General features: G+C 72.5%; 51 protein-coding genes (1 of these 51 running past the window's edge). 22 read left to right on the forward strand and 29 right to left on the reverse strand.

All coding sequences use genetic code 11. The features are described 5' to 3' along the window. Positions 1-4: 4 nt before the first annotated feature. Positions 5-502: a DUF4188 domain-containing protein gene (locus ASG05_RS15085; protein WP_056262671.1), complete on the reverse strand. Its 498-nt coding sequence runs from the start codon at positions 500-502 to the stop codon at positions 5-7. Between the two features lie 73 nt (positions 503-575). Between ASG05_RS15085 and ASG05_RS15090 the strand changes: the two genes are divergently transcribed. Further along, positions 576-1,184, forward strand: coding sequence for a MerR family transcriptional regulator (locus ASG05_RS15090; RefSeq protein ID WP_056262674.1), 609 nt, complete (start codon positions 576-578; stop codon positions 1,182-1,184). A gap of 37 nt (positions 1,185-1,221) precedes the next feature. On the opposite strand, the gene ASG05_RS15095 is transcribed toward ASG05_RS15090, so the two are convergent. The 3 genes from ASG05_RS15095 to ASG05_RS15105 all read right to left on the reverse strand — a co-directional run bounded on the left by ASG05_RS15095 (position 1,222) and on the right by ASG05_RS15105 (position 6,491). Continuing rightward, a complete protein-coding gene (locus ASG05_RS15095) occupies positions 1,222-2,658 on the reverse strand; it encodes an MFS transporter (RefSeq protein WP_056262679.1) in 1,437 nt (478 codons plus the stop codon). 117 nt (positions 2,659-2,775) lie between these two features. Beyond that, entirely contained in the window at positions 2,776-5,439 is a 2,664-nt protein-coding gene (locus ASG05_RS15100) for an ATP-dependent DNA ligase (protein ID WP_056262682.1), read from the reverse strand. A gap of 164 nt (positions 5,440-5,603) precedes the next feature. Further along, positions 5,604-6,491, reverse strand: coding sequence for an SDR family oxidoreductase (locus ASG05_RS15105; protein WP_056262685.1), 888 nt, complete (start codon positions 6,489-6,491; stop codon positions 5,604-5,606). Between the two features lie 91 nt (positions 6,492-6,582). On the opposite strand from ASG05_RS15105, the gene ASG05_RS15110 reads away from it, so the two are divergent. Further along, positions 6,583-7,560: a Ku protein gene (locus tag ASG05_RS15110; protein WP_056263207.1), complete on the forward strand. Its 978-nt coding sequence runs from the start codon at positions 6,583-6,585 to the stop codon at positions 7,558-7,560. 109 nt (positions 7,561-7,669) lie between these two features. Here the strand turns inward: ASG05_RS15110 and ASG05_RS15115 are convergent, their stop codons facing one another. The 3 genes from ASG05_RS15115 to ASG05_RS15125 are packed head-to-tail and all read right to left on the reverse strand — an operon-like array spanning position 7,670 to position 12,208. Next, complete coding sequence (locus tag ASG05_RS15115) at positions 7,670-7,948, reverse strand: Rho termination factor N-terminal domain-containing protein (protein WP_056262689.1); 279 nt, start codon at positions 7,946-7,948, stop codon at positions 7,670-7,672. 40 nt (positions 7,949-7,988) lie between these two features. Further along, on the reverse strand, positions 7,989-10,391 hold the full coding sequence (locus ASG05_RS15120; RefSeq protein ID WP_056262693.1) for a phosphoketolase: 2,403 nt from the start codon (positions 10,389-10,391) through the stop codon (positions 7,989-7,991). Then, the gene (locus tag ASG05_RS15125) at positions 10,388-12,208 is read right to left on the reverse strand and encodes a glycoside hydrolase family 15 protein (RefSeq protein ID WP_056263211.1); all 1,821 of its coding nucleotides are present in this window, start codon (positions 12,206-12,208) and stop codon (positions 10,388-10,390) included. The genes ASG05_RS15120 and ASG05_RS15125 overlap by 4 nt, the downstream gene beginning before the upstream one ends. A gap of 240 nt (positions 12,209-12,448) precedes the next feature. Between ASG05_RS15125 and ASG05_RS15130 the strand changes: the two genes are divergently transcribed. After that, the gene (locus tag ASG05_RS15130) at positions 12,449-13,321 is read left to right on the forward strand and encodes an SMP-30/gluconolactonase/LRE family protein (protein WP_056262696.1); all 873 of its coding nucleotides are present in this window, start codon (positions 12,449-12,451) and stop codon (positions 13,319-13,321) included. A gap of 123 nt (positions 13,322-13,444) precedes the next feature. Here ASG05_RS15130 and ASG05_RS15135 read toward each other — a convergent pair whose 3' ends face one another. After that, positions 13,445-14,626 carry an NAD(P)/FAD-dependent oxidoreductase gene (locus tag ASG05_RS15135; RefSeq protein WP_056262700.1) on the reverse strand — a complete coding sequence of 394 codons (1,182 nt, stop codon included), beginning with the start codon at positions 14,624-14,626 and terminating at the stop codon, positions 13,445-13,447. An 85-nt stretch (positions 14,627-14,711) separates the two neighbouring features. After that, positions 14,712-15,251, reverse strand: a complete 540-nt coding sequence (locus ASG05_RS15140) for a Dps family protein (RefSeq protein ID WP_082486856.1) — start codon at positions 15,249-15,251, stop codon at positions 14,712-14,714. Positions 15,252-15,488: 237 nt separating this feature from the next. Between ASG05_RS15140 and ASG05_RS15145 the strand changes: the two genes are divergently transcribed. Both ASG05_RS15145 and ASG05_RS15150 read left to right on the forward strand, forming a co-directional pair. Next, complete coding sequence (locus tag ASG05_RS15145; RefSeq protein ID WP_056262703.1) at positions 15,489-15,863, forward strand: hypothetical protein; 375 nt, start codon at positions 15,489-15,491, stop codon at positions 15,861-15,863. A gap of 52 nt (positions 15,864-15,915) precedes the next feature. Next, positions 15,916-16,662 (forward strand): triacylglycerol lipase, encoded by a 747-nt coding sequence (locus ASG05_RS15150; RefSeq protein ID WP_056262705.1) that lies wholly within the window; start codon positions 15,916-15,918, stop codon positions 16,660-16,662. On the opposite strand, the gene ASG05_RS15155 is transcribed toward ASG05_RS15150, so the two are convergent. Together ASG05_RS15155 and ASG05_RS15160 are read right to left on the reverse strand one after the other, a co-directional pair. Continuing rightward, the gene (locus ASG05_RS15155) at positions 16,659-17,612 is read right to left on the reverse strand and encodes an alpha/beta fold hydrolase (RefSeq protein ID WP_082486857.1); all 954 of its coding nucleotides are present in this window, start codon (positions 17,610-17,612) and stop codon (positions 16,659-16,661) included. The two genes, ASG05_RS15150 and ASG05_RS15155, sit on opposite strands and share 4 nt — an antisense overlap. 9 nt (positions 17,613-17,621) lie before the next feature. Further along, a complete protein-coding gene (locus tag ASG05_RS15160) occupies positions 17,622-18,695 on the reverse strand; it encodes an aromatic acid exporter family protein (RefSeq protein ID WP_056262709.1) in 1,074 nt (357 codons plus the stop codon). Between the two features lie 119 nt (positions 18,696-18,814). Here ASG05_RS15160 and ASG05_RS15165 point away from each other — a divergent pair, with 119 nt between their 5' ends. The 3 genes from ASG05_RS15165 (at position 18,815) to ASG05_RS15175 (ending at position 24,082) form a co-directional block, all read left to right on the forward strand. Then, positions 18,815-20,011: a phosphotransferase family protein gene (locus ASG05_RS15165; RefSeq protein WP_056262712.1), complete on the forward strand. Its 1,197-nt coding sequence runs from the start codon at positions 18,815-18,817 to the stop codon at positions 20,009-20,011. Between the two features lie 84 nt (positions 20,012-20,095). Then, entirely contained in the window at positions 20,096-21,568 is a 1,473-nt protein-coding gene (locus ASG05_RS15170; protein ID WP_056262716.1) for an FAD-dependent oxidoreductase, read from the forward strand. 381 nt (positions 21,569-21,949) lie between these two features. After that, complete coding sequence (locus ASG05_RS15175; protein WP_056262719.1) at positions 21,950-24,082, forward strand: DEAD/DEAH box helicase; 2,133 nt, start codon at positions 21,950-21,952, stop codon at positions 24,080-24,082. 55 nt (positions 24,083-24,137) lie between these two features. On the opposite strand, the gene ASG05_RS16640 is transcribed toward ASG05_RS15175, so the two are convergent. Continuing rightward, positions 24,138-25,091 carry a hypothetical protein gene (locus tag ASG05_RS16640; RefSeq protein WP_056262722.1) on the reverse strand — a complete coding sequence of 318 codons (954 nt, stop codon included), beginning with the start codon at positions 25,089-25,091 and terminating at the stop codon, positions 24,138-24,140. A 153-nt stretch (positions 25,092-25,244) separates the two neighbouring features. Between ASG05_RS16640 and ASG05_RS16645 the strand changes: the two genes are divergently transcribed. Further along, positions 25,245-25,640, forward strand: a complete 396-nt coding sequence (locus ASG05_RS16645; protein WP_056262725.1) for a VOC family protein — start codon at positions 25,245-25,247, stop codon at positions 25,638-25,640. A gap of 122 nt (positions 25,641-25,762) precedes the next feature. On the opposite strand, the gene ASG05_RS16935 is transcribed toward ASG05_RS16645, so the two are convergent. The 3 genes from ASG05_RS16935 to ASG05_RS15195 are packed head-to-tail and all read right to left on the reverse strand — an operon-like array spanning position 25,763 to position 27,083. Beyond that, the gene (locus ASG05_RS16935) at positions 25,763-26,422 is read right to left on the reverse strand and encodes a hypothetical protein (RefSeq protein ID WP_235491540.1); all 660 of its coding nucleotides are present in this window, start codon (positions 26,420-26,422) and stop codon (positions 25,763-25,765) included. Further along, positions 26,329-26,802, reverse strand: coding sequence for an NAD-dependent epimerase/dehydratase family protein (locus tag ASG05_RS16940; RefSeq protein ID WP_235491541.1), 474 nt, complete (start codon positions 26,800-26,802; stop codon positions 26,329-26,331). The genes ASG05_RS16935 and ASG05_RS16940 overlap by 94 nt, the downstream gene beginning before the upstream one ends. An 8-nt stretch (positions 26,803-26,810) precedes the next feature. Continuing rightward, positions 26,811-27,083: a mycoredoxin gene (locus tag ASG05_RS15195; RefSeq protein ID WP_056262728.1), complete on the reverse strand. Its 273-nt coding sequence runs from the start codon at positions 27,081-27,083 to the stop codon at positions 26,811-26,813. Between the two features lie 83 nt (positions 27,084-27,166). Here ASG05_RS15195 and ASG05_RS15200 point away from each other — a divergent pair, with 83 nt between their 5' ends. Next, the gene (locus tag ASG05_RS15200; protein ID WP_056262731.1) at positions 27,167-28,924 is read left to right on the forward strand and encodes a pyruvate dehydrogenase; all 1,758 of its coding nucleotides are present in this window, start codon (positions 27,167-27,169) and stop codon (positions 28,922-28,924) included. Positions 28,925-29,062: 138 nt separating this feature from the next. Here the strand turns inward: ASG05_RS15200 and ASG05_RS15205 are convergent, their stop codons facing one another. Further along, positions 29,063-30,445 (reverse strand): hypothetical protein, encoded by a 1,383-nt coding sequence (locus ASG05_RS15205; protein WP_056262734.1) that lies wholly within the window; start codon positions 30,443-30,445, stop codon positions 29,063-29,065. A 75-nt stretch (positions 30,446-30,520) separates the two neighbouring features. Here ASG05_RS15205 and ASG05_RS15210 point away from each other — a divergent pair, with 75 nt between their 5' ends. Continuing rightward, positions 30,521-32,182, forward strand: a complete 1,662-nt coding sequence (locus ASG05_RS15210; protein WP_056262739.1) for a CYTH and CHAD domain-containing protein — start codon at positions 30,521-30,523, stop codon at positions 32,180-32,182. Positions 32,183-32,261: 79 nt separating this feature from the next. Here ASG05_RS15210 and ASG05_RS15215 read toward each other — a convergent pair whose 3' ends face one another. The 5 genes from ASG05_RS15215 to ASG05_RS15235 form a co-directional block, all read right to left on the reverse strand. Beyond that, entirely contained in the window at positions 32,262-32,801 is a 540-nt protein-coding gene (locus ASG05_RS15215) for a DUF1697 domain-containing protein (RefSeq protein WP_056262743.1), read from the reverse strand. Positions 32,802-32,806: 5 nt separating this feature from the next. Continuing rightward, the gene (locus ASG05_RS15220; protein WP_056262745.1) at positions 32,807-34,915 is read right to left on the reverse strand and encodes a S9 family peptidase; all 2,109 of its coding nucleotides are present in this window, start codon (positions 34,913-34,915) and stop codon (positions 32,807-32,809) included. A gap of 20 nt (positions 34,916-34,935) precedes the next feature. Then, positions 34,936-35,235, reverse strand: a complete 300-nt coding sequence (locus ASG05_RS15225; RefSeq protein ID WP_056262750.1) for a hypothetical protein — start codon at positions 35,233-35,235, stop codon at positions 34,936-34,938. 68 nt (positions 35,236-35,303) lie between these two features. Beyond that, a complete protein-coding gene (locus tag ASG05_RS15230) occupies positions 35,304-35,834 on the reverse strand; it encodes a hypothetical protein (RefSeq protein ID WP_056262753.1) in 531 nt (176 codons plus the stop codon). 66 nt (positions 35,835-35,900) lie between these two features. Continuing rightward, on the reverse strand, positions 35,901-36,254 hold the full coding sequence (locus ASG05_RS15235) for a hypothetical protein (RefSeq protein WP_056262757.1): 354 nt from the start codon (positions 36,252-36,254) through the stop codon (positions 35,901-35,903). 51 nt (positions 36,255-36,305) lie between these two features. Here ASG05_RS15235 and ASG05_RS15240 point away from each other — a divergent pair, with 51 nt between their 5' ends. Continuing rightward, entirely contained in the window at positions 36,306-36,803 is a 498-nt protein-coding gene (locus ASG05_RS15240; RefSeq protein WP_056262761.1) for an 8-oxo-dGTP diphosphatase, read from the forward strand. Positions 36,804-36,933: 130 nt separating this feature from the next. After that, positions 36,934-37,233 (forward strand): hypothetical protein, encoded by a 300-nt coding sequence (locus ASG05_RS15245; RefSeq protein WP_056262765.1) that lies wholly within the window; start codon positions 36,934-36,936, stop codon positions 37,231-37,233. Between the two features lie 37 nt (positions 37,234-37,270). Here ASG05_RS15245 and ASG05_RS15250 read toward each other — a convergent pair whose 3' ends face one another. Then, positions 37,271-38,620, reverse strand: a complete 1,350-nt coding sequence (locus ASG05_RS15250) for an ABC transporter permease (RefSeq protein ID WP_157490265.1) — start codon at positions 38,618-38,620, stop codon at positions 37,271-37,273. Positions 38,621-38,712: 92 nt separating this feature from the next. After that, a complete protein-coding gene (locus ASG05_RS15255; RefSeq protein WP_056262772.1) occupies positions 38,713-40,461 on the reverse strand; it encodes a sodium:proton antiporter in 1,749 nt (582 codons plus the stop codon). Positions 40,462-40,605: 144 nt separating this feature from the next. On the opposite strand from ASG05_RS15255, the gene ASG05_RS15260 reads away from it, so the two are divergent. The 4 genes from ASG05_RS15260 (at position 40,606) to ASG05_RS15275 (ending at position 45,444) form a co-directional block, all read left to right on the forward strand. Next, positions 40,606-42,165, forward strand: coding sequence for a carboxylesterase/lipase family protein (locus ASG05_RS15260; protein WP_056262776.1), 1,560 nt, complete (start codon positions 40,606-40,608; stop codon positions 42,163-42,165). 111 nt (positions 42,166-42,276) lie between these two features. Continuing rightward, positions 42,277-43,557 (forward strand): inorganic phosphate transporter, encoded by a 1,281-nt coding sequence (locus ASG05_RS15265; RefSeq protein ID WP_082486862.1) that lies wholly within the window; start codon positions 42,277-42,279, stop codon positions 43,555-43,557. Beyond that, entirely contained in the window at positions 43,557-43,766 is a 210-nt protein-coding gene (locus ASG05_RS15270) for a hypothetical protein (protein WP_056262781.1), read from the forward strand. Before ASG05_RS15265 ends, ASG05_RS15270 begins: the two co-directional genes overlap by 1 nt. Before the next feature lie 160 nt (positions 43,767-43,926). Next, entirely contained in the window at positions 43,927-45,444 is a 1,518-nt protein-coding gene (locus tag ASG05_RS15275) for an aspartate ammonia-lyase (protein WP_056262784.1), read from the forward strand. Between the two features lie 100 nt (positions 45,445-45,544). On the opposite strand, the gene ASG05_RS15280 is transcribed toward ASG05_RS15275, so the two are convergent. Then, entirely contained in the window at positions 45,545-46,678 is a 1,134-nt protein-coding gene (locus tag ASG05_RS15280; RefSeq protein WP_082486863.1) for a YihY/virulence factor BrkB family protein, read from the reverse strand. 133 nt (positions 46,679-46,811) lie between these two features. On the opposite strand from ASG05_RS15280, the gene ASG05_RS15285 reads away from it, so the two are divergent. After that, positions 46,812-48,206 carry a PrsW family intramembrane metalloprotease gene (locus tag ASG05_RS15285; RefSeq protein ID WP_056262787.1) on the forward strand — a complete coding sequence of 465 codons (1,395 nt, stop codon included), beginning with the start codon at positions 46,812-46,814 and terminating at the stop codon, positions 48,204-48,206. Between the two features lie 13 nt (positions 48,207-48,219). Here ASG05_RS15285 and ASG05_RS15290 read toward each other — a convergent pair whose 3' ends face one another. Continuing rightward, positions 48,220-49,563, reverse strand: a complete 1,344-nt coding sequence (locus ASG05_RS15290; RefSeq protein WP_235491542.1) for an MFS transporter — start codon at positions 49,561-49,563, stop codon at positions 48,220-48,222. A 240-nt stretch (positions 49,564-49,803) separates the two neighbouring features. Between ASG05_RS15290 and ASG05_RS15295 the strand changes: the two genes are divergently transcribed. From ASG05_RS15295 to ASG05_RS15305, 3 genes are all read left to right on the forward strand, one after another. Further along, positions 49,804-50,178, forward strand: a complete 375-nt coding sequence (locus ASG05_RS15295; protein WP_056263224.1) for an FKBP-type peptidyl-prolyl cis-trans isomerase — start codon at positions 49,804-49,806, stop codon at positions 50,176-50,178. Next, positions 50,178-51,011 carry an aldo/keto reductase gene (locus ASG05_RS15300; RefSeq protein ID WP_056262790.1) on the forward strand — a complete coding sequence of 278 codons (834 nt, stop codon included), beginning with the start codon at positions 50,178-50,180 and terminating at the stop codon, positions 51,009-51,011. Before ASG05_RS15295 ends, ASG05_RS15300 begins: the two co-directional genes overlap by 1 nt. A 157-nt stretch (positions 51,012-51,168) precedes the next feature. Then, positions 51,169-53,460, forward strand: coding sequence for a UvrD-helicase domain-containing protein (locus tag ASG05_RS15305; RefSeq protein ID WP_082486880.1), 2,292 nt, complete (start codon positions 51,169-51,171; stop codon positions 53,458-53,460). Between the two features lie 93 nt (positions 53,461-53,553). Here ASG05_RS15305 and ASG05_RS15310 read toward each other — a convergent pair whose 3' ends face one another. From ASG05_RS15310 to ASG05_RS15320, 3 genes are read right to left on the reverse strand one after another with little or no spacing between them, the layout of a single operon-like run. Further along, positions 53,554-54,183 (reverse strand): hypothetical protein, encoded by a 630-nt coding sequence (locus ASG05_RS15310; protein ID WP_056262796.1) that lies wholly within the window; start codon positions 54,181-54,183, stop codon positions 53,554-53,556. After that, complete coding sequence (locus ASG05_RS15315; RefSeq protein ID WP_056262799.1) at positions 54,180-54,479, reverse strand: protealysin inhibitor emfourin; 300 nt, start codon at positions 54,477-54,479, stop codon at positions 54,180-54,182. The genes ASG05_RS15310 and ASG05_RS15315 overlap by 4 nt, the downstream gene beginning before the upstream one ends. 56 nt (positions 54,480-54,535) lie before the next feature. Then, positions 54,536-55,573, reverse strand: coding sequence for a M4 family metallopeptidase (locus ASG05_RS15320; RefSeq protein WP_056262802.1), 1,038 nt, complete (start codon positions 55,571-55,573; stop codon positions 54,536-54,538). A gap of 140 nt (positions 55,574-55,713) precedes the next feature. On the opposite strand from ASG05_RS15320, the gene ASG05_RS15325 reads away from it, so the two are divergent. After that, positions 55,714-56,253, forward strand: coding sequence for an adenine phosphoribosyltransferase (locus ASG05_RS15325; protein ID WP_056262805.1), 540 nt, complete (start codon positions 55,714-55,716; stop codon positions 56,251-56,253). A gap of 18 nt (positions 56,254-56,271) precedes the next feature. Here the strand turns inward: ASG05_RS15325 and ASG05_RS15330 are convergent, their stop codons facing one another. Beyond that, positions 56,272-56,511 carry the final stretch of a M50 family metallopeptidase gene (locus tag ASG05_RS15330; protein ID WP_056262808.1) on the reverse strand. The gene runs 495 nt beyond the window's last position, so only the last 240 of its 735 coding nucleotides appear in the window; the start codon falls outside the window, past its right edge; its stop codon occupies positions 56,272-56,274.

Consider the following 56,511-nt stretch of genomic DNA (forward strand, 5'->3'; position numbering starts at 1 on the left):
GGCGTCAGGCCGACGCGGCGCCGGGCGTCCGGCCGCTCGCGGCCCGGGCCCTGGCGGTGTCGCTGCGCGGCCCGACCGGCACCGACCGGGTCGCCCTGGCCAGCCCCGACGGCGCCATGCCGACGTACATGCTCTCGGCGCGCTCGACGACGAAGGTCTCGTGCCAGATGCCGACGGCGCCCGGCGCCCGGCGCGCTCGGCCGTTGAAGGCCGTCCAGGCCGGTCGGTGCGCCTGCTGCGGCGAGCTCGCGTACGCGTAGAGCTTGTCGAGCGAGGTCCAGTACTGCACGAGGACCGGCCCGCCACGACCGAGCGTCAGCCGCATGCCCGCGAGGCCGCTCTCGGGGTCGCGGAACAACTCGGTGAGCATCGGCCCCATCGCCGCGAAGACGGGCAGCCACTGGTCGGGACGCCACCAGTGGTTGACGGTCATGCCGATGAGAAAGACCACGAGCTCGCCGTCGTGCTCGTGGGTGGTCCGGCCCGGGTTGACTCGCGACATGATGTCTCCTTAGATGGATAGTGGCGCTCTCCAATATTGGAGAGTAGCGCTATCCAATGTCAAGGGGCAATCCGTGCGCATCTCCCAACTCGCCGAGACGACCGGGGTGCCGGTCGCCACGATCAAGTACTACCTGCGCGAGGGCCTGCTGCCCGAGGGCGAGCGCACCAGCGCCACCCAGGCCCGCTACGGCGACGAGCACGTGCGTCGGCTGCGGCTGGTGCGCGCGCTGCTCGGCGCGGGCGGGCTCAGCGTGGCGCGGGCCCGCGACGTCCTGGCGCAGCTCGACGGCGACCACGAGACGGTCGCCGAGGTGCTCGGCGTCGCCCAGACCGCCGTCACCGCGACGGCTGACGAGGGCGTCGACCTCGCTCGAGCCGAGGCCCTCGTGGCCGGCTGGGGGTGGTCGATCGACCCGGGGTCGGTCGACGTGCTCGCCGCGCTCGAGGCCGCGGTCGACGGGCTCGACGCCGCCGGGTTCGAGCTTCCCGACGGGGCGCTCGACGGCTACGCCCGCTCGATGGCCGACATCGCCGAGGCCGAGATCGCCGGCATCCCGGTCGACTCCGTCGACGCTGCGGTGCAGTACGTCGTGCTCGGCACCGTGCTCATCGAGCCCTTGCTGCTCGCGCTGCGCCGCCTGGCCCAGCAGGACGCCTCCTGGCGGCGCTTCGGAGCCTGACGCCGCGCCTCCTGCCGGTCGCCCCGCGACGGCGACCTCAGGAGGCGCGGGTGCGGTCGCGCAGGCCGACGAACGACACCAGCGCGCTCACCCCGAGCAGCACGGCGACGACGATCACGACGCGGTGGAACCCGCCCACCGTGAGCGCGCCTCCGGCGATGACGCCGAGGAACGCGACCGCGACCAGCCCGGCCACTCGCGAGATGGCGTTGTTGACGGCCGACGCGATGCCCGACTGCCCGGGCGGGATCTGCGACAGCACCGTCGAGGTCAGCGGTGCGACGGTCACCGACAGGCCGAAGCCGAACAGGACGACGCCGGGCACGATCTGCCACCAGACGTCGATCGGATCGCGGACGAGCAGCATCCAGACGAACCCGCTCGCGGTGATCAGCGGCCCGATCGTCATGAACAGGCGCGGGCCGTGCGTGGCGGCAAGGGTGCCGAACAGGGTGGAGAAGGCCAGCGACACGATCGTCGTCGGCAGGGTGACGAGACCGGCCAGGGTCGCGGGCAGCCCGGCCAGCTCTTGCACGACCAGCGGGATGGTCAGGGTGCCGAGGCTGAGCGCGGCGTAGATGCCGACGGTGGCCAGGTTGCCCACCGTGAAGCTGCGGGTGCGGAACAGGCTGAGCGGCATCATCGGGGCGGGCGTCCGGCGCTCCCACCAGACGAAGGCGGCGAGCGCGGCGAGCCCGACCACGAGCGGCACGACGACGAACCACGCGCCGAACCCGACGCGCTGCCCCTCGATGAGCGCGAAGACGGGGCCCGCCAGCCCGACGGCGGCGAGCACGGCGCCGACGACGTCGACCCGCGGGGGAGCGCCCTCGGCACCCCGGTGCGCGTCGCCCGGCAGCCGGGTCATGAGCACGAGGGTGAGCACGACCGGCACGACGACGACGGCGAACACCCAGCGCCAGCCGAGGGTGTCGACGAGGGCGCCGCCGGTCAGCGGGCCGATCAGGAACGCGACGCCGGTCCAGGCGGTCCAGCTGCCGATGGCCTTGCCCTGCGCCGGGCCGGTGAACGTCGAGGTGATCAGGGCGAGGCTGCTCGGCACGAGCAGGGCCGCGGTGACGCCCTGCAGGGCGCGGGCGGCGATCAGCAGGCCCGGGTCGGGGGCGAGGGCGGCGAGCACGCTCGTCACGGCGAAGCCGACCAGCCCCGCGCGCAGCACGCGCACCCGGCCGAAGGTGTCGCTGAGCGAGCCGGCCACGAGCATGAGCGAGCCCAGCGTCAGGAGGTAGGCGTCGACGACCCACTGCTGCAGGGCGAGGCCGGCACCACCGTCGCCGGCTGCGCCGCCGGCCGCCGTGCCGCCGCCGAGCTCGCGGGCGATGGCGGGCAGGGCCACCGTGACGATCGACCCGTCGAGGAACGCCACGAACGACGCGAGCACGGCGACCACGAGCACGACCCGTCGGCCGCGCAGGGTCGCGGCGTCGGTCGGGGCCGGGGGAGGTGTGCTCATGCTGCACTCAACACCCGACGGGCGCAGACCGATACCCGACGAGACGACACCAGGAGATGAGCACAGCGCCAGGCCTTCTCCTGGTGCCGTGCCCACCTCCTGGCGTCGTGCGGTGCCTCACCCCTCGCGGACGACGTCGTCCGGCGACTTGTCGGGCCGCCACCCGCGCCAGCTCGGCTGCCGCAGCCGGCCGGTCGACGTCCACTCGGCGATCGCCACCTCGCCCACCCGCGACGGGGTGACCCAGTGCGCGTCGCGCGCGTCGACCGGGGGCACGCCGACCAGCGGGCTGGTCTTCCGCTCGGCCGCCCGCAACGACGGCAGCAGCTCGTCGAGCTCGCGGTCGGTGAAGCCCGTGCCGACCCGGCCGACGTAGTGCAGTCCGTCGTCGCCGGGCACGCCCATCAGCAGCGAGCCGACCCCGTCCGCCCGTCGACCGACCCCGGGGCGCCAGCCGGCGATCACGACCTCCTGCGTCTGGTGGTGCTTCATCTTGATCCAGGCCCGCGAGCGTCGGCCGGCGCTGTAGGTCGCGTCGCGGCGCTTGGCGACCACGCCCTCGAGCCGGAGGCGCTTCGAGGTGGCGACCGCCGCCTCCAGGTCGCCGTCGAACGCCGGGGGCACGTCGATGGCGCCACCGCTCTCGACGATCCGCTCGAGCACCTCGCGCCGGTCGTCGTACTCGTCCTTCACGAGCGAGCGACCCTCGGCCCGCATGACGTCGAAGAGCAACAGCTTGACGGGTGCACCCTTCGCCGCCCGGGCCACGTCGCGGGGCCGCGTCAGCCCCATGCGCGTCTGCAGCAGGCCGAAGTCGGGGCGACTCTTCTCGTCGACGGCCACGATCTCACCGTCGAGCACCGCGCCTCCTCCGCTGTCGACCCGCTCGGCCAGCACCTGCAGCTCGGGGTAGGCCGGGGTGAGGTCGTTGCCGTTGCGACTGGTCAGCGTGACCGCGCCGCCCTGGACGACCGCCACCGCGCGGATGCCGTCCCACTTCATCTCGAACGCCCACTCGCCGTCCGAGACGTCGTGCGCATCGCCCGTCGTCGCCAGCATCGGTGCGACGGGGTCGGGTGCGGGCATCTCCTCCTTCGTGCCACGACCCGAGGAGGCGCGGCCCGCCTTCTCGGGGGAGCCGCCGGCCGCGCGCGACGTGCGTGAGGAGTTGCCGACGCGGCCTCCGCGGTCGTCGTGACCCGCGCCTCCTGCCGTCGTCGACCCCGCGGACGACGTGGTGGTCGGCGACTCAGGAGAATGCGCGTCTGCAGCCGTTTTCCGGGTGCCACGCGGTCGTTTGCCTGAATTGCCGACGGGCGCGGCACCCGGAGAGCCGCCGCCGTCGCCCGCGTCGTCCTTCATGCGGTGGATCAGCCAGTTCGACTCGGCGCGTCCGCCCCCGTGCCCGGTGTGGATCAACGCCACGCGCCGGGTGCCGCGCTGCTCGCCGTGCAGCACGACGATGACCTCCTTGCCGTCGCGCCACTTCTCGAGGTCGTACGCGCCCGAATCCCAGATGGTGACCTCGCCGGCGCCGTACTCGCCCTTCGCGATGGTGCCCTCGAAGGTGCCGTACTCGAGCGGGTGGTCCTCGGTCTGCACGGCGAGGTGGTTGGTGCCGGGGTCGTCCGGCTCGCCCTTGGGCAGGGCCCAGCTGACGAGCACGCCGTCGTGCTCGAGCCGGAAGTCCCAGTGCAGCGAGCTGGCGTGGTGCTCCTGGATGACGAAGCTCGTGCCGTCGGTCGAGGCGGGGGCGGCGGCGGGCACCGGCTCGGCGGTCTTGGACGCGTCCCGCTTCGACCGGTAGACCTCGAGGCGGTCCCGCGTCTTCTCGGACGGGTCGTGGTCCGCGGCCTCGGTGTTGCGGAAGTCCTCGCCCAGTTCTCCGGGCGGCACGGGCACGTGCGCCGACACGTCGGCCAGCGGGTCGCCGCGCCGCTTCAGCCGCGACAGCACCTCGGTGTACTCGAGCTGCACGAGCGACGCGGACGCGAGTTCGCGCCAGGTGCGCGGCATGGCGACGGTCGGTCTGGTCCGCCCCCGCAGCGAGTACGGGGCGACCGTCGTCTTGTTGCCGTTGTTCTGCGACCAGTCGAGCAGCACCTTGCCCCGGCGGTCGGCCTTGCCCATCGTGCTGAGGACGAGGTCGGGGTGGTCGGCCTCCATCGCCCGGGCCAGCTCGTGGGCGACCTCGCCGACCTGTGCGCTCGTCTGGCGTCCGTCGAGCCGGGCGTAGAGGTGCACGCCCTTGCTGCCGCTCGTGACGGGCATCAGCTCGAGGCCCATGCCCTCGACGATCGGGCGCAGCAGCTTCGCGACGGCGACGCACTCGGCGAGGCCGACGCCCTCGCCCGGGTCGAGGTCGAGCACCAGCCGGTCGGGGTTGCGCTGCGCTCCCTTCGGGCCGAACCGCCACTGCGGCACGTGCACCTCGAGCGCGGCGACCTGGGCCAGCCAGGTCAGCGTCGCCACGTCGTTCACCATCGGGTAGACGTTCGCGTGGTCCTTGTGCTCGACGGTGTGCCGGGCGACCCAGTCGGGTGCGGAGTCGGGCAGGTTCTTCTCGAAGAACACCTCGCCCTCGACGCCGTCCACCCAGCGCTTGCGGGTCGCCGGCCGGCCCTCGACGTGCGGCAGCATCCACTCGGCGACGGCCGCGTAGTAGCCCAGCACGTCGGCCTTGGTCGTGCCCGCGTCGGGGTAGAGCACCTTGTCGAGGTTCGTCAGCTGCAGCCGGTGCCCGCCGACCTCGACGGTCTCGCCGCGTCCCTTGCCCGCCATCGCGCGCCTCCTCGCCTCGTGTGCCTCTCGTTCTACGCGGGTCTCGTCCGACCCGGGTCGCCTCACGCCGGTCCGCCGCCGGGGACGACCGCGGCCCGCCGCCCCGCGCGAGCGGGACGACGGGCCGTGGCGTCGTCAGGACGACCGAGCCGAGGAGGCGCGGGTCAGACCGCGGGCATCGCTCCGGCGATCGTGATGGTCGCGCCCGAGGTGTAGCTCGACTCGGGGCTCACGAGGTGCACGTAGGCCGCGGCGAGCTCGGCGGGCTGACCGGGACGGCCGAACGGTGCCTGGCCGCCGAACTCCGACACCGTCTCGGCGTCGTCGGAGCCGGGCTGCAGGGGGGTCCAGACCGGGCCGGGCGAGACCTGGTTGACGCGGATGCCCTTGGGCGCCAGCTGCTGCGCGAGGCCCGAGGTGAAGACGCCGATCGCACCCTTGGTGAGGGCGTAGTCGATCTTGTCGGGGCTGGGCTGCGTGCCCTGGACCGAACCGGTCGTGACGATCGACGAGCCGGGCTCGAGGTGGGGGATGGCGGCCTGGGTCAGCCAGAACAGCGAGTAGACGTTTGTCTTGATCGTCGAGTCGATGTCTTCGGTGGTCAGGGTGAGGATGTCGTCGTTGCTCTTCATGCGACCGGCGACCATGACGAGCGTGTCGAGCCCGCCGAACTCGTCGACCGCCTTCTGCACGAGGTCGTGGCAGTACTGCTCGTCCGAGATGTCGCCGGGCACGAGGACGGCCTTGCGACCCTCGCCCTCGAGCAGGTCGCGGACCTCTTCGGCGTCCTTCTGCTCGCTGGGCAGGTAGCTGAGCACGAGGTCGGCGCCTTCGCGGCTGAGCGCGATCGCGGCGGCGCGACCGATGCCCGAGTCCGCACCGGTGACGACGCCACGGAAGCCGGTGAGGCGCTCCTTGCCGACGTAGCTGGTCTCGCCGTGGTCGGGCTTGGGGTCCATCTTCCAGGCCTCGCCGGGCAACGACTGCTCCTGCTTCGGGAACGGCGGTGCCGGGTAGAGGTCGACCGGGTTCTTCTTGTCGTATTGGCTCATGCGCCCACGGTGCCCGCACCGCGCCTCCGACGGTCGGGGCCTGTACCCCGTGGGCGGTCATTCGGAGCGCACGCGGAGAAAGATGAGCGTCATGCGATCGATCTGGAAGGGCGCGATCACGTTCGGGCTCGTCAACGTGCCCGTCAAGCTGTACAGCGCCACCGAGGACCACGACGTGTCGCTGCACCAGGTGCACGACGCGGACGGCGGGCGCATCCGCTACCAACGGAAGTGCGAGATCTGCGGCAAGGTCGTCGACTACGAGCACATCGACAAGGCCTACGACGACGGCGACCGCACCGTGGTGATCACCGGCGACGACCTCAAGTCGCTGCCCGAGGAGCGCTCGCGCGAGATCGACGTGCTCGAGTTCGTGCCGAGCGACCAGATCGACCCGATCATGCTCGACCGCAGCTACTTCCTCGAGCCGGACGGCACCTCGCCGAAGGCGTACGTCCTGCTGCGCCGCACCCTCGAGGAGACCGACCGCACCGCGATCGTGCACTTCTCGCTCCGGCAGAAGACCCGGCTCGCCGCCCTGCGGGTGCGCGGCGACGTGCTCATGCTGCAGACGCTGCTCTGGGACGACGAGGTGCGCGAGGCGAGGTTCCCCGCCCTGGAGAAGCAGACCCGCATCAGTGACAAGGAGCTCGACATGTCGTCGTCGCTCGTCGACTCGCTGAGCGACGACTTCGAGCCGGCCGACTTCAGCGACGACTACCAGGAGGAGCTGCGGCAGCTCATCGACGCCAAGCTGGAGGAGGGCGAGTCGCTCGACACGGACGCCACCTTCGGCGAGAAGCCGGATGACGACGACGGCGAGGGCGGCGAGGTCATCGACCTGATGGAGGCGCTGCGCCAGTCGGTCGAGAAGAACCGGTCGGGTGGCCACCGGAAGCCCGCGAAGAAGCCCGCCGCGTCGTCGACGAGCGCCTCCGCGGGTTCGACGAAGCCGGCCGCGAAGGGGCCGGCCGCGAAGAAACCCGCCGCGAAGAAGCCCGCTGCGAAGAAGCAGCCCGCCTCGTCGGCTCCGAAGAAGAAGGCGGCCCCGAAGAAGAAGGCCAGCTGACGGCATCGCGGCCGAGTTGCCGTGAGGCGAGCGCCTGCGGCACGGACACCCCCGGCGGACGGCAACTCCGACACTCAGTGCTCAGTGCTCAGTGCTTAGCGCTCAGCGCTCAGTGGTCGCGCAACGCCTCGACCAGGTCGGCTTTCTTCAGGTCGGAGTAGCCCGTGACGCCCAGTTCCTTCGCCCTCGCCTTGAGGTCGTCGACGGTCCAATCGTCGTACGACCCGGCCCTGCCCCCCTTGGCAGCGACCTTCTTCTCGCTGTTGCCCTTCTGCGCGGCCGCGTTCGAGATGCGCGCCGCCTTCTCCTTCGAGGCACCCTCGTCACGGAGGGCCTCGTACATGTCGGGGTTCTTCAGCTGCGGGGGAGTGTCGTCCTTCGGCGTCATGCGCCCGACCGTACGCCCGGGCGGTCGACCTGTCGCACCCTCAGGCGCCGAACTGCCAGCCGGTGACGTCGGGGTGGTCCTCGCCGTGCTCGTAGGCGTACGCCCGGGCGGCCTCGCGTCGCGACTCGAGATCGGCGACCAGCTCGGGGTGCTCGTCGGCCAACCCGGGCACCCGGTGCAGCACGTCGAGCACCAGGCGGTACCGGTCGATGTCGTTGAGCATGGCCATGTCGAAGGGCGTCGTGGTCGTGCCCTTCTCCTGGAAGCCCCGCACGTGCAGGTTGTCGTGGTTCGTGCGCCGGTAGGTGAGCTGGTGCACGAGCGACGGGTAGCCGTGGAAGTCGAAGACGACCGGCTTCGAGGTCGTGAACAGCGCGTCGAAGTCGTCGCTCGTGAGGCCGTGCGAGTGCTCGGTCACGTCCTGGAGGCGCATGAGGTCGACGACGTTGACCACGCGGGTGGTCAACGACGGCAGCAGTTCGCGCAACAGGTCGGCGGCGGCGACCGTCTCGAGGGTCGGCACGTCGCCGGCGCAGGCCAGCACGACGTCGGGGTCGACGCCGTCGACGGGCGTGCCCTCGGTGCCGGCCCACTCCCAGATTCCGGCACCTCGCCGGACGTGCTCCTCGGCTTCGGCCAGGGACAGCCAGGCCGGTGACTCCTGTTTGCCCGCGACGATGACGTTGACCGTGTCGGTGGTCCGGAACGCGTGGTCCGCCACGGCCAGCAGCGTGTTGGCGTCGGGGGCGAGGTAGATGCGCACGAGGTGCGCCTGCTTGTTGACGACGACGTCGAGGAAGCCCGGGTCCTGGTGGGAGAACCCGTTGTGGTCCTGCCGCCAGACGTGCGACGAGAGCAGGTAGGTGAACGACGAGATGGGCGCGCGCCAGTCGATCTCGTCGGCGCTCTCGAGCCACTTGGCGTGCTGGTTGAACATCGAGTCGACGATGTGCACGAACGCCTCGTACGTGTTCAGCAGGCCGTGGCGCCCGGTCAGCAGGTAGCCCTCCATGAGGCCCTGCAGCAGGTGTTCGCTCAGGACCTCCATCACGCGGCCGCTGCGGGCGACGTGTTCGTCGTCGGGCCAGATGTCGGCGGACCAGACGCGCTCGGTCACGTCGAACACCCCGTCGAGGCGGTTCGACACCGTCTCGTCGGGCCCGAAGAGCCGGAACGTCGACGGGTTGTCGCGTACGACCTCGGCGAGCCACCGGCCGAGCACGCGGGTGGCCTCGGCCTGGGTGCGGCGGTCGTCCGACGTCTCGACCGCGTGCGCCCGGTAGTCGCTCAGGGACAGGTCACGCCGGACGAGACCGCCGTTCGACGCCGGGATGGCGCTCATGCGCTTCTCGCCACGCGGTCGCAGCCCGTCGAGCCACGCCACGGGTCGCCCCGTCTCGTCGAACAGCTCGTCGGCACCGTAGGAGCGCATCCAGTCGTCGAGCTGGGCGCGATGCGCGTCGTCGTCGCGGACCCCGCTGAGCGGCACCTGGTGCGCCCGCCAGGTGCCCTCGATGCGCAGCCCGTCGACGACCTTCGGCCCGGTCCAGCCCTTGGGGGTGCGCAGCACGATCATGGGCCAGCGTGGCCGCTCGCCGTCGGCGCCGGCGGCCCGGGCCTCCCGCTGCAGCTCGTCGATGCGCGCGAACGCGTGGTCGAGGGCCGTCGCCATGCGTTCGTGCACGCGCATGGGGTCTTCGCCGTCGAAGCCTCCTGCGACCACCAGCGGCTCGTAACCGTAGCCGCGCATCAGGTCGATCAGCTCGGACTCCGGGATGCGCGACAGCACCGTCGGGTTGGCGATCTTGTAGCCGTTGAGGTTGAGGATCGGCAGGACCGCCCCGTCGTGCCGGGCGTCGAGCAGCTTGTTCGCGTGCCAGCTCGTCGCCAGAGGGCCCGTCTCGGCCTCGCCGTCGCCGATGACGCACACCGCGACCAGGTCGGGGTCGTCGAGCACGGCGCCGTAGGCGTGGCTCAGCGAGTAGCCGAGCTCTCCGCCCTCGTTGATCGAGCCCGGGGTCTCGGGGGCGGCGTGCGACGGGATGCCCCCGGGGAACGAGAACTGCTTGAACAGCTTCTGCATCCCTGCGGCGTCCTGCGACACGTCGGGGAACAGTTCGCTGTAGGTGCCCTCGAGGTAGGTGTTGGCCACCATGGCCGGACCACCGTGCCCCGGGCCGCAGACGTACAGCAGGTCACGGTCGTCGCGCCGGATCACCCGGTTCAGGTGGGCGTAGACGAAGCTCAACGCGGGGGACGTGCCCCAGTGCCCCAGGAGGCGCGGCTTGACGTCGTCGCGCCGGATCGGCCGCGTGAGCAGCGCGTTCTCCAGGAGGTAGATCTGACCGACGGTCAGGTAGTTCGCCGCGCGCCACCACGCGTCGACGAGGGTCAGGTCGTCGGGGGTCGTCGGCTCGGCGGGGGCCGCCCCGTGCTCGCTCACTGTCCCTCGAGATCGTCGGTCGTGCCCTCGCGGCCCATCTCGTCGATGGTGATCGCCGCGTTGACGAGCGCGAGGTGGCTGAGGCCCTGGGGCAGGTTGCCGAGGAACTGCCCGTCGTCGGCGCTGATCATCTCGGTCAGCAGGCCGAGGTCGTTCGGCTGCCGGACGAGCTCGTCCATCAGCTCGACCGCCTCGTCCTGTCGGCCCACGCAGGCCAGTGCGCTGGCGAGCCAGAAGGCGCAGGCCACGAACGTGCCTTCCTCCTGGTCGACCTCGCTGTAGCGGAACACGAGGGGGCCGGCGCCGAGCTCGCGCCGGATGGCGTCGATGGTGCTCGACATGCGCTCGCCGCGATCGAACCCGCTCGGGGCGTGCAGCAGCACCGAGGCGTCGAGCTTCTCGCTGCCCGGGTACATGACGTACGAGCCCACCTCGTCGTTCCAGCCGTGCTCGGCGACCCAGTCGACGATCAGGTCGCGGTTCTTCTTCCAGAACTCGACGTCGTCGGGGTCGGGGTGCATCTGGCCGACCTCGGTCAGATGCAGGGCGGCGTCGATGGCCTGCCAGCAGCCCATCTTGCTGCTCACGTAGTGCTGCTCGTCGGCGAGCTCCCACATGCCCGAGTCCTTCTCCTGCCAGCGACGGCAGGCGTCGTCGGCGAAGCCGGCCAGCAGGTCGCCGGTCGACTCGTCGAGGATGTTGCCGTCGGCGGCGTACTGGCTCATGATCGCCAGGATGTCGGCGTAGGTGCCGAGCTGCAGCTGTTCGCCCGCCGGGTTGCCCTTGTAGACCGGGCCGATGCCCCGCCAGCCCTCGGAGCCGGTCTCGTGCGTGCCGTCGGGCACCGTGCCGTCGAGGTTCAAGAAGATGTGCATCGTGTGGCCGTTGGCCTTGAGCGCCGACAGCAGCCACGACACCGCGGCCTGCGTCTCTTCGCGCAGGCCGAAGCGGACCAGCGCGTTGACCGTGTAGGCCAGGTCGCGGACCCAGGCGAAGCGGTAGTCCCAGTTCTTGTCGCCGGTGAAGTTCTCGGGCAGGGCTGCGGTCGCCGCCGCCGCGATCGCGCCGGTCGGGCTGAAGATCAGGAGCTTGAGGGCCAGGGCGCTGCGCTGCACGGCCTCGGACCACGGGCCGTCCCAGTTGAACTCGTCCGACCAGGTCTGCCAGTTGCGCGCCGTGCGGTCGATGCCCTGGTCGACCACGTGCGGGTCGGGCAGGTGCAACGGTTCGTCGTCGACGCCGCAGAGGCAGATCAACGAGCGCGAGCCCTCGTGCGTGGTGAACTCGCCCCAGAAGCGGTGCGGCCCGCCGTGGGACTCGCCGTCGCCCGGTTCGATCGAGTCGAGGCGGCCGTGCTCGAAGCCGACGAGTGCGAGGTTGATGTCGGCGGCCCGCAGCACGGGGCCGTGCAAGGTCTCGACCCGGCGGATGGGGTGCGTGCCGAAGGTGTTGCCCGGGATCACGGCCCAGCGCATGTCGACGGAGCCCGAGACGCCCTCGACGCGTCGGGCGAGCTCGGCCCAGGGCAGGCGCCCCGCGATGCCCGTGACCAGGGCGTCCGTGATCTGCACCACGCCCGAGGAGGTGCGGAACCTCGTCACGAGGACGTTGGTGTTCACGACGTACTCGCGCTGCACCTCGAAGTCGTCGTCGACGGGCCGCAGTTCGATGCGGCCGCCCTTGCCCGAGTCGACGATGCCCGAGAAGACGGGGTCGCTGTCCATGTCGGGCATGGGCAGCCAGTCGATCTGGCCGTCGCGGGCGATGAGGGCGACGGTTCGGCCGTCACCGATGGCGCCGTACGACCGCAGCGGCACGTAGCCGTCGTCACGCGGGTCGGGCCGGTGCCATTCGCCGGCGGCGCCGGTGGTCGCGCCGTGGTGGTCGGCCTGGGTGTCGTCGGTGGTCTCGAGGGTGTCCGTCACCCGTCCTACGGTGGCCCGTCGCGCCTCCCGGTGTCCGCCCCTCGCAGTGTTCTGTGTGCAAGGGGGCCGCCACCGTACCCCTGGGGGCGAGGCGTGGAGAGGCTGGACATGCCGGGCGCGTAGACCTGGTGGATGTCCCTACCGACCGGAACCACGTCCGAACCCCGACTCTTCCTCGACGCCAGGGCCACGCTCGGTGAGAGCCCCGTCTGGGACGTCGACGCCCACGAACTCGTCTGGACCGACATCACGAACGGCCTGCTGCACCGCACCTCGGCCGACGGCACGCGCGACACGACGGTCCTCGTCGACCCGCCGCTGCCGAGCTTCCAGCGACGCCGCGGCGGAGGCCTGATCGCGGCCCTCGACGACACGGTCGTCGTCATGCGCGACGACGGGACCGAGCAGCGGACGATCGCCACGGTCGACCACGCCGACGAGCGCCTGCGGTTGAACGAGGGCAAGTGCGACCCGTTCGGCGCCTTCGTCGTCGGGGCCACCGACCCGGAGGGCAGCCCCGTCGCCGGCCTCTACCGCGTCGCACCCGACGGCAGGCTCACTCAGCTGCGCGACGACTTCGCCACGACCAACGGCTTCGAGTGGAACGACGACGGCAGCGAGATCTACCTCGCCGACACCGGTGACGACACGATCTACCGGGCCTCGTGGGATGCCGAGGGGACCCTCGGCGAGCTCGTGCCGTTCTCGTCGCAGGGCGCCCACGACGGCCTGGCCCGCGACGAACGCGGCGAGTTCTGGGGCGCCATCTTCGGCGAGGGCACGGTGGTGCACCTCGACGCCGACGGGGTCCTGGTCGACGAGATCGCCTTCCCCGTGCCGAACCTCACCGGCATCGGGTTCGGCGGCGACGACCTGCGGACGCTGTTCGTGCTGTCGGCCCGCGAGGGGCTGAGCGACGAGCAGCTCGAGGAGTTCCCGCTCAGCGGCGGCATCTTCGCGCTCGAGCTCGACCGGGCCGCCCGCCCGCCCTTTCTCTTCGGCTGAGGCCGTGCCGCCGGAGCACGATGCCCGGCACGACGACGACCACGAGCCCGACCACGACCGAGACGACGACGCCCGCCCGATCGCGTGATCGGGCGGGCGTCGTCGTGTCGGTGTCGGCAGGCGTCAGATGCGTCCCACCAGCTCGTCGCGCGGCACGGTGCCTGCCGCGATGACGGCGCGGGCCGCGTCACGGGCCTCCTCGACGTTCCAGAGCAGCACGCCCTCGACCGCCCCGCCCTCGCCGAGGTAGTAGACGACCGCGCGGCCGCCGTCCTTCTCGTCGACGACCGTCTCGAGTGAGGCGTCGAGCGTGCCGACGGCCTCGTACGAGATGTCGAACACCTTCGAGTAGTAGTACGGCGTGTGGTCGTAGACCTCGTCGGCGCCGGTCATGTTGCGACCGACGACGGGGCCCTGCGACTTGGCGTTGTCGACGTGCTCGACGCGGCGACGACCGAGGATCGCGTCGGGGTACGACGCGACGTCGCCGGCGGCGAAGACGTTCGGGTCGCTCGTCCGCAGGTGCTCGTCGACGACGATGCCGTCGTCGGTCGCTAGTCCCGAGTCGGCCGCGAGGTGGTCGTCCACCGAGATGCCGAGGCCGACGACGACCCCGTCGGCGTCCAGCGTCGAGCCGTCGTCGAGTCGCAGGTGCACGCCGGCGTCGTCGGCCGTGCCGCTCTCGACGCGACGTCCGCGGGCCAAATCGACCCGCGCCTCCTCGAAGGCCTTCTCGAACGTCGACGCGATCGACGCGGGGAACACCGACGCGCCGAGCACGTCGTCGGGGAAGACCAGGGTCACGCGGGTGTCGTTCTGCACGAGTGCCGCGGCGAGCTCGGTGCCGATGTAGCTGCCGCCCACGACGGCGACGTGGCGACCCGACCCCGAGAGCGACCGCAGCCGCCGGTAGTCCTCTGCCGTGCGGAAGTACACGACGCGCTCGTCGTCGGGCAGGTCGAGGGCCGTGGGGCTGCCGCCGGTGGCGAGCAGCAGCGCGCCGTAGCCGATGACGTCGCCGTCGCTCGTGGTGACCGTTCGTGCCTCGCGGTCGATCGACTCGACGAGGGTGCGCAGGCGGATCTCGGCACTCGAGTCGGCCACCGTGCCGAGGTCGTTGTCGGCCTCGGTGTAGTCGGGGTCGGTCCAGAGCTTCTTCGACAGTGCGGGGCGCGTGTACGGCGCGTCGACATCGGCGCTGACGATCAGCACCGTCGCGTCGGGGGTGGTCTCGTGGATCGCCTTCGCGGCGGCGTCGGCGGTCATGCCGCCGCCGACGATGACGTGGTCGAACGATTCGGTCATGGGGTCGTCCCTTCGACGAGAGAGGGCACCGCCCGGGAGGCGCGGGTCGCGCGGCCTCGGACGGTGCCCTGGTGAGGTGGTGGGGTCAGTTGGCGACGGCGCCGACGCGGTCGAGGCCCTCGGCCGCGGCGTCCTCGTCACGCTGACGCGTGGCGTCCTGGCGGGCGTCCTTCTCGGGGTGGCGGTTCTCGGCGCCGGTCATCCAGGCGAGCTGCTCGAGGCGCTCGAGGATGCTGTGCAGCACGTCGGCGGTCGTGGGGTCCTCGTCGTCGACGTCGTCGTGGACGGTGCGCATGGTGCCGGTGACGGCGTACATGCGGTCGACGATCAGGTCGACCACCGCGGTGGTCTCGACGGGGCCCGCGGGGAACTCGGGCAGGGTGGTCTCGCGGGTCACGGTCGCGCTGCGGCCGTCGGGGATCAGGTAGACGGCGCGCATGCGCTCGGCCACCTCGTCGCTGAACTCGCGGGCGGCGTCGACGATCTCGTCGAGCTGCAGGTGGAGGTCGCGGAAGTTCGAGCCGAGCAGGTTCCAGTGCGCCTGCTTGCCCTGGACGTGCAGCTCGATGAGGTCGACGAGGACCTTCTGCATGTTGTCGCGGAGTTGGTCGGATCCCTGGAACATGATGTCTCCCGTTCGTCGTGGGTGTCGTGCGGAGTCGTCGCACCGGTGGGTGCGTCGTGGACGGTAGACCGCGGCGCTCGACGGCTGCTCAGCCTTCGGGGGACAGCCGTGATCGAGTCGTGACGGTCGGCCCTGGAGGCCGGACCGTACCGGATGGTATGTTCGGCTCGATCGGCACCGACGCCGACGCCCGGCCGCGGGTACCCGATCCGTGGCCATGCTCTGAGGGGGGCTGACATGGCACGAGCGGTACCCGGACGCGCCGACCGTCGCGGTTTCGACGCGGCGGAGATCACCCGGCTGCGACGCGAGATCGAGAGCGCCTGGGGGGCGTTCGACGACATCGAGCAGATGGACTTCGCCCACCGCGTGCGGGTCGTCCACGGTCTCTCCGACACGCTGCCCGACGCGGCCAGCGCGGCGGCTCGGGCCGGCCTCGGCGACCTGGCCCTGGCGCTGCTCGACGACGCGGTGGCCTTCCCGCCCCCGTGGGCGTCGATCTGCGGCCGGTGGGACCTCACCCTCGAGATGGCCAGAGCCGCGGTCGAGTCGATCGCCTGGCCCGAGGGCGAGCCCTGGGGCGAGGTGCCGCTCGTCGAGACGGCCGCCTGACGGCTGCCTGTCGGCTCGGACGTCGTCGGCCCGGGCCGCCTAGCCTGACGGGATGGACTCCACGCCGTCACGCGGTCAGGACCGCCGCCGGGTCGGCCTCTGGCGGTTCGTCCGGACGCTCGTCCTCGACTACCGCTTCGTCTGGTGGGTCCACCTCGTGACCCGGTCCGGCCGGGTCGTTCCGCGACGCTACCGTGACGGCGACCGCGAGCCGGTGCTGTTGCTGCCGGGCGTCTACGAGACCTGGCGGTTCCTCCGCCCGGTCGCCGACCGCCTGAACGACCTGGGCCACCCGGTCGTCGTCGTGCCGGGCCTGGGGCACAACCGTCGCCCGATCGCCGCGACGGCCGAGGTCGCCCAGCGCATCCTCGACGCACACGACCTGCGCGACGTCGTCGTCCTCGCGCACAGCAAGGGCGGACTGGTCGGCAAGACGATGATGGTGTCGACCGACCGCGAGGGGCGCATCGCCCGGATGGTGGCCGTGAACAGTCCCTTCTCGGGCACCCGGTGGTCGACGGTCCTGCCGAACAAGGCGCTGCGGGTCTTCTCGCCGCGCGACGCCGACCTGCTCCGGCTCGCGGAGCAGCGCGAGGCGAACCGCACGATCACGTCGATGGCGTCGCGGTTCGACGCCCACGTCACCGAGGGCAGCGTGCTGCCCGGGGCGGTCAACCTCGAGTTCCCCGTCGACGGCCACTTCCGCCCGCTCGGCCATGCGCGCTGCGTCGCGATGATCGTCCGCGAGGTCGAGAGCGGTGCCGGGTCGCGCCGGCGTGACGCGGGCGGCCGCTCCTAGCCCTCGACCCAGCCCAACGCCCTCAGGGTCTCGTGCGGTCGCTCGACGTGGGCGAAGTGGCCGCAGTCGTCGAGCAGCGTCGTGCGGGCGTGGCGCACCACCGTGGAGAGGCGGTCGAGGTCGGAGGGGCGGGCGAACACGTCGTCGGCACCGCCCACCGCCGCCACGTCGCAGTCGATGCCGCGCCAGCGCGTCGCGTCGTAGTCGCGTCCCGAGCGTGACGCCGCGAGGAACCCCCGGGGTCGCAGCTCGGCGACGAACGCCTCGAGCACCGAGCGCGGGACGCGCTCGACGTGGCGGAACACCGGCGCCGAGAGCGCACGCAGCAGGCCGATGCGCGCGGCGCCGCGCAGCAGCGTCACGGAGGCGCGGGGCAGCAGTCCGAAACCCGCCCGCAGCAGGGTGAAGGCCGGCAACCGCACGAGACCGCGCACCGGGTGCGAGACGGCGTCGATCGCCGAGAAGGAGGTGGCCGACACGACCGAGACGCTGAGGACGAGGTCGGGGCGGGTCGCGGCGAGGTGCAGGGCGATGAACGCGCCCATCGAGTGGCCCACCAGGTCGAACTCGGTCACCCCGAGGACCTCGGCCACCTCGACCACGACCGCCGCGGCCGACGCGACGTCGAGCCCCGGGTCGGGTTCGGGCGAGTCGCCCCAGCCGGGCAGGTCGATCAGCACCGGGCGGGTCACGACCGCCGCCGCCTCGCGGGCCGCGAGCAGCAGGGGCGTCCAGGTCGTCCACGAGCCCGCCGCTCCGTGCAGCATGACGGTCGCGCGGTGACGACCCGAGCGACCACCGGGCGGGGCGTGGTGCACGACGGTGGTGCCGTGCGAGGTGACGACCGTCTCGCGGACGAGGTCGAGTCGCGCCGGATCGGTGACGAGCCCGAACGGCGCGTAGCCGATCGGCGGGCTGGCGGCCACCCCTGTCGCCCGGCCCCGTCGCATCGTCGGATGCTACCCGATGATCTCTTCGCGCACGCGTCTCAGGTCCTCGAGCAACGAGCCGACCAGCACCCAGTTGTCGGGGTCGGGGCGCAGCACGCTGACCGGCGAGGTCAGGGCCGGGCCGTCGTCGACGCCCGCGCCGGTGTGCCCACCGATGGCGTCGGTGGCCGAGGAGGCGCGACCGGCCGGCCGCGCCTCCTCGGTCGTCCGCGCCAGCAGGCGCACGTCGTGGGCCGCCCGCCTCAGGTCTTCGGCGATGCGCTGCACCACGGGGTCGTCGGCCAGCCCGGCGTCGTAGTTGTCGTGCACCGAGCGGACCATGCCGACCACGCGGTTGACGAGCACCGTCAGCCGGCCGAGCAGGGCGGCGTCGGCCTCGAGCACGCTGCGGTTGCGACTGGCCCGCGGGTTGAGTTGCAGGCTCTCTTCTCCGGCCGTGATCGCGTCCACCGCCCGGGCCTGGGCGACCCGCAGCTCGCGGGCCTTCGTCAGTCCCGCCGCCAGGCGCGCCTGCTCGACCGGCTCGTCGAGGACGGCAGCCGTCTCGTCGAGCACCGACGCGATGTCGCGGGCGAGGCGCCCGACGGCGAGGTGGGCGGGAGCGAGGGCCACCGGAGGCACGATCAGGGCGTTGATCGCGAGGGCGATCGCGGCACCGATGACGGTCTCGAGCACCCGGTCGAGGGCGTAGTCCGGGGTCTGCGCACCGATCGCCAACACGAGCATGGCCGAGATCGGCACCTGGTTCGCCGAGCTCGGCGTCAGCCGGAACGCCCACGCCACGAGCAGGCTCACCACGACGATGGCGAGCACGATCCAGGTCGCGTCGCCGAACACCTGGCCCGCGGCGTAGGCGATCAACACGCCGGCGATCACGCCGACGCTGCGCTCGATGCCCCGGACGAACGACTGGTTGACGCTCGGCAGCACCACCAGCAGGGCGGCGATCGCCGCGAAGATCGGCAGCGGCTGCTGCAACAGGGCCACCGAGGCGAACCAGGCGGCCATCACTGCCACGCTGGTCTTCACCACCTGCAACAGGGGCGTGCGCTTCGTCTGGCGGATGCGCGAGACGATCTTCACGACACCCAGGGTAGACGGGGAGGCGCGGCGTGCGTGGCGCCCCCGCGTCAGGTCACGAATCGGTCACCTCGCCCGCGCCTCCCCGCCGATCACGCCCGATGCTGGTTGACTGCGTCCCCGTGTGGCCCAACTCCGCCGAGGTGCTCCCCGCCGCGTTCGCGAACTCGGGGCTGACCGTCGTCGCCTTCCGACCGCACTCGGTCGAGCCCTCGGGCGCCGGGTTCCTGTACGGCTACGAGGTCGACACGGTCGACGCCTCGGGCGCGACCTCGACCGTGCTCACCTTCATCGACACCGACACGCGTGCCGCGGACGGTTCGTCGGTGCTCACCCGCGACCCCGGCACCGGGCAGCTGCTCGCCGTCTGGGCGTACCCCGCCGACCCGATGCTGCCCGCGCTCGCCGGGGCCACCTACCCCGACCGCGTGGTCGACTCGCTGGCGGCCCTCGGAGTCGTCGTCACCGAGCCCCGGCTGAGCGTCGCGGCGTACCGACCGGGCAAGCGCGCCGTCATCCGGCTCGACGCGGCCGAGACGACGGTGTTCCTCAAGGTCATCCGGCCCGACCGGGTGGGGCCGATCGTCGCCCTGCACGAGGCCTTCCGGGCCCAGGGGCTGCCGGTGCCCGCCGTGCTCGCCTCGCGACCCGACGGCCTGCTCGTGCTCGAACGCGTGCCCGGCGTGCCAGCCGGTCAGCGCGTCGTCGAGCTCGCCGACGACCCCCGGTTCGTCGAGCAGATGGTCGACCTGGGCACGCGCATCGCCCACGTCGACGTGACCGCGCGGGCCCAGTCCGACGCCCTCGACCACGGGGCCTGGCACCGCGCGACGCTGCGGGCCGCGCTGCCCGACCGGGCGGCCGAGATCGACGGCCTCTACGACGAGATCGACCGACGCCGCGCCTCCTCGGCCTCGGACGCCCTGGCCGTGATCCACGGCGACCTGCACCTCGAGCAGCTGTTCGTGCACCCGTCCGAGCCCTGGCGCGTGACGGGGCTGCTCGACGTCGACACGGCGGGGCTCGGCCACCCCGCCCGCGATGCGGCGGCGCTCGTCGCCCACCTGGTCGTGACCGGTCAGTGGCACCGCGGCAACGGCGACGAGGCCGAGGCCCGGGCCTGCGAACGCCTCGCCGACGACGTGACGCGCACCTGGGTCGAGCGCCTGCCCGGGCTGGCCGACCGACTCGCGCCCGGCGTCGCGTCGCAACTGCTCGCCCACGCGGGCGGCCAGGCGACGCTCGGCACCGACACGGGCCGCCGCAAGGCCGTCCAGCTGATCGGCGCCGCCGCCGGCACCCTCGCCCGCCCCGCCTGACCCGAGCGGCAGGGGCGGCAGGCACGCGACGCCCGACCGGCCTACCGTGGCGCGCAGCACCCATCCGCGCACCCGGAGGCCCCCATGCCGTCACCCTGGCTCGACGCCGCGCCCGACGTCACGACCGACACGGTCGACCCCGAGACCGTCTACGACGACGTCATCGTCGGCGGCGGCCTGACCGGCCTGGTCACCGCCCTGCTGTTCGCCCGGCGCGGCCACCGCGTCGTCGTCCTGGAGGCGCGCTCGGTGGGCCGCGTCGCCAGCGGCAGCGGCACGGCGTCGATGTCGTTGCTGCAGGGCAAGCAGCTCCAACGAATCCGCACGAACACCTACCAGGCCGTCGTCGACGCCTACGTCGCCGGCAACCGGGCCGGGTTCGACTGGATGGTCGACTACCTCGACGAGGCCGGGGTCGAGGTCGAGCGCCGTGACGCGTTCAGCTACTCGACGACGCGCGGTGGCATCGCGACGGTCGACGACGAGTACCTCGTGGCCCGCCGGGCAGGCCTGCCCGTCGTCAAGGAGTTCGGGCTCGACCTGCCGTTCGGCACGACCGGCGGCCTGCGACTGCCCGACCAGGCGCAGTTCGACCCGATGCAGGCGGTCGCCGCGCTCGTGGCCGACGTCCGGGCGCTCGGCGGCATCGTCGTCGAGGGGGTGCGCGTCACGGGGGTGGACGCGTCGGACCCGACGGTGACGCACAGCGACGGCCCCGACGTCCGCGGCCGCCGGGTGCACGTGACGACCGGCAGCCCCGTGCTCGACCGTGGCCTGTACTTCGCGAAGCTGCGCAGCGAGCGCTCCTACGGCCTCGCCTTCGACGGCGCCGACGACCTGCCGGGCGGCATGTACCAGGCGGTCGACGGGCCCACCCGGTCGTTCTCGGCCGTGGGGGACCGCCTCGTGACCGGCGGCAACCGGCACGCGGTGGGTCGCGCCTCCTCGACGACGGCGTTGGTCGACGACCTCGTCGACTGGACGACGCGCCACTGGCCCGGAGCCCGCCTGACCCACTCGTGGAGCGGTCAGGACTACGGGACGCCGCACCACGTGCCGTTCGTCGGCTGGCTGCCCCGCGGCCGCGGTCGCATCTACCTCGCCACCGGCTACGAGCACTGGGGCCTCACCAACGCCGTCCAGGCGGCGATGACGCTCGTGTCCGACGTCGTCGGCGACCCCCAGCCCTGGATGACCACCCTTCACAAGCGCGTCACGACGCCGATCGCGATCGCGTCGGGCATCGGCATCAACGCGGCCGACGCCTGGTGGGCCGCCAAGGGCTGGGCGGGCGCCATGACCAGCCGCCTGGTCGCCGTCGCACCGGCCGAGGGTCAGGGCGAGGTCGGTCGGTCCGCCGGGTTCGCCCCGGTGGCCCGGTCGACCGTCGACGGCGAGGTCTGCACCGTGTCGGCGATCTGCCCGCACCTCGTCGGCATCGTCACCTGGAACGACGCCGAGCGCTCGTGGGACTGCCCCCTGCACGGCTCGCGCTTCGCCGCCGACGGCACCGTGCTCGAGGGGCCCGCGAAGCACGGTCTGCGCCGCCGCGGCTGAGTCGGCGCGGCGGGACCACCGTCGCGACCCGCGAAACACCGGGAGGCGCTGGTGGCGTACCGGCGTCGCGTGCGCGTAAACTGTCCCCAGCTTCACCGCCCGGGTGTTCTCCGGTCCGCGCCTCCTCCGGTGCGAGTCGACACCTCGGCGTGACGGGGCTTCGGGGCACGCCGTCGTCGGACTGCCCACCACGAAGGCCGCCCGTCGCGAAGCCGGTACAGCTGTACACCGCGCGGCACCCCGCCCCGCACGCACCCGGCGCGACCGTCTCGGTCGCCGTCCGTCCCGGGTCGCCGAGCCTCTCGGCGTCCTGCGCAGCACCCGCCGCCGACACGGCGGCACAGCACCGTCGACGCCTCGCGTCGACCACGAGGAGGAGCCTTGGCTCGACCAGGCCAGCGTCAATCGGGTGGCACCCGCACCGCCCAGCGTCCGAACCGTCGCCGCGAGGTCGACAACGACGGGCTCATCCCCGTCCTGGCCCGCGCGGTGCGCGAGGTCGAGGCCGCGGCCCAGCGCGGTCAGGTGAAGCCCTCGAGCCGCACGAAGTTCCAGGTGATCGCCCTGCTCATGCGCGAGGAGCGCACCCGGGTCCGGGGCGACAAGGCGATCAGCGAGTCCGAGCGCGCCGAGCAGATGAAGCGCCTCGACGGCGTCGCCCAGATCCTCGCCAAGACCGCGGCCCGCGACACCTCGCTCATCACCCTGCTCGGTGAGGCGGCGACGGTCAGCGAGGCCGCGAAGACGCTGAAGCGCGACATGCAGATGTCCGCCGGCCTCGAGCTCGAGCCCGAACAGCAGATCATCGTCACCGAGGCCGCCCCCGTGGCCCCGGCCTCCGAGCGGCAGGTCGTGCCGCAGTCCGTGATCTCGCGTCAGCTCGCGAACCCGTTCCTGCCGCCCGACTTCGCCCTCGCCGAGGTGGCCCGCGAGGCCCACCCCCGTCGGCTCGCCAACTGGGAGCTCTTCGGCCCCCTGTTCAAATCGTTCGAGTACGGCGCGGGCGGTGGCTCCGCCTGCATGCCGCTGCCCGAGCCGACCACGGTCGACGCCCCTGCCGGCGCCACCTTGATGCACCACCAGGCCCAGCTCGTCGAGTCCGCCCGTCAGGGCCACCGCACCTACCTGCTCGCCGACGAGCCCGGGCTCGGCAAGACCGCCCAGGCGTTGCTCGCCGCGCAGGCCGCGTCCGCCTACCCGCTGCTGGTCGTCGTGCCGAACGTCGTCAAGACCAACTGGGCCCGCGAGGTCCAGCTGTGGACGCCGACGCGGTCGGCGACCGTGATCCACGGTGACGGCGAGAAGCTCGACGCGTTCGCCGACGTCGTCATCGTGAACTACGAGGTGCTCGACCGCCACGTCGGCTGGCTCGGCGAGCTCGGCTTCAAGGGCATGATCGTCGACGAGGCCCACTTCATCAAGAACAAAGAGAGCCAGCGCTCGCGCCACGTGCTGCAGCTGGCCCAGCGCATCCGGTCGCGCACCGCTCACCCCCTGCTGATGGCACTCACCGGCACGCCCTTGATCAACGACATCGAGGACTTCCGCGCCATCTGGGAGTTCCTGGGCTGGATCGGCGACAAGAAGCCCGCGGCCGAACTCATGGAGCGGCTCGAGGAGGTCGGCCTCACGCCGGCCGACCCGGGGTTCTTCTCGTCGGCACGTGAGATCGTCATCGACCTCGGCATCGTCCGCCGCAAGAAGGTCGACGTCGCGTCCGACATCCCCGCCCGCCGCATCGCCGACCTGCCGGTCGAGCTCGACGACGAGGTGGGCCGGTCGATCCGCGACGCCGAGCGTGAACTCGCGCGCCGCATGGTGCAGAAGTACCGGACGGCCCTCACCACCCGCACCTCCGGGGTCCGGGTCGAGGGAGTCGACCACGACCTCGTCCGCCAGGTCGCGAAGTGGGAGCTCGAGGACGCCAGCGCGTCGAGCACCGGCGAGAACGTCTTCAGCATGGTGCGCCGCATCGGCCAGGCCAAGGCCGGCCTCGCGGCCGACTACACGGCGCAGCTCGCCCGCAACGTCGGCAAGGTCGTCTTCTTCGCCAAGCACATCGACGTCATGGACGTCGCCGAGGCCACCTTCGCCAAGCGCGGCATCAAGTACTCGTCGATCCGTGGCGACCAGACCCCGGCCGTCCGCCAACGCCAGATCGACGCGTTCGTGAACGACCCCGAGGTCGAGGTCGTGGTCTGCTCGCTGACCGCCGCCGGCGTCGGCCTCAACCTGCAGGTCGCCTCGAACGTCGTGCTGGCCGAGCTGTCGTGGACCGACGCCGAGCAGACGCAGGCCATCGACCGCGTGCACCGCATCGGCCAGGCCGAGCCGGTCACGGCGTGGCGCATCATCGCCGCGCAGACGATCGACACCAAGATCGCCGAGCTGATCGACAGCAAGGCCGGCCTCGCCGCACGAGCGCTCGACGGCGACGACTCCGAGGTCGTCGACTCGGTCGACGTGCAGCTCTCGGCCCTGGTCGCCCTGCTCACCGAGGCCCTCGAGGCCTGACCCGGCCGCGGCCCACCGCCTCGCAACGCACCGCGTGTCGTGCGCGGCTCCGTGACTAGTCACGGTGCCGTGCACGATTCGCGGTGTGGACGCGGGGGACGCCCGCTCGCTCGAGCCGCGTGACGATCCGCTGCGGTCGCGCGAGGTCGCGCCAGATGGTGCGTGTCACCCGGTTCACGTAGGGCAGACTCCTCAGCCGGTCCTCACGGACCTTCTCGAGGACCACGATCTCGTCCGCCGTCAGCCCGTGTCGCATCTCGCGGTCGAGGTACTTCACGAATCCGTCGAACTCGTCGTACACGCCGTACGCCTCCCACCCGAAGTCGGTGTGACCGATGAGCCCCTCGTCGTCGACGTGCCGCTCCTGCAGACGGGGTGCTGGGAATCCGAGACCGTCGAGGGCGACCCGGTAGACCGATTCGCCGGCGGAACCGGCCAAGGGGCTGGCGAACTCGGCGACCCAGGAGGCGCGGGTCGAGCCCCGGACACGGTCCCGTCCCAGCAGGCACGCCTGGTACTCGTCCAGCGTGCACAACCGACGTCGCAGGCAATGGTCGAGGACGGCCACGGCCTGACTCCGGGTGCCGGTCAGGGCGACGTCCACGGCGGTCCGGGCCGGCGTGGTCACGACGAGACCCCGATGACGGGTGATCTCATCCGACGGCAACCGTGCCGCATGCCTCGTCACGTGTGCACCCGTGTGGGTCCGTGCGCGAGCCGGGTCGGTCGTCGAGACGCGGGCCAGCGGCGGGCCGAGCACCGGCATGCCCCACACGGCGGCCGCCGAGGTGTGAGACACGACGACCTCGTCACGCATCCGGCCGACCGCAGCCACCGTCCGGAGGGCGTGGCGCTCCTCTCGACGCAGGCCGCGCCAGGCCACCGACTCGACGTAGCGGCCCGGCGCGACACGCACGTGCTCGCCCCGGGCGTGGGCACGGCGTTCCGCCGGGTCGTCGAAGCGCGATCGGATGAGGAAGGAACGGAGGTCTGGTTCGTCGGTGGGCACGCGTCGATCGTCTCGGGCGCCGGAGGACTCCGACGTCGAACCGGGCCGCCCTGTGGACGAATTCGGGGGACGACCGCACGGGGGACGAGAGGCCCTTCCCAGGACACGCGAGTTCGGTGGCCGGAGAACACCCAACCATCGAAGGAGCACCCCATGCCCGAACTCTCCGGCTACGCCCACGTCGCCATCACCGTCTCCGACCTCGACGCGAGCCTCGCCTTCTACGAGAAGCTGCTCGGTGCCGGCCCGGTCGGCCGCATCGAGCTCGACGGCCTCGACCGTCGCATCTTCTCGGTCGGCAACGGGCAGATCCTCGGCGTCACGGCCTACACCGACGGCTCGTCGGCGGCCTTCGACCCGACCGTGCCCGGGCTCGACCACATCGGCCTCGCCGTCAGCGACCGCGACGGCGTCGTCGCGTGGCAGCAGCACGCGACGTCGGTCGGCATCGAGTCCGACCTGCAGGACGTCGACTTCGGCCACGCGCTGATGATCAAGGACCCCGACGGCAACCAGATCGAGTTCTTCGCCCCGCCCGCACAGAGCTGACCCGGGCCTCCCGCCCGGATCGCACCGCGTTTCGTGCATCGCACCGCGACTGGATCGTGTGCGCTGAACGAAACGCGGTGCAATGTATGGCGAGTGCGGCGTGCGGCGCACGGGGCGCGGCGTCAGCGGCGGCGGGCGGCGGCGACCAGGTCACGCTCGTCGTCGGGCCCGAGCCCCGCGCCGTGGGGCCCGGCCGGGCCGGGACGCGAGCGCTCCCAGGCGAGGACGTCACGCAGCGTCTCGTCGACGGGGCGCGGCACGAGACCCGCGGCGCGACCCGCGCCTCCTGACCGGGCTCCGAAGCCCGCGTGCGTGGCGACCGGCAGCCAGAGCGGCAGCGACCGTGGGCCAGCCCACGGGTTCACGCCGTGCTGCTCGAGCCAGGTCTCGTCGACCGGAACGACCTCACCCGTGTGACCCGCGACGCGCCGGGCCGCCTCGAGGTGGTCGGCCAACGATTGCCGGTCGCCCACGGCGTCGACCGTCCCCGAGCGCCCGCCTTCGACCGAGGCGACGATCCACGTCGCCAGGTCGCGCACGTCGATCGGCTGCACGTCGAGGCCGGGGACGTCGGGCACGAGCACCGGATCGGGCTCGGTCGACGCGGCGGCCCGGCCAAAGCGCAGCGGCCACCACCCGGTGCGGCCCGTGTGGTCGCCCGGCCCGCCGATCAGGCCCGCCCGGACGATCAGCGACCGTTCGCGGCCGAACGCCTCGACGACGGCCCGTTCGGCGGCCACCTTCGACCCGCCGTAGTCCGACTCGTCGCCGTCGACGAGCACGGCGGACTCGTCGGCCCCCGGCGTCGCCGTGTCGGCGTGTCGGCGTACACGCTGACACTCGACACGAACACGTAGGAGGCGCCGGCCGGTTCGAGCACCGACACCGCGTCACGGACGTGCGAGGCGTCGCGACCGAGGTCGACGACCGCGTCCCAGCGCTGCCCGCCCTGGACCACGGGGTCGTACGCCCCGGCGGTGCTCCGGTCGGCCCGGACGAACCGAGCGCCGAGCGGCACCGTGCCGGACGACCCGCGGGCGAGGCAGGTGACCTCGTGGCCGCGGGCGAGGGCGTTGGAGACGATCTCGCCGCCCAGCCAGGCCGTCCCGCCCAGCACCAGCAGGCGGAGCCGCCGTGGGGCCGACTCGGCGGCGAGGACCACGTCGGCGCTCAGACGCCGAGCTTCGCCTGCACGTCGGCGAGGGACGGGTTCGTGGCCGTCGAGCCGTCGGGGTAGATGATCGTCGGCACGGTCTGGTTGCCGTCGTTGACGCTCTGCACGAGCTCGGCCGTGCCGGGCACCTCTTCGATGTTGATCTCGGTGTAGCCGATGCCCTGCTTGCCCAGCTGCTGCTTGAGTCGGGCGCAGTAGCCGCACCACGACGTGCTGAACATGGTGATGGTGCCGGCCTCGGGGACGTACGTGCTCGCGATGTCACTCATGTGCCCAGGTTAAGCCCGGTCGGCGGTGAGCGCCGGGGGAGTTGGCTGGGAGGCGCTCCAGCAGGCTCCACGAAGGGAACACCATGGCAGACACGGTCGCCGACCAGATCATCGCCCAGCTCGTCACCGCCGGGGTGCGGCGCATCTACGGCATCGTCGGCGACAGCCTCAACCCGATCGTCGACGCGGTGCGCCGCACCGGCGGGTCGGCGAAGGGCGGGATCGACTGGATACACGTCCGCAACGAAGAGGCCGCGGCGTTCATGGCCTCGGGCGACGCCCAGATGAGCGGCGAGCTCGCCGTCTGTGCCGGGTCGTGCGGCCCGGGAAACCTGCACCTGATCAACGGCCTGTACGACGCGAACCGCAGCCGGGCCAAGGTGCTGGCGATCGCCAGTCACATCCCGAGCGCGATGATCGGCTCGGACTACTTCCAAGAGACCCACCCCGACCGCCTGTTCGTCGAGTGCTCGGGCTACAGCGAGATGATCTCGACGGCCGAGCAGTCGCCGATGGTCGTCGCGAGCGCGATCCGGCACACGCTGGCGGGCGAGGGCGTCAGCGTCATCACGCTGCCCGGCGACATCGCCGAGCTCGACGCCGGCGGCAAGGTGCCCGCGTACGTGGCCGTCCGACCGCCCGAGCTCGTGCCCGACCGACACGACGTCCAGGCCCTGGCCGACGCCATCAACCAGGCCGACACCGTCGCGTTCTTCGTCGGCGAGGGCGGGCGCGGCTCGCACGACGAGATCATCGCGCTGGCCGACCTCGTCGGCGCCCCGATCGGGCACAGCCTGCGGGGCAAGGACGTCATCCAGTACGACAACCCGTTCGACGTCGGCATGACCGGCCTGCTCGGCTACGGTGCCGCGCACGCCGGCATCCACGACGCCGACCTCCTGGTGCTGCTCGGCACCGACTTCCCCTACCCGCAGTTCCTGCCCGACGCCTCGAAGGTGACCATCGCGCAGGTCGACGTCGACGCCGCCGTGATCGGTCGCCGCGCCGACGTGCAGGTGCCCGTGCACGGCGCGATCGCCCCGACCATCCGCGCGCTGATGCCGCTCGTGAGTCGCAAGAAGAACCGGAAGTTCCTCGACAAGACGCTCAAGAAGCACGACAAGCTCATGACCGGCGCGGTCGGGGCGTACACCAAGAACGTCGAGAAGATGCGGCCGATCCACCCCGAGTACGCGGCCTCGCTGCTCGACGAGGTCGCCGCCGACAACGCGATCTTCACCGCCGACACGGGCATGGGCAACGTCTGGGCCGCCCGTTACGTCACGCCCACCCCTCGCCGACGCATCTTCGGTTCGTACCTGCACGGTTCGATGGCCAACGCGTTGCCCCACGCCCTGGGAGCCCAGATGGCGTACCCCGACCGCCAGGTCGTGTCGATCTCAGGTGACGGCGGGCTCTCGATGCTCATGGGCGAACTCGTGACGGCGCAGATGTACCAACTGCCCGTCAAGATCATCGTGTTCAACAACTCGACGCTGGGGCTCGTCAAGCTCGAGATGCTCGTCGACGGGTTCCCCGACTTCGGCGTCGACGTGCCCTACACGGACTACGCGGCCGTGGCCCGGGCGATCGGCATCCACGCGGTGCACGTCGACGACCCGCGCGACCTCCGGGCGGCGTACGAGGCGGCCTTCGAGCACGACGGCCCGGCGCTCGTCGACATCGCCACCGACCCCCAGGCGCTCTCGCTGCCGCCGACGATCACGGGCGCCCAGGTGAAGGGCTTCTCGCTCGCCATGTCGAAGATCGTCATGAACGGCGGGGCGGGCGAGGCCGTTGCGATGGCACGCACCAACCTGCGCAACGTGCCGCGTCCCTGATCACGGCACCGCGCCTCCTGCGCTCTCGTCCGTCGATGGCGCAGGAGGCGCGGTGCACTAGCCGGGGACGTCTCGCGACGGCCCCGGCGCGGCTCGGCCGGCCGCGGTCGCGCCGTCGACGGACGGCGCGCTGTCGGCCTACTGCGCGCTGCCGGCCGGCGGCGTGGCGCCGGTCACGGGCGCGCTGCGGGCCGCGAGGCGCGCCACAGCCGCGAGAGGGATGTCGATCCAGTCGGGTCGGTTGCGGCTCTCGTAGATGGCCTCGTAGACGGCCTTGTCGATCTCGAACGCGTCGAGCAGGGCGCGGGCGGCCCGGACGTCGACGCCGGACGACGCGACGTAGCCGTCGACGAAGGCCCGGCGGGCATCGTGGGCCCAGGCCCCCGCGTCGACCGGAACGTCCTCTTGGGCGAGCGAGCCGGCGACGTAGTCGAACGACCGCAGCATGCCCGCGATGTCGCGGATCGGCAGGTCGGGGCGCGAGCGTTCGGGCATCGGCCGCAGGGGCTCGCCCTCGAAGTCGATCAGCATCCAGCCGCGTTCCGGCGACAGCAGAGCCTGACCGAGGTGCAGGTCGCCGTGGATGCGCTGCAGGTCGGGCCAGTGCAGGTGCTCGGCGGCGTCGTAGACCGCACCGATCGCTTCGGCGTGCTCGGCGATGCGGGGCACCTCTCGGGCGGCCGTCGTGATGCGGCGCCGCATGCTCGTCAGGGCGCCGGCGATCTCGTCGTCGCCCGCGGGGACCGTGCCGAGGTCGGCCGCCAGGGTCGCGTGCACCTCGGCGACGGCGACGCCGAGCGCGTGGGCCTCGGCCGTGAAGTCGGTGCCGGCGGCCGCGGCCGTCAGGGCCACGCGCCAGGCGTCCTCGAGGCCGGGCAAGAACTCTTGAGAGAAGGCGAGGTGCCCGGTCGCCGTGCCGCCGTCACGCCCGACGTCGGGCCAGGTCGCTCGCAGCGAGCCGAACGACGAGGGGACGTGCGTCGACCCGCCGCGGGTGAGGGACGCCTGCGTGGTCACGTCGGGGTTGTCGCCGTGGTGCAGCACCCGGAACACCTTGGCGATGACCTGGTCGACCGGGCCGCCTTCGACGTCGTACACGATCGACGTGTTCGACTGCTCGCCCGAGAGCACGCGCGAGCGGCGCACCTGCCCGGGGTCGACGATGCGCGTGCCGTCGACGGTGACGTCGGCGCCGACGACGTGCGACTCGGCGGACATCGTGCGCAGCAGCTCGCGGGCGTACGCCGGATCGTGCGGGCCGTCGTAGAGGTACCGCCCGTCGGCCGAACCGATGAAGGCCGCGTCGCCGCCGGGCAGGGGAGTCGCACGGCTGACGAGGGGCACCTGGTAGAGCACGGGGACGTCGGCGGCCTCGTCGATGATCAACAGCGTCATCGCGAGGGCGTCGTCCACCTCGGCCTCGAACGAGCCGATCACCCGCAGGGCGGGCGTCCGTCCCTTCGTCGCGTACCAGCGCTGGCGCGCCATCCATCCGGCAAGACTCGGGGCCACGTCGCTCATGCGACGACCCTACGCCGGGGCGGCCCCCGAGGCTCGGCCGACGCTCGACCGGCTCGCCCGACTACAACGGAGGGCATGAGCCACGCCGCCCCCCGCCGCACCGAACAGACCGAGATCGAGCGCAAGTACGACGTCCACGAGAGCGCCGCCGTGCCCGACCTGGCCGGGGTCGGCGGCCCCGACCTCGCCGTCGCCACGGTCGAGCGCGACGACGCGGTCGAGTTGGCGGCCACCTACTGGGACACCGTCGACCACACCTTGCTCGGGGCGCGGACGACCCTCAGGAGGCGCGAGGGCGGAAGCGACGCCGGCTGGCACCTCAAGCTGCCGCCGTCGGCCGGCACCGCCGGGCGCCGCGAGGTGCACTGGCCCCTCGGCGAGCCCGACGAGACCGTGCCGGAGGCCCTGCGTCGACTGGTCGAGGCCCGGCTGCGTGGTCGGCCCGTCCACCCCGTGCTGCGGCTCGGGACGACGCGCACGGTGACGCGACTGCTCGACGGCTCGGGTCGGGCGCTGGCCGAGGTCGCCGACGACGTCGTGCGCGCCTCGAACCCCGACTCGGCGTCGCTCCGCACCTGGCGCGAGTGGGAGGTCGAACTGGCGCCGGGCGTCGACGGAGCCGAGGGCGAGCGGTTGCTCGACGCGGTCGCCGACCGGCTCGAGGCGGCCGGGGCCTCGGTGTCGTCGTCGAAGTCGAAGCTCGCCCGCGGGTTGGGGGCCGAGCCCGCCGGGGCGGCCGGGCCGGCGGCGGGCCCCTCGGCGGCGTCCTCGTCCGGAGGCGGATCGGGTGGGGCCGCGTCGTCGACCCCGTCCACCGCGCCCGGGCCCGCGGCGCCTCCCAAGAAGAAGTCCGCCGCCGCGTTCGTCACCTCGACCGTGGCGGGGCTCCGCGACGAGCTGCTCACGGTCGACGCCGCCGTGCGCGACGACGAGCCGGGCGCGGTGCACCGGCTCCGGTCGACCGCTCGGCGACTCCGGGCCGTGCTGACGGTGTGGGACGGCGTCCTCGACCCACGGCTCGCCGGTGCGGTCGTCGCGGGTGCGGCCCACGTCGGCCACGCGTCACGGGCCGCTCGCGACGCCGAGGTGACGAGGGGCCGGGTGGCGACCCGCGCCTCCTCGGCTCCGACGGGGTTCGTGGCCGTCCAGGCGACCGGCCGGCTCGAGGCCCGGCTCGACGAACGACTCCACGAGGCGACGGGCGACGTTCGGCGGATGCTCGACTCGCACGCCTGGTTCGACCTGCTGGACGCCGTGGACGCCCTGGTCGCGGCTCCGGCGACCGGGCCGCACGCCGCGGACCCGGCGTCCGAGCTGTCGGCGACCCGGCTGCGGGCCGAGCGGAAGCGTGCCACGAGGGCCGTGAGGGCGGCTTTCGCGGCCGCGGACGCGTCGGTCGACGGGGGCGCGAGCGCGGCGGGCGGCGCGGGCGCGGACGACGTGTCGAGTGACCTGCGGCACGCGCGCACGGCGGTCCGGCGGCTGCGGCAGGCGCTGGAGGTCGACCATGGCCGCAGCGGGTCGGGTCGTCGCCAGGCGCGCCGGGCCGAGGCTGTCCAGGACGCCCTCGGCGAGCACCGGGACGCCCTGGCGGCGGTGCGCACGGTCCGCGAGGTCGCGACGCTCGCCCACCGGCTGGGCGAGGACACGTTCGGCTACGGGGTGCTGGCGGCCCTCGAGGTCGAGCGGGCCGGGGAGGCGCTGCGGCGGTTCGAGCGGGCCGCCCGACGGCTCTGAGTCGGCGGGGTCACCCACGGCCGTGCCGGACCCGTCGCCGTGTCACCCCCCGCGCGTCGCGAGGTGCACGGGGTACGGGTCAGCGGGCGCGGCGGGCGAGCAGGGCCTCGATCTTGCGCACCGTGGCGTCGTTGCGGGCGGTCACCGCCGTCGGCAGTGCGCGCCACCAGGCGGCCGGCACCCGCGAGGCGAGCACCCCCGACGGCAACCACTGGTAGACGGCGTCGGGGGCGACGACCACCTCGTCGTCGCCCAGGTCGACGTCAGGAGGCGCGACCCCGTCGAGCGCGCCCGGCACCTCGGCGAACGCCACCGACAGCAGCTTCGGCTCACGACCGTCGCGGCGGAGCGGGTTCGCCGCGGCCAGACGCTCGAACCGGTGCGCGTCGAGCAACACCAGGTCGGCGTCGACGCCGGTCTCGCGGGTGACGGCGGCCCGCAGCCCCGCCGCGTCGTCCGGGCCGAGCACGGACGACGCCCCGAAGACCAGGTTGCCGCTGTTCAGCAGCGTCTCGGGCCGCTCGAAGCCGAGTTCGACGGCGATGCGGCGCAGGTCGGCCATGGCCACGCGCTGGGCGGTGCCGACGTTGACGCCCCGCAGCAGGGCGACGTGGTCCACGACGCTCAGGCGCGCCCGAGCACGTCGAGGATCCACGCGATCTCGAAGGCCCGCTCACGCCACGACTCGTACCGGCCGCTGACGCCCCCGTGCCCCGCCGACATCTCGGTCTTCAGCAGGACGGGTGCGCCGACCTCGCGGAGCCTCGCCACCCACTTGGCGGGTTCGACGTAGAGCACCCGGGTGTCGTTGATCGAGGTCACCGCGAGGATGCGCGGGTACGTCACGTCGTCACGGACGTTCTCGTACGGGCTGTAGCCGCGCATGTACTCGTAGACCTCGGCGTCGTGCAGCGGGTCGCCCCACTCGTCCCACTCGATGACGGTGAGCGGCAGGTCGGGGTCGAGGATGCTCGTCAGCGCGTCGACGAACGGCACGGCCGCCACGATGCCGGCGAACCGGTCGGGCGCGATGTTCGCCACCGCGCCCATCAGCAGGCCGCCGGCGCTGCCGCCCTCGGCCACCATCAGCTCGGGCGTCGTGCGCCCCTCGGCGATCAGGTGGTCGGCCACGGCGACGAAGTCGGTGAAGGTGTTCTTCTTCGTCAGGGTCTTGCCGTACTCGTACCACGACCGGCCGAGCTCGCCCCCGCCCCGGACGTGCGCGACGGCGAACACCACGCCGCGGTCGAGCAGCGACAGGCGGGCCACGCTGAAGCCTGGGTCGATGCTGTGCTCGTACGAGCCGTAGCCGTAGAGGTGCACCGGCGACGGGCCCTCGGCGGGCACGGCGTCGCGACGCCAGACGAGCGAGACGGGCACCCGGGTGCCGTCGGCGGCCGTCGCCCACTCGCGGGCCTGGTCGTAGTCGGCGGGGTCGTAGCCGCCGAGCACGTTCTGCCGCTTGAGCAGGTGACGCTCGCCCGTGCGGACGTCGAGGTCGTAGACGGTCGACGGCGTCACGAACGACGTGTAGCCGAAGCGGACCGTCGGCTGGTCGAACTCGGGGTTGCCGCCGGCCCCGGCGGCGAACAGCGGCTCGTCGAACCCGACCTCGGCGACCTCGCCGTAGCCGTCGGGGCCGAGGGGCACCACCGCGAAGCGCGGCAGCGCGTCGCGCCGGTACTCGACGACGAGGTGCCCGGCGAACGCGTCGACCGACTCGAGCCGGACGGAGGCGCGGTGCGCCATGATCACGCGGCGGTCGGTGGTCGAGGTGGGGTCGTCGGCCGGCACGTCCAGCAGCTCGAAGTTCTCGGCCCCGTCGTTGTGGACGATCAGCAGGCGGTCGCTCCCGGCGACGATCGCGTGCTCGACCTCGTACTCGACCCCCTCGCGTCGCGGCCAGACGACCCGGAACTCGCCGGTCGGGTCGGCGGCGTCGAGCAACCACGTCTCGCTCGTGATCTTCGAGCCGACGTCGACGACGAGGTACTGGCGGCTGCGGGTGAGCCCCACGCCGATCCAGTAGCGGTCGTCCGTCTCGGTGAACACCGTGACGTCGTCGCCCGGCTGCCCCACCTCGTGCCGCCAGATGGTGTCGGGACGCCACGACTCGTCGACGGTCGGGTAGAACACGTACCGGCCGGTGGCGTCGAAGAGCGCGCCGGCGGCCGTGCCGGTGACGACGTCGTCGAGGTCCGCGCCCGACGCCAGGTCGCGGATGCGCAGGGTGTAGCGCTCGTCGCCCTCGACGTCGACGGCGTAGGCCAGCAACGTGCCGTCGGGCGAGACGTCGAAGCTGCCGATCGAGAAGAAGTCGTGGCCCTCGGCCTCGACGTTGCCGTCGAGCAGCACCTGCTCGCCGTCGGCGGCCTCGCCCGCCTCGATCGTCGGGGGCGTCCAGTCGTCCGGGCCCGAGATCGGCGCGCGGCAGTGGATGCCGTACTGCTGCCCCTCGGCCGTGCGCGAGTAGTACCACCACGAGCCCTCTCGGACGGGGACGCCGAGGTCGGTCTCTTGCACACGGCCCTTGATCTCGTCGAAGACGCTCTGTCGCAGGTCGGCGAGGTGGGCCGTCTCGGCCTCGGTGTGCGCGTTCTCGGCCTCGAGGTGCGCGATCACCTCGGGGTCGTCCTTCACCCGCAGCCACTCGTAGTCGTCGACGAAGTCGTGACCGTGGTGCGAGCGGGTGACGGGCTTCTGGGGGGCGCGGGGGGCGGGAACGGAGGCCATCACCCGAGCCTAACGGCGGCTCAGATCGAGCGGTCGCTCGCCGTGATGCCGCCGAGGGGCGGCACGACCGGGTACTCGTCCGAGGCGACGTGCACGTCGGCCGGGCCGGGGGCCTCGCCCTCTCGCGCCTCGTCGATCGCCTGCTCGGGGGTGCCGGCCTTCTCGGCGGCGGACTCGGAGTGCGTGCCGGGGACGGTGACCGTCGCGTCCACGTCGTGGCCGGCCGGGTCCGGCTGCGCGTCGGCCTCGCGGTCGTGCGTGGCCGCCTCGTCGTGCGTGGCGGTGGGGTCGGGGGCCGGGGTCTCGTCGCGGTCGCTCATGTCGGGGACGCTACCCGCGCCTCCTCGGTCGCGTCCGTCGGCGGCGGCGACGACGGCAGCCGCGGCGGTCAGTCGTCGACCGGCAGCACGGTCGTCGGAGCGGTCAAGCCCTGCACCGTGGCGCCCAGGTGGGCCTCGCCCGGTTCGAGGTCGGAGATCGACCGGCGGTCGGAGCGCAGCCGTCGCACCGAGGCGTTCAGCCTGGCGTGCAGCTGCATCAGGTGCAGGCGATAGCGCTCGGGGGAGTCGTCGCTGTCGTCGAGGAAGGTGTTGCAGGCGAGGGTCATCTCGTTCAGCACCGGCAGCGCGTTCGACCGGGGGCGGAGGGCCCGCCGGGCCCGACGGATCTCACCCCGCAGGGCCGAGATCGAGTGCCGCGCCTGTTCGAAGACCGGGTCGAGGGCCCGGGGGTTGGGGCTGAGCCGCGGCGCCACCCGGCGCAGCACCCGGCGGAAGTGGATCTCGGTGATCAGCTCGTTGAGGGCCGAGGCCTCTCGCCGCCGCGACTCGATCAGCCGCACGAGCAGGTTGGAGGCGAACGCCGCCCCGGCACCCACGAAGGCACCCACGGTCACCGTCACGACGTCCCACCAGCTCATGGGGCCACGGTACGGTGCACCACCGACAGGCACGCGCCCGACCGGCCGCCCGACCGGACCCTGCGCTCAGCGTGAGGCGTCGTCGAGCCGCCCCATGAGCGACCAGACCGCGCGCGACAGCTCGGGGTGCCAGAGCGCGATGGTGCGCAGGTAGCCGAGCTCGTCGGCGAGCCCGAGGCCCGTCGCAGTCGGCACGCCGTCGATGCCGAGGGCGTCGGCCCGCAGCGAGATGACGACCTGTTCGTCGACGGTGGGCAGGCCGGGGATGACGTCCCACGGGTCTTCGCCGTTGCGGCAGCGCAGTTCGATGAGGGCGGACAGCTCGTCGTGGGCCTCGGCACGCAGCACCTCGAGGCTGCGACCGGCACCGCGGAACTCGGGCCCGGGGCGTCGCCTGCCGCTGGATCGTGCGTCGGACATGACGACGAGCCTACGCGCGACGTCCGACGCCGAGGCCGGTAGCCTGCCGTCATGCCGGTCTACCGCGTCTGCGTCACGTATCTGATGCGCGAGCACGAGGGGCGCGTGCAGGTGCTGCTCGGTCGCAAGAAGCGCGGACTCGGCACGGGCTACTGGGTCGGGCTCGGCGGCAAGTTCGAACCCGGCGAGGGGGCCGAGGAGGCGGCGGTCCGTGAGATCGCGGAGGAGAGCGGCGTCGAGGTGGCCGCCTCCGACCTCGAGCGGCGGGGCGACCTGCTCTACCTCTTCCCGCACCGCGAGAGCTGGAGCCAACGCTCGACGGTCTTCGTCACCACGACGTGGAGGGGCGAGCCGGCCGAGAGCGACGAGCTCGCACCGCGCTGGTTCGGCCTCGACGAGCTGCCCCTCGGCGAGATGTGGGACGACGCGTCGCACTGGTTGCCGGCCGTGCTCGACGGGGGACGGGTCGCGCGCACGTTCGTCTTCGCGGCCGACCTCGCGACGGTGGCCTCCGAGGGCGTCCTTCCCGCCGAACACGCTGGTCACTGACGGGTCGGCACCCGGACGGGTGCCACTCGCAGAGGGGGGCGCGGCACGGCCCCGGCCCCGCCTAGGGTCGGATCAGAAGCGGATGCCGGGGGACACCCCCGTCCGTCCGACGGATCTCACGGGGAGCGACATGACCAGCTACGACGGCCTGACCCTGACCCCGACGCGCGGTCTCTCGCGCACGACCGTCCCCGCCGCGCGGCGCGTGATGCCCGTCTGGCTCCCGATGGCCGCGTGGGCCCTCGGCCTCGTCGCCGTCGTGGTCGGCGCCGCGTTCGGCGGCACCTTCCTCGTCCTCTCGAGCTTCGCCGTGATCGCACTGGTCGCCGGCATGGCCGTCACCGCCGCCCGGTGGCGTCGGGTCGAGCGCCTCGCCGAACTCGAGCTGGCCGAGCGTCGCGCATCCGCGTCGGAGACGCAGCTCGTCTGACGCCCGACCGGCCCCTCGTCATCGTGCCGGCACCTCGTCAGCGTGCGGGACGGTCGTCCCGCTCACGGGACGACGACCCGACGCGGTCGCTCGCCACGACCCGGACCGGCCGCGTCGAGAGGTCGTCTCCCTCGAGCCCGCCGGGCGCCCCGAGGAACATGTCACCCCGCTCGGCCGGGTCGCCGAGGTCGTCGCGTTCGTCCACCGGGATCGTGTTGATCGTGCCCGTGTCGGTGGCCACCAGGCCGTGCCGGGCGAGCACCTCGTCGCGCTCCCTGGTCAAGAACTCGCGGTTGGCGTTCTGGGCGTCGGCGAACATCGTGGTGCGGCCCGACACGATGCGTGCGATGCGCCGGTTCTCCCACCAGCGCTTGCCCACCACCATCAGCACGACGCCGAGCGCGGCGTAGCAGAGCATCATCGTGACGCCTCGCCCGTAGCCCGGACCCACGCCGTAGAGCACGCGCTTGAGCATCTCGGTGATGCCGCTGCCGACCACCACGGCGTTCAGCCAGGCGAACGGCTGGGGCATGAACCAGGCCGGGTAGGCGGCCCCCGACGACGGCATCGACAAGAAGACGAAGACGATCATCGCCGGCAGCGCCACGAAGCGGCCGACGAAGTAGCTGATCCCGTTGACCGCCAGGCCGATGGCGATGATCCAGGCCCAGGCGATGAAGAACAGCGGCACGAAGTGCCCGTCGACCGCGCCGATCACGGGCCCGGCCAGCACGTTCGTCACGAGCGAGATGACCCCGCCCCCGACGCCGATGACCGTCATGCGCGTGCGGTGGCGCAGCGGTGCACCCATCAGCCCGATGAACATGGCCACCATGTAGCCGCCGATGCACCACGAGAGCATGAGGTACATCGAGACGGTGCCGTACTCGTCGTTGGCGGGCAGGGGGGCGAGGTCGGTGACCGTGGGCGTGACGCCCTCGGCCTCGAGCACCGGCGTCATCGTCGCGGGGATCAGCGCGGCGACCTGGTACTGGTGGGCGCTCGCGGTGTAGATGGTCGTGTCGGACGGGTCGTAGGCCACGGCGACGTGGCCGGCGAGGACCGCCTGCTCGGCCTCGTCGGTCGAGGCGTAGACGCGCACGTCGATCACGCCGGGGCGTGCCTCGTCGAGGTTCGCCTGCAGCTCGGCGGCGGCGGACGGCGATCCGACGACGGCCACGGGGACGTCGTGCGGGTGGGGTGCGTGGAAGGCCGCGATGTAGCAGAGGCAGAAGCCGACGATGAAGAACAGCGGCAGCCAGAGCTGCAGGCCGATCAGCTGCAGGGACGGGTGCAGGGTCGAGTACCACCGGCGGTAGCGCCCGAGCTCGGGTTTGGCCGGCCCGCCCACGTCGCCGGTCGCCGTCTCGTTCGTCGTGGTCGCCACCGTGCCGTGTCCTCTCGTCCGTCGTCGTCCGTCGCCCTGGCCGTCGATGCCGCTCACGATACGCCGGAGGGCGACACGACCCCGGGTGGGCGTCACGACCTCGTGCTCGTGAAGGCCGAGGTGTCCATGGCGAGCTCCTCGGCGTCGAGTCCGAGCAGCACCCGTCGCATCACCTCTTCGTCGACGTTGCCGGCGTCCCGCTCGCGCAGGACGACCTCGCGGCGCTTGGCGAGCAGCTCCCGGCGGATCGACCCGAGGGCCTGGGGCGCCGCGCGGCGGCGGGCGCGTTGCGCGTCCGTCGACGCCGAGGCGCCCCGTTCGTCGGCGTCGTCGAGGGCCGTCCGCTGCAGGGCCTCGTTCTGGCGGAGCAGCCGCGTCGTCGAGATGGTCACGGCCCGCTCGGTCAGCTCGACCCCCCACCGTCGCTCCCAGTCGCCGCGACGCTCGGCGACGTAGGCCATGGTCTCGTCGGTGCTCGACGAGAAGATGGCCAGCTCGGCGGCCAGGTCACGGTCCCGCTGGGTGTCGTCGCGCACGCCGAGCACCCGGATCACGAACGGCAGCGTCAACCCCTGCAGCAACAACGTGCCGACCGTGACGATGAACGCGATGAGGAACATCGTGTCGCGGGCGGGCACCGGGATGCTCGACTCGGTGATCGCCGGGATCGACACGGCGGCCGCCAGGGTGACCACGCCGCGCATGCCCGTCCACGAGATGACCGTCAGCTGCCGCCAGCCCATGCGGGGCTGCGGGTGGTAGCGCAGCGTCCGCAGGGCCGGTGCCCGACGCAGTCGTCGCAGGGTCGGCACCCGCCGGAGCCTCCGCAGCACCGTCGACAAGAAGAGGTAGCGGCCCGCCCGGGCGGCGTAGTACGTGCCGAACACGAAGGCCGGCCGGACGAGCACGACCACCGCCAGCACGGCCAACGCGACGCCGACGCTCTGGCCGAGGCCCCGCTCGCTCTCGCTCACGTCGAGCACGACGGCACGCAGCTGCAGGCCGATCAGCGCGAACACGAAGCCCTCGAGCACCACGTCGGCGGCCGACCAGAAGGGGCGCTCCTGCAGCCGTGTCGCGTAGCCCGTGCGCGGCGAGTTGAAGCCGACGTAGAGCCCGGCCGCCACCACGGCCAGCACGCCGGAGCCGCTGAGCTCCTCGGCGGCGATGTAGGCGATGAACGGCAACAGCAGCCCGATGACGTTCTCGACCACGGGGTCGTCGATGCGCACGCGCACACGGTGCGCGACGAAGCCCAGGGCGAGGCCCACCGCGACGCCCACGCCGATCGCCAGACCGAAGATGCCGAGGTCGTCCCACAGGGTCAGGCTCGCCCCGCCCACGATCGCGAGGAACACCTTGACGAGCGTCAGCGACGCCGCGTCGTTGATCAGGCTCTCGCCCGAGAGCACCGTCATGACCTTGCGCGGCAGCCCGAGCTTGCGGCCGATGGCGGCCGCCGACACGGCGTCCGGAGGCGCGACCACGGCACCGACGAGCAATGCGGCCGGCAGCGTCATGTCGGGGATCATCACGTAGGCCACGCCGCCGACGGCGAAGGCCGTCACGACCACGGCGCCGACGCCGAGCCGCGCGATCTGCACGCGGCTCTCGCGGAAGTTCAGCAGCGACACGTCGAGGGCAGCCGAGTAGAGCAGCGGCGGCAGCACCACGGTCAAGATCACCTCGGAGTCGATCTCGACGTCGGGCACCCCGGGCACGAGGGAGACGAGCAACGCGACGCCCACGGTCAGCAGCGGGGCGGGCAGGCCCCTCCAGCGGGCGAATGCCGTCACGACGAGCGACCCGGTCAAGATGATCAGCAGCTCGCCGAGTTCCATGTGAGCCGGGCTCCGTCCAGTCGTCGAGGGCAGCCGTGCGGCATGCACCGACTGCAAAGTCCGCCCCATCCTCTCAGGCACCCCCTAGGAGAACGTCGGGTGAACGGGCACGGTCGGTGGCCCGTCCCCCCGTAGCATCGCCCCGTGACCGCACAGCCCCGGGCGACCGCCCCGACCCCGGACCTCGTCCGCACCACCCGGTCCGGCGAGGTCCGCGGCGTGCGGGAGCGCGGGGTGCTCGCCTGGCGCGGCATCCCGTTCGCGGCACCACCGGTGGGGCGCCTCCGGTTCCGGGCTCCCGAGCCGCCCGCGGTATGGACCGGCGTCCGCGACGCCAGCCGGTTCGGGCCCGCCGCGCCGCAGGACCGCGTGCAGTTCGTCGGCGTCGACGCGACCACGCCGCTCAGCGAGGACTGCCTGACGGTGAACGTGATCTCACCCGACGGCACCGCGCCGGGTGCCGGGCTGCCCGTGCTCGTCTTCGTCCACGGAGGCGCGTACAGCGTGGGCTCGTCGCGCGAGTTCCCGAGACAGGGCGAGACGCTCGTCCGCGAGGGCGGCATCGTCTACGTCAGCCTCAACTACCGTCTCGGGGCGTTCGGCTACCTCGACTTCAGCCACTGGGCGACCCCGGACCGGCCGTTCGACTCGAACCTGGGCCTCCGCGACCAGGTGGCCGCGCTCGAGTGGGTCCGTGACAACGTCGCCGCGTTCGGCGGCGACCCCGACCGCGTCACCGTGTCGGGCGAGAGCTCGGGGGGCAACGCCGTCACGACCCTGATGACGGTGCCCCGCGCTCGCGGGCTGTTCCGTGGCGTCATCGCGCAGAGCTCGCCGCCGAACGCGATCTACCCGCCGGCCGTGACTCAGCGCTGGGCGGGGGAGTTCCTCGAGCTGCTGGCCCACGACCTGCACGACGACGACCTCGAGGCCACGAGCGTCGACGACGCGGCGGCCCTGCTCGCCGGGGCGCCGACGACGGCGATCGTCCGGGCGGCCAGCCGACTGCAGTTGCGCACCCCGGACGAGGACCCCGGCACGATCTGCTTCAGCCCGGTCATCGACGGCGAGTTCCTGCCCGAGCGTCCCCTCGACGCCTTCAAGGCGGGCCGGGCCCACCCGGTGCCGCTCGTCATCGGCACGAACGACCGCGAGGGCTCGGTGTTCACGGGGCGCCGCGACATCCTCGCGACCACGAAGCCGCGCATCCGCGCGATCTTCGCCGCGACCGAGAAGAAGGCGCGCAAGGCGATCAAGAAGCACTACCCGGGTCTGCCCGACCGGCCCGCCGCCCTCGACTTCGGCGGGGACTACGCGTTCTGGTTCCCGAGCGTCAAGGTCGCGGAGCGCCACGCGGTGCACCAGGACGTGCGGTTCTACCGCTTCGACGCGACGACGCGCATCCTGCGCACGGTCGGGGTCGACGCCTTCCACGGCCTCGAGCTCTGGGCGATCTACGACCGCATGGGGTCCGCCTTCGGCTGGGCCATGAGCCTGCTCGGCGGTCGACGGGCGTTCTTGCGCACGGCCGCCCGGACGCGCTCCCGCTGGCTCGAGTTCGTCCGCACGGGGGCCGTCGCCGACTGGCCGACCTACGACCCCCACCGTCGGCGCACGTTGATCATCGACGTGCGCGACCGGGTCGAGCACGACCCGCGGGGCGAGCGGCGACGGGCCTGGCAGGACTTCGTGCCACACGTCTGAGGCGCGCGCCCGGGGCGTCGACTCGACCCCGTCACCCGCCGTTCACCGGGATGTACCCCGCCGGACACCGCCGAGTTGACCCGCGTCCACCCACCTGTGACACTCAGGCCGGTGGACATCACACTCATCGTCGTCCTGGTCATCGCACTGGCACTCTTCTTCGACTTCACGAACGGGTTCCACGACACGGCCAACGCCATGGCGACGCCGATCGCGACCGGGGCGATGAAGCCCAAGGTCGCCGTCACGGTCGCCGCGATCCTCAACCTCGTGGGGGCCTTCCTCAGCACCGAGGTCGCCAAGACCGTCTCGGGCGGCATCATCCGCGAAGGCGACGGCGGGGTGCAGATCACCCCCGAGATGATCTTCGCCGGCCTCATCGGCGCCGTCGTCTGGAACATGTTCACCTGGCTCCGCGGCCTGCCGTCCAGTTCGTCGCACGCCCTCTTCGGCGGCCTGATCGGCGCCGCGATCGTCGGTGCCGGCACGGGGTCGGTCGACTTCGGCGTCGTGCTGTCGAAGGTCGTGCTGCCCGCCCTGCTGGCCCCGCTGATCGCCGGGGTCGTCGGCTACACCGCCACGCGCCTCGCCTACACGATCACCCGGCGACGCGACGACAAGAGCGAACGCGGCGGCTTCCGCTACGGCCAGATCTTCACGTCGTCGCTGGTCGCGCTCGCGCACGGCACGAACGACGCGCAGAAGACCATGGGCGTCATCACGCTGACGCTCATCGCGGGCGGGTTGCTCACCCCCGACTCCGGCCCGCCGTTCTGGGTGGTCGTCGTCTGCGCCCTCGCCATCGCGCTGGGCACGTACACCGGCGGATGGCGCATCATCCAGACCATGGGCGGCGGCCTGACCGAGGTCAAGCCCACGCAGGGCTTCTCGGCCGAGGCGTCGACCACCGCGACCGTGCTCGCCTCGAGCCACCTGGGCTTCGCGCTCTCGACGACGCAGGTGGCCAGCGGTTCGATCATCGGTGCCGGGCTCGGGCGACGAGGGTCGAAGATCCAGTGGGGCACGGCGGGCAAGATCGTCGTCGCCTGGTTCATCACCCTGCCCGCGTCGGCCGCCGTCGGGGCCGTGGCCGCCCTGATCGCCACGCTCGGCGTCACGGGGCTCGTGATCGACGCCGCCGTCGGCGCGGTCGTCATCGCCGGCATCTTCGTCATCTCGCGTCGCCGACCCCACGACCAGGGTTCGGCGATCGAGGTCGACGTCGCCGCGACCTCGGTGCTCTCCCGTCGCCGTGCGCGGCGCGCCGTCCGCAAGGGCCGCGTCGACACCCCGGCGTCCGGCGTCGAGGCCCCCTTCGTCCGCATGGACGACCCGCCAGAACCGGTCGCCGCTCCCCGGGGCACGACGCCGACCGACGACGAGGTGCGCTGATGATCGACTGGTCCGCCTTCGTCGTGGTCGCGCTCGTCGCCCTGTTCTCCGCCGCGGCCCTCGTCTCGCTCTACTCGCTGGGCCTGCGCCTCCTGACGGTCGAGGGTCGCACGACGGCCAGGACCGCCGCCGGGTACGCCTGCTTCGTGGTCTGCGCCCTCGGCGTGCTCTACGGCATCTACCTGATCGTCCCGGGCTTCCACCGCTGACGCCGACGTCGGCGTCGTCTCGTCCCCAGGGCGCGGGCGTCCCCGCCGACCGCAGCCGCGCCTCCTCGGCCGCCACCGGCCACCGGCCCCGCCGGTAGGCTCGACGGAGCGTCCGGTCGACGACGACCGGGCCCCGACTGACGACGGAGGCGCACCACAAGTGACGACCGAGACAGCAGCACCGACCCGCACCGAGACCGATTCGCTGGGCAGCCGAGAGGTCCCCGCCGACGTCTACTGGGGCATCCACACCGCCCGGGCACTCGAGAACTTCCCGATCTCGCAGCGCCCCATCTCGGTCTACCCCGACCTCGTCACGGCCCTCGCGCTCGTGAAGCAGGCGGCGGCGCGGGCCAACGTCGAGATCGGCGTGCTCGACCCGGTCAAGGCCGAGGCCATCGAGCGTGCCTGCGAAGAGATCCGCGGCGGGGCGCTGCACGACCAGTTCGCCGTCGGGGTCATCCAGGGCGGCGCCGGCACGTCGACCAACATGAACAGCAACGAGGTCATCGCCAACCGGGCCCTCGAACTGCTCGGCCACGCCAAGGGCGAGTATCGCCACCTCCACCCGATCGACGACGTCAACCGCAGCCAGAGCACGAACGACACGTACCCCACCTCGATCAAGATCGCGATGGTGCTCACCTTGCGCCGTCTGCTGGTCGAGCTCGACCTGCTCGCCGACGCGTTCGCGGCCAAGGGCGACGAGTTCCACGACGTGCTCAAGGTCGGCCGCACGCAGCTGCAGGACGCCGTGCCGATGACCCTCGGGCAAGAGTTCACGGGCTTCGCGCACACCCTGGCCGAAGACGTCCAGCGGCTGCGCGACGTCGTGCCGCTGCTCGGCGAGATCAACCTCGGGGCGACCGCGATCGGCACCGGCATCACCGCCGACCCGCTCTACGCCGACGCCGTGCGACGTCACCTCAGCACGCTCTCGGGCATGGACCTCGTGACGGCTCCCGACCTCATCGAGGCGACCAGTGACACGGGCGTCTTCATGACGCTGAGCGGTGCCCTGAAGCGCAGCGCCATCAAGCTCTCGAAGATCTGCAACGACCTGCGGCTGCTGTCGTCCGGGCCGCAGGCCGGCATCAGCGAGATCACGCTGCCGCCTCGCCAGGCCGGGTCGTCCATCATGCCGGGCAAGGTGAACCCCGTGATCCCCGAGGTGGTCAACCAGGTGGCGTTCTCGGTCGCGGGGGCCGACGTCACCGTGACGATGGCCGCCGAGGCCGGTCAGCTGCAGCTCAACGCCTTCGAGCCGGTCATCACGCACTCGGTCATGCAGAGCCTGCAGTGGATGACCTACGCCTGCCAGACGCTCCGGGTCAACTGCGTCGACGGCATCGAGGCGAACCGGGCCCGGCTCACCCAGCAGGTCGAGACCAACGTCGGCAGCGTGACCGCCCTCACGCCCTACATCGGCTACACGGCGGCGGCGGCGATCGCCCACACGGCTCTGACCACGAACGCGGCCATCGCCCCGCTCGTCGTCGCGGCCGGCCTGATGACCGACGAGCAGGTGCGCAAGGTGCTCTCGCCCGCCCGCCTGTCGGGCCTGTCACCGGTCACCAGCGCGATCACGATCATCGACGTCGACGACCCCGCCGCGGCGGTGGCGCGGGCGGCCAACACGTCGGGCGCCCGCAACCCGGGCGACGAGACCGCCGGCTGAGGCGACCCCGTCGAGGAGGCGCGGTGCCGGTCGACCGGCACCGCGCCTCCTGCCGGTGGTGGCGTCCCGTCATCACGGCCGTGCCGGGCCGTCGCGTCGACTAGGGCGTCGAGGGGGCGTGGCTCGTCGGGTCGACCTGGTCGGCCCGGCCGGCCGCCGTGGGGCGTTCGTCGGCAGGGCGGTCGCGGTCGGCCCGCAGGTGGACGAGTCGCAGGTCGTCGGGCTCGAGCACGCCCCCGTTCTCGCGCAGGGCGCGTTCGCGGATGCGCCGACCGACCCGGACGTCCCAGGCGAGGTTGCGCGCCAGGATGTGGTTGCGGGCGGTGTCGCGCAGCGGCAGGGGGATGACCTCCTCGGCCTGCACCCCGCGGCGCAACTGACGAAGGCGCAAGATCTCGCTGTCGAGCTCGCCCCCGATCACGAGGACGAAGTTGCTGATGTACGCGTAGAGCAGCACGACCACGACGCCGCCGACCCAGCCGTAGAACCGATCGTAGTTCGACACCGTCGCCACGTAGACCGCGAAGCCGACGGTCGCGACGGCCCACCCGCCGAGCGCGACCATGGCACCGTACGACACCCAGCGCAGGCGGGGCGGTCGCACGTTGGGGGTGAAGAAGTAGAGCATCGCGACCGAGAGCACGGCCAGGGCGACGAGCACCGGCCACTTGACGACGTTGTAGAGGTCGGTCCACGGGCGGCCGATGCCGAACCGGGCGGCGACCGCGTCGCTGAGGGTGGGCGTCACGAGCAGGATCACCGCGATGACCGCGAACGACACCATGAGCACCAGGGTGACGATCATCATGTGGCCGCGGAACTTCCAGATCCGGCGACCCTCCTCGACTTCGTAGGCCGTGTTCATCGCCCGCCCGAAAGCCGTCGTGTAGGCCGACAGCGACCAGAGGGTGAGCCAGAGGCCGATGCCGAACGCGACGCCCGGGTTCGACAGGCTGAGCATCTGCTCGAGCGGCCAGCGCAGCGTCTCGATCGCGTCCGGGGTGAGGACGTACCGGGCGACCGACAGGATCTCGTCCACGGCGTCGCCGTCCTCGACGAACAGGGCGACGCCCGAGACGAGGGCCAGGGCTCCGGGGACGAGCGCCAGCATCGAGAAGAACGTCAGCGAGCCCGCGGCGTCGATCGTGCGGTGCCGGAGGAAGTCGTGCCACACCCGCATGACCACGTAACGCACGAGTGTCGGGTCCTCGGGGAGGGAACGGGTCGTGGGCATCCTGCGAGATTACCGGGCCGGACGCACGGGTGCGCCTGCGGCGCGGGCACCGGTGCCCCGCCCCCGGACGCGGCCCGCGGCGTCCCGCCCACGGGGCCGCGCCGACCCCGCCCTCAGCCCGTAGGGTCGGGGCATGACCTGGTCCGACTCCCGGGGCGTCGGGCACGACGCGTACGGACGCCCTCTGACGCCCTACGCCGTCCCCACCGGCGCCGCGCCCGGTCAGCCCACCGGTCTCGCCCGTCCCGTGCTCGGCCCGGTCGCGAACCCCGAACCGGTCTGGTACCCCGTCCAACCCGTCTTCGCGCAACCGGCCCCGAGGCGTCGGGTCGAGAGTGCCGTCGCGCTCGCCGTGGGATTCACCGTGATCGGCACGTTCGCGGTGGCCGTGGGCCTCTACTTCTTGATCTTCGTCCAGCCCGCGGTGCTCCTCGCCGGCAGCCTGCTCGCCTTCGTGCCGCTCGCGATCGTGCTGGTCGGCATCTGGCTGGTCGACCGGTGGGAGCCCGAGCCGCGCGTGGCGCTGCTCTTCGCGTTCCTCTGGGGTGCGGCCGTCGCCGTCGGCACCGCCCTGATCGTCGACGTGGCCCTGACGACGGCCCGGGCGGCGCTCGGCGTCCGGTCGAGCGGGCTCGAGGACGTGCTCGGGGCGGTGGTCCAGGCGCCACTGGTCGAGGAGGGCGCGAAGGGGCTCGGCGTCCTGCTCGTGCTGTGGATCTTCCGGCGCCACTTCGACGGACCGGTCGACGGCATCGTCTACGCGGCGACGGTCGCGGCGGGCTTCGCGTTCGTCGAGAACATCCAGTACTTCGCGCTGCAGGTCGGCGAGGACTTAGCGACCGGCAGCCGGGGCCTGGCCTACGTCTTCTTCGTGCGGGCCCTGATGTCGCCCTTCGCCCACGTGATGTACACGGCCTGCACGGGCTTCGCCCTCGGCCTGGCGGCCCGACGGACCGGCCCCTACGGCGCGATCGGCTGGTTCTTCGTCGGCCTCGTGCCCGCGGCGGGCCTGCATGCGCTCTGGAACGGCGCGCTCTACGTGGTCGGGGACGGCTTCTTCGCCTACTACCTGCTGGTGCAGGTGCCGATCTTCGTGGCGATGGTGCTGCTCGTGGTGTTCCTGCGGCGCAACGAGCGGCGCGTGACCCACGACCGGCTCGCCGAGTACGCGGCCGTGGGCTGGTTCAGCGCCGACGAGGTCGGCATGCTGTCGTCGAGCGCCGGCCGCCGCCGGGCGCGGTCGTGGGCGGCGACCCGGGGCATCCGGCCCGCGATGAAGGTCTTCATCTCGAACGCGACGAGGCTGGCCTTCACCCGCCAACGCCTGGTCAAGGGTCGACGTGCCCTCGACGCGGCCGTGCAGCGCGACGAGGCCGAGCTGCTCGACGCGCTCACCGTCAGCCGCCTGGCCTTGCAGGCGCCGCCCGCGGCGTTCGTCGGCTACCCGCAGCACCCGGGCTGGCCTCCCCAGGTGCCGCCGCGGGTGCCGCCCCACCCCGGGTCGCCGCAGTCCGGGCCCGGGTGGTGACGCACGCCGCGACTCAGGGCGTCGGCGCCTCGGCGTCGTAACGACCGAACGCGGGCGTGAGCCGCGCGACGAGGGCGACCAGGGCGACGACGAGCAGCCCGCCGAGCAGGGGCGGCCAGAACACGGCGATGCCGGCGACCAGCCCGACGAACAGGTCGCCGACGCGCGGGCCGCCGGTGACGACGACGATGAAGATGCCCTGCAGGCGTCCGCGCATGGCGTCCGGCGCGGCCGACTGCAAGATGGTCGAGCGGAAGATCGAGCTGACGTTGTCGCTCGCGCCCGCGCCCGCGAGGGCGAGTGCCGCGCCGCCGAGTGCCACCAGGTTGGCCTGGTCGAGGCCGGCCGTGACGCTGCCCCCGTGGGCCGGCGTGACGAGCAGCACGACGCCGAAGGCCGCGATGCAGACCCCGTACGCGGTGATGGCCCACCGCACGGCGACGCCCTGCCGGCGCACGTGGCCGAGGCGTCCCGAGAAGACGCTGCTGAGCAGGGCTCCCACCGCGAAAGAGGCGGAGAGCACGCCGACCGTCACCGCGCCTCCTCCGATCACGAGGGTGCCGACCACCGGGTAGAGCACCCGGGGCATGCCGAAGGTCATGGCCACGACGTCCATCACGAAGGTCGTGCGGATGTTGGGCGACCGCTTCAAGAACGCCAGGCCGAAGCGCAGCGACTCGAGGCCGGGGCGCTGGGTCTCGCCCTCGGGCCGGATCGGCGGCAGCGTGACGATGCCGAGGAACGCCGTCGAGAACAGCACGACGTCGACGGTGTAGGTCAGCGGGAACCCCACGCTCGCGACCAGGACGCCGGCCAGGGCCGGCCCGACCGTCAGCATCAGCCCCATGCTGATGCCGCTGAGGGCCGAGGCGGCCGGCAGCAGTTCCCGGGGCAGGAGGCGCGGCACGATCGAGGCGCGAGAGGTCGCGATCATCGTCCCCGCGACGGCGTTCACGGTCGTCAGCAGGTACAGCAGCCACACCTCGTGCAGGCCGAGGTAGGCGTGCAACGCGATGGCCGCCGTCGAGAGCCAGGCGAAGACGGCGGCCACGAGTGCGACCTTCCGCCGGTCGAACGCGTCGGCGAGCATGCCGCCGTAGAGCCCCGCGAGGATCATCGGCACGAGCGAGACGACGCCGACCAGGGCGACGGCGAAGGTCGACCGGGTGATCTCGAAGATCTCGAGGCCGACGGCCACGAGCGTGAGCTGCGTGCCGATGCCGCTGACGGCGCTGCCCGCGAACAGCCGGGCGAAGGCGGGGCTCGTGCGGAGCGGCGTGACGTCGACGAAGAGCGGGCGTCGGACGGGCGCGACGGGGCGTGGCGACGACGGGGGCGGGGGCGGGGTGGTGGTCAAGCTGCCATTCTTGCCGATCGTGCAACGATCCGCAGGCCCGGTGCCCCGGGCTCGGGGCCGCAGGTCCAGGTGTCGCCACCGTCGGCCGATTTGGTGCGAGGGGTCGGTCGGAGTAGCGTCCATGTGTTCGCATCGATGACGTCATCTCGGTGCGGATGTCGGGTCGGCTCCTCGAGCCTCGCAGGGAGGACGCGAGCAGCCGGCCCGCCCCCTCGCCGCGTCGGTGGTTGGATGGCCGGCATGACTCACGACCCCCAGACCAAGCCCGAGATCGACGCCCCGACGGGCCCCGCACCCACCGAGCTGCAGATCACCGACGTCACCGTCGGTGACGGTGACGAGGCGCAGTCGGGCTCGACCGTCAACGTCCACTACCTCGGCGTCGAGCACGACTCCGGCGAGGAGTTCGACTCGTCGTGGAGCCGCGGCGAGCCCATCAACTTCCCGCTGCAGGCCCTCGTCCGTGGCTGGCAGGAGGGCATCCCCGGCATGAAGGTCGGCGGACGCCGCGAGCTCGTCGTGCCGCCGCACCTGGCCTACGGTCCCGCCGGCGGCGGGCACCCCCTCTCGGGCAAGACGCTGATCTTCGTCATCGACCTGCTCGGCGTCAGCTGATGACGGTCGCCCCCTCGGTCGGCCTCAACGACGGCCGCACGCTGCCCCAGCTCGGCCTCGGCACCTACGGGCTGAACGGCGACGAGGGCACGACGCAGGTCGTCCAGGCGATCTCGTCGGGCTACCGCCTGCTCGACACGGCGCTGAACTACGGCAACGAGGCGGCCGTCGGCGAGGCGGTCCGTCAGAGCGACGTGCCCCGTGACGAACTCGTCGTCACGACGAAGCTGCCCGGCCGGCACCACGGCTACGACGAGACCCTGGCGAGCTTCGACGAGAGTCGTGCGAACCTCGGACTCGACTTCGTCGACCTCTACCTGATCCACTGGCCGCTGCCGCGCATCGACAAGTTCGTCGACACGTTCAAGGCGTTCGTGCGTCTGCAAGAAGACGGCCTCGTCGGCTCGATCGGCGTCTCGAACTTCACGGCTGAACACCTGCAGCGCGTCGCCGACGAGACGGGCGTGGTGCCCGCCGTCAACCAGGTCGAGCTGCACCCGTACTTCCCGCAGGCCGAGCTGCGTGCCGTGCACGAGAGCATGGGCGTCGTCACCGAGAGCTGGAGCCCCCTCGCCAAGCAGAGCGAACTGCTCCAGGAGGCGCGGGTCACCGAGATCGCGCGGGCCCACGGCAAGACGCCCACGCAGGTCGTCCTCCGCTGGCACGTGCAGCTCGGAGCCGTCCCCGTGCCGAAGTCGGCCGACCCCGGTCGGCAGCGCGAGAACCTCGACGTCTTCGACTTCGAGCTCACGCCCGACGAGGTCGAGTCGCTCAGCGGCCTCGAGCGCGGCCGCCTCTGGGACGGCGACCCGCTCACCCACGAAGAGTTCTGACCGGTTAGTCCCCGCGACCTGCAGGAGGCGCGCGCGTCCCGTCGAGGACGCGCGCGCCTCCGTCGTCCCGGCGCCGTCCCGGCGCCTCGGACGGGGCTCGCTGTCGGTGGTCGGAAGCTAGACTGGCGTGCCGACTTTTCCCGAAGGGTACGTACACCTGTTGTCATCCGAGATCGACCGCGAACGCGCCTACGTGGGCACCCTCTACGACCGCCTCGACGAGCTGAAGGCCGACGCCCGCGTCCGTCTCGAGCGCACCCGCCGCGAGACCGTCGGTGGCAACCACCAGAGCCGCAGCGAGCGCGACGCCTACGCGCGCCTCTACGAAGACACGATCGTCCAGCTCGGCTCGGTCGACGAGCGGCTGGCCTTCGGGCGGCTCGAGCTCGAGACGCCCGACCTGCTCGGCCAGACCGGCGACGTCGACCGTCCGGCCGAGCCGGGCGAGGGCGGCCGGTACCGCTACATCGGCCGCATCGGCCTGCGCGACGAGTCGCACCACCCGATCCTGCTCGACTGGCGCGTGCCCGGGGCGAGCGCCTTCTACCAGGCGACCGCGGCCACGCCCATGGGGGCGAGGGCCCGGCGCCACCTGACGCTCGAGGGCCGCACCGTCACCCGTCTCGAAGACGAGGTGTTCGACCCCGACCTGCTCGACCGTGACGACGTCCAGCTGCAGGGCGAGGGCGCGCTGATGGCGGCCCTGACGGCACAGCGCACGGGTCGCATGACCGACATCGTCGCCACGATCCAGGGCGAACAGGACCGCATCATCCGCTCGCAGCTCGACGGCGTGCTCGTCGTCCAGGGCGGCCCCGGCACGGGCAAGACGGCGGTGGCCCTGCACCGCGCCGCCTACCTGCTCTACTCGCACCGCGACCGGCTGAAGGGGTCGGGCGTCCTGGTCGTCGGGCCGTCGCGGTCGTTCCTGCGGTACATCGAACAGGTGCTGCCGTCCCTCGGCGAGAGCGGCGTCGTGCTGTCGAGCCTCGGCGGGCTCTACCCCGGCGTCGAGGCCCAGACCGACGACGCGCCCGAGGTCGCCGCGCTCAAGGGCTCGGCCGAGATGGCCGAGCTGATGCGGCGGGCCGTCCGGTCGCGTCAGATCCGCCCGAGCGAGCCGACGACGATCGACATCAACGGCGAGCGACTGGTCGTGCGTCCCGAGCTCGTCGGCGAGGCGATGCGCAAGGCCCAAGAACGGGGCAAGCCGCACAACGTCGCCCGCGTCACCTTCAACAAGGCCGCCCTGTCGGCCCTGACCCGCCAGCTCGTCGACCAGATGCGCGAGCACGGCACGACCGTCGACGAGTCCGACGAGGCCGTGCTGCGCGAAGACATCCGGCAGTCGCACGACGTCCGCGTCCTGCTCAACACCGCGTGGTTGCCGCTCAGCGCCGAGAAGCTCGTCGAAGACCTCTACGCCCGACCGAACTGGCTGGCCTCGATCACCCCGCGGTGGACGCCCGAGCAGCGCGCCCTGCTGCGACGCGGGCGCGGGGCGGGCTTCACGGTCTCCGACGTGCCGCTGCTCGACGAGGCCGCCGAACTGCTCGGCGAGTTCCAGGCCGGCGTCGACCCCGAGCGCCTGGCGCGCAAGGCACAGCGCAAGCGCGACATCGAGAACGCCGAGCGGGCCATCGAGAACATGGGCGTCGAGGGCATGGTCAGCGCCGAGCAGATCGCCGGCGGGTTCGCCGAGCGGGCGGCGTCGATGACCACCGCCGAGCGCGCCTCCGGCGACCGCACCTGGGCCTTCGGCCACGTCGTGGTCGACGAGGCGCAAGAGCTGTCGCCGATGCAGTGGCGCCTGCTCTCACGCCGTTGCCCCCTGCGGTCGTTCACGGTCGTCGGCGACATCGCCCAGGCCTCGAGCCCGGCGGCCGCGACGTCGTGGGACCGCGCCCTCCAGGCCCTCCTCGGGCGGCGTCGAGGAGGCGCGGCGCAGGGCACGTCGGCACCCTGGCGGCTCGAAGAACTCACGGTCAACTACCGCACGCCCGCGCAGATCGTGGCCTACGCCGAAGACGTCGCGACGGCGAGCGGGCTACGGATCACCCCGAGCCGGTCGGTGCGCTCGAGCGAGTGGCCGGTGCGCGAGGTGACCGGCGCCTCCTCGAAAGACGACTTCGTCCGCGCCACCGTCGACGCCGTCCGGGCCGACCGGGCGATCGACGCCGACGGCACGCTCGCCGTCATCGCGCCCGAGCAGGCCGTCACGGCCCTGGTCGAGGCCCTCTCGGCCGAGTTCGCCGGGCTGGTGGCGCCCGGGTCGGCGTCGCTGACGAAGCCGATCTCGGTGCTCAGCCCCGCGACGTCGAAGGGCCTCGAGTTCGACTCGGTCGTCGTGGTCGACCCCGAGCGGGTCCGGCAGGCGACCCGGCGCGGCAACGCCAGCCTCTACGTGGCCATGACCCGGCCCACGCAGCGCCTCACGATCGTCTCGTAGGTCGCGCCGGCGGGGCCGGTGGCCGCGGGCCAGCTCGGGTCGCCGGTGTCGGGGTCGTCCGGTACCGGTCCGGTACCGGGCGTCCGGGCCGGCTCAGCGGTAGTCGGGTGGCCAGGCGAAGGCGGCGGGCGCGGTGACTGTCTCGCCCACCGGTGCCAGGACGAGGTCGATGCGCTCGAAGTCCCGCAGCGGGATGCCGGCCGGGTCGGAGGTGTAGGGGCTGCCGCCGACGAAGGTGTGCAGCTCGAGGCCGTCGTCGTGCCCGAGCGAGCCGACGCCCCGTCCGTCGAGCGCGACGTCCCACTCGGTGAACAGCTGGCCGAGCACGAACGTCTCGCGGGTGGGGGACTCGACGTGCACGATGCCGCTCGTGTCGTGCGTGTGGATCTCGGCAGCGAACTTCTCGTCGGAGTCGTGACCGATGTCGCCCGGCACGGTGACCGCTTGCCCGTCGACCGTGATCGAGAGGTGGGCGTGCACGTGCATCGCGAGGTCCTGGCCCCACACGTTCTCGAGGCCGGCGGCGGCCGCCCGGGTCTCGAGCTGGTCGGTCGCGGGTCGACCCCACGGAGGCGCGGTCACGGCCCCGCGGACGTTCTGTGGGTTGCCGCCCTGCACCACGGCCACGCCGACGCTGCCCGCCACGAGGACGACGAGGGCGAGCAGCCCGGCCAGCACCTCGCCCGAGAGCCGCCGCCGGGGGCGCCGGGTGCGGTCGCTCATCGTGCCGCCCCGGTCTCGGCCTCGGAGGTCGTGCGGACGCGGTCGACCAGCTCACGCCACGGCCCGGTGACCTGTTGCTCGGGCAGCTTGGCCTTGCGCGTCGGGCGGGTCTCGGCCGTGATCACCCAGACGAAGCGGTCGGGCTGCACCGCCTGGGCCGCGCGGGGGGCCTGAGACCAGGGCAGCCGGTCGATCAGGACGAGCCACGACTCGGTGTCGGGCTCGGCGTCGACGTCGACCGACCAGCTGCGGGTGAGGCCGGCGAAACCCCCGGAGCGCGAGACGGTGACCTTCATGGGCGCGATGCTACCCCGGCCGCGTCCGCGGCAGCGGGGTCCGCCGCCGGCCTGCCTCAGGCGGCGGGCGTGACCCCGACGCCCTGCCAGCCGGCCGACGTCGCCCGGGCCTCGTCGGACTCCGCCCCGTACCGTGTCGTGGCCGCCTCGACGGTCGCCGCCGCGAACTGCGCGAAGGTGGCCTCGGTCGGCAGCGCCCCGCCGGTCAGCGTGTCGTACCAGATCTGCCCGGCCCGCACCCAGGCCTCGCCGCCGAGCGCCTCGGCCACGAGGTAGAAGGCCCGGTTGGGGATGCCCGAGTTGAGGTGCACGCCGCCGTTGTCGTCGGTCGTCTCGACGTAGTCGTCGAGGTGGCCGGGCTGGGGGTCCTTGCCGAGGACGTCGTCGTCGTACGCCGTGCCCGGGGCCTTCATCGACCGGAGGGCCCTGCCCTGCACCTCGGGGGTGAAGAGCCCCTCGCCGATCAACCAGGTCGCCCGGTCGGCGGTCTGGCCGAACAGGTGCTGCTCGACGAGGGCGCCGAACACGTCGCTGACCGACTCGTTGAGCGCACCCGACTGCCCCTGGTAGGTGAGGTTCGCGGTGTACTGCGTCACGCCGTGGGTCAGCTCGTGACCGATGACGCTGACGGACGCCGTGAACCGTTCGAACACCTCGCCGTCGCCGTCGCCGAAGACCATGCGTTCGCCGTTCCAGAAGGCGTTGTCGTAGTCCTGCCCGTAGTGCACGGTGGCGTCGAGCGGCAACCCGGCGCCGTCGCTCGACGACCGCCCGTAGACCTCGCGGAACAGGGCGTAGGTGGCCCCGAGCGCGTCGTAGGCCTCGGTGGCGGCGACGTCGTCGGTGGCCGGCTCGCCCTCGCCCCGCACGCGGACGCCGGGCAGGTCTTCGGTGCCCCGGGCGTCGAAGATCGTGCGCTCGAGCACCGCCTCACCGCCGAGCGCCCCCTGCACCACCGGGGGAGTCGCGTTGCGGTCGACGTCCCGCATCGCGAGCAGGCCGTTGCGCGCGGCCTGCGGCGCTCGATGCAGGCGGGGCGAGTCGGCCTCGGCGAGGTGGGCGAGCAGGTACGGCGGGACGATGAACCGGGTCATGCGTGCACTCTCGCACGGGCCTCCGACATCGGCCCGACCGTTCACACGATCGTGACGTACCGGTCGGTCGTGCGTCGTGCCCCGGGCGACCGACGCCACGAGGGGCGGTGGCCGTCGCCCGCCCGACTACCGTTGACGTCATGACCGTCACCGACGCCTCCTCGTTCGTCGACAGCAAGATCGCCGTCGTCCCCGACTTCCCGAAACCCGGCATCCTCTTCCGCGACGTCACTCCGCTCTTCTCCGACGCCGACGCCTTCGCGACCGTCACGACGGCGCTGTCCGAGCCGTTCGACGGCGGCTTCGTCGCGGTGGCCGGCATCGAGGCTCGGGGCTTCGCGCTGGCGGGCGCCATCGCGATCGAGCAGGGCGTCGGCGTGCTCACGGTGCGGAAGGCCGGCAAGCTGCCCGGCGAGGTGCTCAGCGAGAGCTACGCCCTCGAGTACGGCGAGGCCACCCTCGAGCTGCGTCCGAACCAGATCCCCGCGGGGTCGAGCGTCCTGATCGTCGACGACGTCCTGGCCACCGGCGGCACCGTCGAGGCGACGATCACCCTGCTCGAACGCGCCGGCTACGTCGTGGCCGGCGTCGCCGTGCTGCTCGAGCTCGACGGCCTCGACGGGCGCGCCCGCCTCGAGGGCCACGTACCCGTCCACGCCCTCTCGTCCGCCCCCGCCTGACGCCGGGCTCGGCCGGCCTCAGGCGAACGAGCGAGCGGCCTCGAGCGCCCCGGGGAAGAGCAGCCCGGCACCGCCGAGCAGGCAGGCGAGGGCGACGAGCACGAACACCCCGACCCACACCACGCCCGGCACGTGCGTGAGTCCGGCGAGCTGGTCGGCGTCCGAGGCGGTCGAGCGCGACCGTCGCCGGCTCCGCTGCAGCTCGAGCGACGCGCGGAGCGCCCCGAACCCGAGCACCGACGTCACGATCAGTCCGAA

Origin of the sequence: Frigoribacterium sp. Leaf186, assembly GCF_001423905.1 — a bacterium.
Lineage (GTDB): Bacteria > Actinomycetota > Actinomycetes > Actinomycetales > Microbacteriaceae > Frigoribacterium.

Coding starts and splice junctions, on each gene's coding strand:
- ASG05_RS15285 (WP_056262787.1), top strand. CDS start 46,812: ATGACCTGGTCCGACTCCCGGGGCGTCGGGCACGACGCGTACGGACGC.
- ASG05_RS15170 (WP_056262716.1), top strand. CDS start 20,096: ATGCCGTCACCCTGGCTCGACGCCGCGCCCGACGTCACGACCGACACG.
- ASG05_RS15195 (WP_056262728.1), bottom strand. CDS start 27,083: ATGAGTGACATCGCGAGCACGTACGTCCCCGAGGCCGGCACCATCACC.
- ASG05_RS15110 (WP_056263207.1), top strand. CDS start 6,583: ATGCGATCGATCTGGAAGGGCGCGATCACGTTCGGGCTCGTCAACGTG.
- ASG05_RS15145 (WP_056262703.1), top strand. CDS start 15,489: ATGGCACGAGCGGTACCCGGACGCGCCGACCGTCGCGGTTTCGACGCG.
- ASG05_RS15200 (WP_056262731.1), top strand. CDS start 27,167: ATGGCAGACACGGTCGCCGACCAGATCATCGCCCAGCTCGTCACCGCC.
- ASG05_RS15235 (WP_056262757.1), bottom strand. CDS start 36,254: ATGTCCGACGCACGATCCAGCGGCAGGCGACGCCCCGGGCCCGAGTTC.
- ASG05_RS15325 (WP_056262805.1), top strand. CDS start 55,714: ATGACCGTCACCGACGCCTCCTCGTTCGTCGACAGCAAGATCGCCGTC.
- ASG05_RS15225 (WP_056262750.1), bottom strand. CDS start 35,235: ATGAGCGACCGCGACGAGACCCCGGCCCCCGACCCCACCGCCACGCAC.
- ASG05_RS15085 (WP_056262671.1), bottom strand. CDS start 502: ATGTCGCGAGTCAACCCGGGCCGGACCACCCACGAGCACGACGGCGAG.
- ASG05_RS15210 (WP_056262739.1), top strand. CDS start 30,521: ATGAGCCACGCCGCCCCCCGCCGCACCGAACAGACCGAGATCGAGCGC.
- ASG05_RS15300 (WP_056262790.1), top strand. CDS start 50,178: ATGACGGTCGCCCCCTCGGTCGGCCTCAACGACGGCCGCACGCTGCCC.
- ASG05_RS15220 (WP_056262745.1), bottom strand. CDS start 34,915: ATGGCCTCCGTTCCCGCCCCCCGCGCCCCCCAGAAGCCCGTCACCCGC.
- ASG05_RS15280 (WP_082486863.1), bottom strand. CDS start 46,678: ATGCCCACGACCCGTTCCCTCCCCGAGGACCCGACACTCGTGCGTTAC.
- ASG05_RS15205 (WP_056262734.1), bottom strand. CDS start 30,445: ATGAGCGACGTGGCCCCGAGTCTTGCCGGATGGATGGCGCGCCAGCGC.
- ASG05_RS15310 (WP_056262796.1), bottom strand. CDS start 54,183: ATGAGCGACCGCACCCGGCGCCCCCGGCGGCGGCTCTCGGGCGAGGTG.
- ASG05_RS15240 (WP_056262761.1), top strand. CDS start 36,306: ATGCCGGTCTACCGCGTCTGCGTCACGTATCTGATGCGCGAGCACGAG.
- ASG05_RS15150 (WP_056262705.1), top strand. CDS start 15,916: ATGGACTCCACGCCGTCACGCGGTCAGGACCGCCGCCGGGTCGGCCTC.
- ASG05_RS15230 (WP_056262753.1), bottom strand. CDS start 35,834: ATGAGCTGGTGGGACGTCGTGACGGTGACCGTGGGTGCCTTCGTGGGT.
- ASG05_RS15270 (WP_056262781.1), top strand. CDS start 43,557: ATGATCGACTGGTCCGCCTTCGTCGTGGTCGCGCTCGTCGCCCTGTTC.
- ASG05_RS15155 (WP_082486857.1), bottom strand. CDS start 17,612: ATGCGACGGGGCCGGGCGACAGGGGTGGCCGCCAGCCCGCCGATCGGC.
- ASG05_RS15255 (WP_056262772.1), bottom strand. CDS start 40,461: ATGGAACTCGGCGAGCTGCTGATCATCTTGACCGGGTCGCTCGTCGTG.
- ASG05_RS15140 (WP_082486856.1), bottom strand. CDS start 15,251: ATGTTCCAGGGATCCGACCAACTCCGCGACAACATGCAGAAGGTCCTC.
- ASG05_RS15105 (WP_056262685.1), bottom strand. CDS start 6,491: ATGAGCCAATACGACAAGAAGAACCCGGTCGACCTCTACCCGGCACCG.
- ASG05_RS15295 (WP_056263224.1), top strand. CDS start 49,804: ATGACTCACGACCCCCAGACCAAGCCCGAGATCGACGCCCCGACGGGC.
- ASG05_RS15100 (WP_056262682.1), bottom strand. CDS start 5,439: ATGGCGGGCAAGGGACGCGGCGAGACCGTCGAGGTCGGCGGGCACCGG.
- ASG05_RS15245 (WP_056262765.1), top strand. CDS start 36,934: ATGACCAGCTACGACGGCCTGACCCTGACCCCGACGCGCGGTCTCTCG.
- ASG05_RS15320 (WP_056262802.1), bottom strand. CDS start 55,573: ATGACCCGGTTCATCGTCCCGCCGTACCTGCTCGCCCACCTCGCCGAG.
- ASG05_RS15315 (WP_056262799.1), bottom strand. CDS start 54,479: ATGAAGGTCACCGTCTCGCGCTCCGGGGGTTTCGCCGGCCTCACCCGC.
- ASG05_RS15135 (WP_056262700.1), bottom strand. CDS start 14,626: ATGACCGAATCGTTCGACCACGTCATCGTCGGCGGCGGCATGACCGCC.
- ASG05_RS16645 (WP_056262725.1), top strand. CDS start 25,245: ATGCCCGAACTCTCCGGCTACGCCCACGTCGCCATCACCGTCTCCGAC.
- ASG05_RS15095 (WP_056262679.1), bottom strand. CDS start 2,658: ATGAGCACACCTCCCCCGGCCCCGACCGACGCCGCGACCCTGCGCGGC.
- ASG05_RS15115 (WP_056262689.1), bottom strand. CDS start 7,948: ATGACGCCGAAGGACGACACTCCCCCGCAGCTGAAGAACCCCGACATG.
- ASG05_RS15130 (WP_056262696.1), top strand. CDS start 12,449: ATGTCCCTACCGACCGGAACCACGTCCGAACCCCGACTCTTCCTCGAC.